The 57,671-nt window shown below is 71.8% G+C and carries 49 protein-coding genes, 2 tRNA genes and 2 pseudogenes (2 of these 53 only partly in view); 45 read left to right on the top strand and 8 right to left on the bottom strand.

The genetic code is table 11. From position 1 onward, the window contains the following. From ACFY04_RS03415 to galE, 7 genes are all read left to right on the top strand, one after another. A protein-coding gene (locus tag ACFY04_RS03415) for a TIGR03936 family radical SAM-associated protein (RefSeq protein ID WP_389113991.1) crosses the window boundary here: on the top strand, positions 1-185 show its 3' end. The gene continues 595 nt to the left of window position 1, outside the view; 185 of the gene's 780 nt are visible here — the last part of the coding sequence; its start codon lies beyond the left edge, outside the window; the stop codon is at positions 183-185. A 235-nt stretch (positions 186-420) separates the two neighbouring features. Beyond that, positions 421-4,338, top strand: a complete 3,918-nt coding sequence (locus ACFY04_RS03410; protein WP_389113990.1) for a ribonuclease E/G — start codon at positions 421-423, stop codon at positions 4,336-4,338. A gap of 283 nt (positions 4,339-4,621) precedes the next feature. Next, a complete protein-coding gene (rplU, locus tag ACFY04_RS03405; protein WP_008738952.1) occupies positions 4,622-4,942 on the top strand; it encodes a 50S ribosomal protein L21 in 321 nt (106 codons plus the stop codon). Between the two features lie 13 nt (positions 4,943-4,955). Beyond that, positions 4,956-5,210: a 50S ribosomal protein L27 gene (rpmA, locus tag ACFY04_RS03400; protein WP_112446573.1), complete on the top strand. Its 255-nt coding sequence runs from the start codon at positions 4,956-4,958 to the stop codon at positions 5,208-5,210. Positions 5,211-5,379: 169 nt separating this feature from the next. Beyond that, a complete protein-coding gene (obgE, locus tag ACFY04_RS03395) occupies positions 5,380-6,825 on the top strand; it encodes a GTPase ObgE (protein WP_389113989.1) in 1,446 nt (481 codons plus the stop codon). 70 nt (positions 6,826-6,895) lie between these two features. Next, on the top strand, positions 6,896-8,512 hold the full coding sequence (locus ACFY04_RS03390; RefSeq protein WP_389113988.1) for a glycosyltransferase family 2 protein: 1,617 nt from the start codon (positions 6,896-6,898) through the stop codon (positions 8,510-8,512). An 83-nt stretch (positions 8,513-8,595) separates the two neighbouring features. Then, positions 8,596-9,609 (top strand): UDP-glucose 4-epimerase GalE, encoded by a 1,014-nt coding sequence (galE, locus tag ACFY04_RS03385; protein ID WP_389113987.1) that lies wholly within the window; start codon positions 8,596-8,598, stop codon positions 9,607-9,609. 96 nt (positions 9,610-9,705) lie between these two features. Here galE and ACFY04_RS03380 read toward each other — a convergent pair whose 3' ends face one another. Both ACFY04_RS03380 and ACFY04_RS03375 read right to left on the bottom strand, forming a co-directional pair. Further along, positions 9,706-10,878, bottom strand: coding sequence for a glycosyltransferase (locus ACFY04_RS03380; RefSeq protein ID WP_389113986.1), 1,173 nt, complete (start codon positions 10,876-10,878; stop codon positions 9,706-9,708). Then, positions 10,875-13,754 (bottom strand): CDP-glycerol glycerophosphotransferase family protein, encoded by a 2,880-nt coding sequence (locus tag ACFY04_RS03375; RefSeq protein ID WP_389113985.1) that lies wholly within the window; start codon positions 13,752-13,754, stop codon positions 10,875-10,877. The genes ACFY04_RS03380 and ACFY04_RS03375 overlap by 4 nt, the downstream gene beginning before the upstream one ends. Positions 13,755-13,937: 183 nt before the next feature. Here ACFY04_RS03375 and ACFY04_RS03370 point away from each other — a divergent pair, with 183 nt between their 5' ends. The 7 genes from ACFY04_RS03370 to ACFY04_RS03340 all read left to right on the top strand — a co-directional run bounded on the left by ACFY04_RS03370 (position 13,938) and on the right by ACFY04_RS03340 (position 20,464). Next, positions 13,938-14,939 (top strand): glycosyltransferase family 2 protein, encoded by a 1,002-nt coding sequence (locus tag ACFY04_RS03370; RefSeq protein WP_037711621.1) that lies wholly within the window; start codon positions 13,938-13,940, stop codon positions 14,937-14,939. Then, positions 14,936-15,367: a GtrA family protein gene (locus ACFY04_RS03365; protein WP_314244809.1), complete on the top strand. Its 432-nt coding sequence runs from the start codon at positions 14,936-14,938 to the stop codon at positions 15,365-15,367. Before ACFY04_RS03370 ends, ACFY04_RS03365 begins: the two co-directional genes overlap by 4 nt. Positions 15,368-15,458: 91 nt before the next feature. After that, on the top strand, positions 15,459-16,586 hold the full coding sequence (proB, locus tag ACFY04_RS03360; RefSeq protein ID WP_189964274.1) for a glutamate 5-kinase: 1,128 nt from the start codon (positions 15,459-15,461) through the stop codon (positions 16,584-16,586). Positions 16,587-16,620: 34 nt separating this feature from the next. Further along, positions 16,621-17,085 carry a hypothetical protein gene (locus ACFY04_RS03355; RefSeq protein ID WP_389114279.1) on the top strand — a complete coding sequence of 155 codons (465 nt, stop codon included), beginning with the start codon at positions 16,621-16,623 and terminating at the stop codon, positions 17,083-17,085. Between the two features lie 219 nt (positions 17,086-17,304). After that, positions 17,305-18,588, top strand: coding sequence for a glutamate-5-semialdehyde dehydrogenase (locus ACFY04_RS03350; RefSeq protein ID WP_389113984.1), 1,284 nt, complete (start codon positions 17,305-17,307; stop codon positions 18,586-18,588). A gap of 77 nt (positions 18,589-18,665) precedes the next feature. Beyond that, positions 18,666-19,217 (top strand): hypothetical protein, encoded by a 552-nt coding sequence (locus ACFY04_RS03345; RefSeq protein ID WP_314244815.1) that lies wholly within the window; start codon positions 18,666-18,668, stop codon positions 19,215-19,217. Between the two features lie 68 nt (positions 19,218-19,285). Then, positions 19,286-20,464 carry a hypothetical protein gene (locus ACFY04_RS03340; protein ID WP_389113983.1) on the top strand — a complete coding sequence of 393 codons (1,179 nt, stop codon included), beginning with the start codon at positions 19,286-19,288 and terminating at the stop codon, positions 20,462-20,464. Here ACFY04_RS03340 and ACFY04_RS03335 read toward each other — a convergent pair. Further along, positions 20,448-21,518 carry a M48 family metallopeptidase gene (locus tag ACFY04_RS03335; RefSeq protein ID WP_389113982.1) on the bottom strand — a complete coding sequence of 357 codons (1,071 nt, stop codon included), beginning with the start codon at positions 21,516-21,518 and terminating at the stop codon, positions 20,448-20,450. The two genes, ACFY04_RS03340 and ACFY04_RS03335, sit on opposite strands and share 17 nt — an antisense overlap. Before the next feature lie 140 nt (positions 21,519-21,658). On the opposite strand from ACFY04_RS03335, the gene ACFY04_RS03330 reads away from it, so the two are divergent. The 14 genes and pseudogenes from ACFY04_RS03330 (at position 21,659) to ACFY04_RS03265 (ending at position 35,836) form a co-directional block, all read left to right on the top strand. Next, on the top strand, positions 21,659-21,826 hold the full coding sequence (locus ACFY04_RS03330; protein WP_314244820.1) for a hypothetical protein: 168 nt from the start codon (positions 21,659-21,661) through the stop codon (positions 21,824-21,826). 55 nt (positions 21,827-21,881) lie between these two features. After that, the gene (nadD, locus tag ACFY04_RS03325) at positions 21,882-22,499 is read left to right on the top strand and encodes a nicotinate-nucleotide adenylyltransferase (RefSeq protein WP_030008626.1); all 618 of its coding nucleotides are present in this window, start codon (positions 21,882-21,884) and stop codon (positions 22,497-22,499) included. Between the two features lie 24 nt (positions 22,500-22,523). After that, positions 22,524-24,239 carry an LCP family protein gene (locus ACFY04_RS03320; RefSeq protein WP_389113981.1) on the top strand — a complete coding sequence of 572 codons (1,716 nt, stop codon included), beginning with the start codon at positions 22,524-22,526 and terminating at the stop codon, positions 24,237-24,239. A gap of 119 nt (positions 24,240-24,358) precedes the next feature. Then, the gene (rsfS, locus tag ACFY04_RS03315) at positions 24,359-24,805 is read left to right on the top strand and encodes a ribosome silencing factor (RefSeq protein ID WP_030008628.1); all 447 of its coding nucleotides are present in this window, start codon (positions 24,359-24,361) and stop codon (positions 24,803-24,805) included. Positions 24,806-24,816: 11 nt separating this feature from the next. Beyond that, positions 24,817-25,458 carry a histidine phosphatase family protein gene (locus ACFY04_RS03310; RefSeq protein WP_389113980.1) on the top strand — a complete coding sequence of 214 codons (642 nt, stop codon included), beginning with the start codon at positions 24,817-24,819 and terminating at the stop codon, positions 25,456-25,458. Positions 25,459-25,581: 123 nt separating this feature from the next. Beyond that, a tRNA-Ala gene (locus tag ACFY04_RS03305) sits at positions 25,582-25,654 on the top strand. Positions 25,655-25,798: 144 nt separating this feature from the next. After that, positions 25,799-26,032, top strand: coding sequence for a hypothetical protein (locus ACFY04_RS03300; RefSeq protein ID WP_008738908.1), 234 nt, complete (start codon positions 25,799-25,801; stop codon positions 26,030-26,032). A gap of 130 nt (positions 26,033-26,162) precedes the next feature. After that, positions 26,163-26,235, top strand: a tRNA-Ala gene (locus tag ACFY04_RS03295). 322 nt (positions 26,236-26,557) lie between these two features. After that, positions 26,558-29,428, top strand: coding sequence for a leucine--tRNA ligase (leuS, locus tag ACFY04_RS03290; protein WP_389113979.1), 2,871 nt, complete (start codon positions 26,558-26,560; stop codon positions 29,426-29,428). 130 nt (positions 29,429-29,558) lie between these two features. Further along, positions 29,559-30,338 (top strand): hypothetical protein, encoded by a 780-nt coding sequence (locus ACFY04_RS03285; protein WP_389113978.1) that lies wholly within the window; start codon positions 29,559-29,561, stop codon positions 30,336-30,338. Positions 30,339-30,476: 138 nt separating this feature from the next. Further along, positions 30,477-31,322: a DegV family protein gene (locus ACFY04_RS03280; protein WP_373045962.1), complete on the top strand. Its 846-nt coding sequence runs from the start codon at positions 30,477-30,479 to the stop codon at positions 31,320-31,322. 434 nt (positions 31,323-31,756) lie between these two features. Next, positions 31,757-32,446, top strand: a complete 690-nt coding sequence (locus ACFY04_RS03275; protein WP_389113977.1) for a helix-hairpin-helix domain-containing protein — start codon at positions 31,757-31,759, stop codon at positions 32,444-32,446. Positions 32,447-32,592: 146 nt separating this feature from the next. Beyond that, positions 32,593-34,818, top strand: a pseudogene (locus tag ACFY04_RS03270) (ComEC/Rec2 family competence protein); the annotation flags it as partial. A gap of 136 nt (positions 34,819-34,954) precedes the next feature. Then, positions 34,955-35,836, top strand: coding sequence for a YceI family protein (locus tag ACFY04_RS03265; RefSeq protein ID WP_389113976.1), 882 nt, complete (start codon positions 34,955-34,957; stop codon positions 35,834-35,836). Positions 35,837-35,847: 11 nt separating this feature from the next. Here the strand turns inward: ACFY04_RS03265 and ACFY04_RS03260 are convergent, their stop codons facing one another. Beyond that, positions 35,848-36,090 (bottom strand): hypothetical protein, encoded by a 243-nt coding sequence (locus ACFY04_RS03260; protein ID WP_389113975.1) that lies wholly within the window; start codon positions 36,088-36,090, stop codon positions 35,848-35,850. A gap of 61 nt (positions 36,091-36,151) precedes the next feature. Between ACFY04_RS03260 and holA the strand changes: the two genes are divergently transcribed. After that, positions 36,152-37,144, top strand: a complete 993-nt coding sequence (gene holA, locus ACFY04_RS03255; RefSeq protein WP_314244843.1) for a DNA polymerase III subunit delta — start codon at positions 36,152-36,154, stop codon at positions 37,142-37,144. Between the two features lie 326 nt (positions 37,145-37,470). Here holA and rpsT read toward each other — a convergent pair whose 3' ends face one another. Beyond that, on the bottom strand, positions 37,471-37,737 hold the full coding sequence (gene rpsT / locus ACFY04_RS03250) for a 30S ribosomal protein S20 (protein ID WP_030384651.1): 267 nt from the start codon (positions 37,735-37,737) through the stop codon (positions 37,471-37,473). Between the two features lie 255 nt (positions 37,738-37,992). Here rpsT and lepA point away from each other — a divergent pair, with 255 nt between their 5' ends. From lepA to hemW, 3 genes are all read left to right on the top strand, one after another. Then, positions 37,993-39,858 carry a translation elongation factor 4 gene (lepA, locus tag ACFY04_RS03245; RefSeq protein WP_389113974.1) on the top strand — a complete coding sequence of 622 codons (1,866 nt, stop codon included), beginning with the start codon at positions 37,993-37,995 and terminating at the stop codon, positions 39,856-39,858. Positions 39,859-40,092: 234 nt separating this feature from the next. After that, complete coding sequence (locus tag ACFY04_RS03240; protein ID WP_389113973.1) at positions 40,093-41,985, top strand: AMP-dependent synthetase/ligase; 1,893 nt, start codon at positions 40,093-40,095, stop codon at positions 41,983-41,985. A gap of 147 nt (positions 41,986-42,132) precedes the next feature. Further along, complete coding sequence (hemW, locus tag ACFY04_RS03235) at positions 42,133-43,365, top strand: radical SAM family heme chaperone HemW (RefSeq protein WP_389113972.1); 1,233 nt, start codon at positions 42,133-42,135, stop codon at positions 43,363-43,365. Positions 43,366-43,551: 186 nt separating this feature from the next. Here hemW and ACFY04_RS03230 read toward each other — a convergent pair whose 3' ends face one another. Both ACFY04_RS03230 and ACFY04_RS03225 read right to left on the bottom strand, forming a co-directional pair. Further along, on the bottom strand, positions 43,552-44,349 hold the full coding sequence (locus ACFY04_RS03230; protein WP_389113971.1) for a DUF3097 domain-containing protein: 798 nt from the start codon (positions 44,347-44,349) through the stop codon (positions 43,552-43,554). 28 nt (positions 44,350-44,377) lie between these two features. After that, the gene (locus ACFY04_RS03225) at positions 44,378-45,103 is read right to left on the bottom strand and encodes an MBL fold metallo-hydrolase (protein ID WP_389113970.1); all 726 of its coding nucleotides are present in this window, start codon (positions 45,101-45,103) and stop codon (positions 44,378-44,380) included. Between the two features lie 146 nt (positions 45,104-45,249). On the opposite strand from ACFY04_RS03225, the gene hrcA reads away from it, so the two are divergent. From hrcA to ACFY04_RS03160, 13 genes and pseudogenes are all read left to right on the top strand, one after another. After that, positions 45,250-46,266, top strand: a complete 1,017-nt coding sequence (gene hrcA, locus ACFY04_RS03220) for a heat-inducible transcriptional repressor HrcA (RefSeq protein ID WP_362045088.1) — start codon at positions 45,250-45,252, stop codon at positions 46,264-46,266. Then, positions 46,267-47,406: a molecular chaperone DnaJ gene (dnaJ, locus tag ACFY04_RS03215; protein WP_030010180.1), complete on the top strand. Its 1,140-nt coding sequence runs from the start codon at positions 46,267-46,269 to the stop codon at positions 47,404-47,406. 156 nt (positions 47,407-47,562) lie between these two features. Continuing rightward, positions 47,563-48,654, top strand: a complete 1,092-nt coding sequence (locus tag ACFY04_RS03210; protein ID WP_389113969.1) for a nitronate monooxygenase — start codon at positions 47,563-47,565, stop codon at positions 48,652-48,654. Beyond that, a complete protein-coding gene (locus tag ACFY04_RS03205; RefSeq protein WP_389113968.1) occupies positions 48,651-49,397 on the top strand; it encodes a 16S rRNA (uracil(1498)-N(3))-methyltransferase in 747 nt (248 codons plus the stop codon). The genes ACFY04_RS03210 and ACFY04_RS03205 overlap by 4 nt, the downstream gene beginning before the upstream one ends. Positions 49,398-49,470: 73 nt before the next feature. Next, positions 49,471-49,830 (top strand): histidine triad nucleotide-binding protein, encoded by a 360-nt coding sequence (locus ACFY04_RS03200; RefSeq protein WP_389113967.1) that lies wholly within the window; start codon positions 49,471-49,473, stop codon positions 49,828-49,830. A 3-nt stretch (positions 49,831-49,833) separates the two neighbouring features. After that, the gene (locus ACFY04_RS03195) at positions 49,834-50,739 is read left to right on the top strand and encodes a ribonuclease Z (protein WP_389113966.1); all 906 of its coding nucleotides are present in this window, start codon (positions 49,834-49,836) and stop codon (positions 50,737-50,739) included. Between the two features lie 225 nt (positions 50,740-50,964). Then, entirely contained in the window at positions 50,965-52,059 is a 1,095-nt protein-coding gene (locus ACFY04_RS03190) for a carbohydrate kinase family protein (protein WP_389113965.1), read from the top strand. A 101-nt stretch (positions 52,060-52,160) separates the two neighbouring features. Continuing rightward, positions 52,161-52,856 (top strand): annotated as a pseudogene (locus ACFY04_RS03185) (PhoH family protein); the annotation flags it as partial. Between the two features lie 45 nt (positions 52,857-52,901). After that, the gene (locus tag ACFY04_RS03180) at positions 52,902-54,317 is read left to right on the top strand and encodes a PhoH family protein (RefSeq protein ID WP_389114278.1); all 1,416 of its coding nucleotides are present in this window, start codon (positions 52,902-52,904) and stop codon (positions 54,315-54,317) included. Positions 54,318-54,330: 13 nt separating this feature from the next. Then, on the top strand, positions 54,331-54,828 hold the full coding sequence (gene ybeY, locus ACFY04_RS03175) for an rRNA maturation RNase YbeY (protein ID WP_389113964.1): 498 nt from the start codon (positions 54,331-54,333) through the stop codon (positions 54,826-54,828). Next, positions 54,825-56,129, top strand: coding sequence for a hemolysin family protein (locus ACFY04_RS03170; RefSeq protein ID WP_202201614.1), 1,305 nt, complete (start codon positions 54,825-54,827; stop codon positions 56,127-56,129). Before ybeY ends, ACFY04_RS03170 begins: the two co-directional genes overlap by 4 nt. Next, positions 56,126-56,488, top strand: coding sequence for an MmcQ/YjbR family DNA-binding protein (locus ACFY04_RS03165; protein ID WP_030757419.1), 363 nt, complete (start codon positions 56,126-56,128; stop codon positions 56,486-56,488). The genes ACFY04_RS03170 and ACFY04_RS03165 overlap by 4 nt, the downstream gene beginning before the upstream one ends. Positions 56,489-56,555: 67 nt before the next feature. Beyond that, on the top strand, positions 56,556-56,912 hold the full coding sequence (locus ACFY04_RS03160) for a cytidine deaminase (protein WP_389113963.1): 357 nt from the start codon (positions 56,556-56,558) through the stop codon (positions 56,910-56,912). A 191-nt stretch (positions 56,913-57,103) separates the two neighbouring features. Here ACFY04_RS03160 and ACFY04_RS03155 read toward each other — a convergent pair whose 3' ends face one another. Continuing rightward, positions 57,104-57,671 carry the end of an MFS transporter gene (locus ACFY04_RS03155; RefSeq protein WP_389113962.1) on the bottom strand. It continues 710 nt past the right edge of the window, so only the last 568 of its 1,278 coding nucleotides appear in the window; its start codon lies off the right edge, out of view; its stop codon occupies positions 57,104-57,106.

The raw sequence follows: 57,671 nt of genomic DNA, 5'->3' as shown, positions 1-57,671 counted from the left end.
GAGCTGTGGCCGACCTGGCGCCGCCGGTCCCCTCAGCGGTGACCAGGCTGGCGCAGGGGCTCTTCGACGAGGAGTCCGGCACGGTGACCGACCCGCTCGCGCCCGACCGCGAGGCTGACACGGCCGCCCCACCCACGGCCGCCGTAGCAGCCGACGCGAAGGCGCCGGAAGGTCCCGCCGCGTAAGGAACGCCGTCGTCGCGCAGCCCTGGTACTCGGGAGCCACCTGGGTCGGGCCGCGCACTGACCTGAAGACTTCCGCCAGGCCGTACGGACAACACGTACGGAACCGGCGGCCATGGACTAGAGCTCCCGTGTGGCGAACGCGCCCCGGAGGCCGGTTCCGCGCTCATTACGCGGAGCCGTGCCGGACCGGAAGTCAGCCGCGGCGCCCGGGAGCGTGACGGGAGAACCGCCCGCAATGCTCAACAACGAAAACGACATCACTTCTGCTGGTAGCGCCGACAGCTCCAGCCCCAGCGACAACCTGCCGCCGCGCCGTCGCCGCCGTGCCGCGTCCCGGCCCGCGGGCCCGCCCGGTGGCGCCGTCGCCGAGACGGCCCCGGTGACCGAGGCCGCCCCGGCCGCCCCCGCCGAAGAGGCCGCTCCGGCCGCCGCCCCCGCTCGTCCCCGCCGCCGCGCGACCCGTGCCGTGGCCGCCCCGGCGACCCCGGCCGCCGACGCCGTCGTCGAGACCCCGGCCGCCGAGCCCGTGGCCGCAGCCGCCCCGGTCGCCGAGGAGCCCGCCGCTCCCGCTCCGCGGACCCGCCGCCGCGCCACCCGCGCCGTCGCCGCCCCGGAGGCTCCCGCTGCCGTGGCCGAGGCCGCGCCCGTGGTCGAGGAGGAGGCTCCGGCCGCCCCCGCTCCGCGTGCCCGTCGTCGTGCCACCCGCGCCGTCGCGGCTCCGGCCGCCGAGGCCGCCGCTGTGGTGGAGGCTCCGGCCGCCGAGGCTCCCGCGCCCGTGGTCGAGGAGGAGGCTCCGGCCGCTCCGGCCCCGCGTGCCCGTCGTCGTGCCACCCGCGCCGTTACCGCCCCGGCCGCCGAAGCCGTCGCCGAGGCTCCCGCCGCCGAGCCCGCGCCCGTCGTGGAGGAGGCCCCCAAGGCCGCCCGCGCCGTGACCGTCGCCGACGCGGTGGACTCGCCCAAGCGCGGCGGCCGCCGCCGCGCCACCCGCTCCGCCGCTCCGGCCGCCGCCCCGCAGCCCGTCGCCGAGAGCGCCGAGCCCGCCGCCCCGGCCCGCGCCCGCCGCGCCGCGCGTCCCGCCGTCGCCGTCTTCCAGGCCCCGGTCTTCGCCGAGCCGATGTTCCAGACCCCCGAGACCGCTGCCATGGCCGCCGCGGCCGCTCGCGCCGCCGCCCCGGCCGAAGAGGTCGAGGAGGAAGAGGAGACCGAGTTCGAGGCCGAGGTCACCACGGCCCCCGTCGCGCAGCCCGCCGGCCGCCGCCGTCGCCGTGGGCGCGGCGCCGCCGAGTCCGCTCCGGTCGCCGAGTCCGCCCCGGTCTCCCTTCCCGAGGTGCTCGCGGAGGAGGAGCCGGAGGCCGAGGCCGCCGAGCTCGACGAGGAGTCCGGCGAGTTCGAAGAGGGCGACGAGTCGGGCGAGCGCCCGTCGCGCCGCCGCCGGCGCGGTGGCCGTCGCCGCCGTCGCGGTGAGTCCGCCGACCTCGACGAGTCCGCCGAGGACGAGGCCGAGGCCGCAGAGCAGGACGCCGCCGAGCAGGACGCCGAGGAGGAAGAGGACGAGGAGGCCGACGAGGCCCTCGGCTCCAGCTCCAGCCGCCGTCGCCGCCGTCGCCGTCGCCGCAGTGGCGAGGGCCCTGCCGAGGCAGCCGAAGCGGGCGACGAGGACGGCGTGCGTACCGTCGTCAAGGTCCGCGAGCCGCGCCCCGCGCGGGAGAAGGCCGAGTCCTCCGACGAGGTCCAGTCCATCAAGGGCTCGACCCGCCTGGAGGCGAAGAAGCAGCGCCGCCGCGAGGGCCGCGAGCAGGGCCGCCGCCGCGTGCCGATCATCACCGAGGCCGAGTTCCTGGCCCGCCGTGAGGCCGTCGAGCGCGTCATGGTCGTCCGCCAGGCCGGCGAGCGCACCCAGATCGGCGTCCTCGAGGACAACGTGCTCGTCGAGCACTACGTCAACAAGGAAGAGGCCACCTCGTACGTCGGCAACGTCTACCTGGGCAAGGTCCAGAACGTGCTGCCGTCGATGGAGGCCGCCTTCATCGACATCGGCAAGGGCCGCAACGCCGTCCTGTACGCCGGTGAGGTCAACTTCGAGGCGCTCGGCATGGCCAACGGGCCGCGCCGCATCGAGTCCGCCCTCAAGTCCGGCCAGTCGGTCCTGGTGCAGGTCACCAAGGACCCGATCGGCCACAAGGGCGCCCGCCTGACCAGCCAGGTCTCGCTGCCCGGCCGCTACCTGGTCTACGTGCCCGAGGGCTCGATGACCGGCATCAGCCGCAAGCTGCCCGACACCGAGCGCGCGCGTCTGAAGACCATCCTCAAGAAGATCGTCCCCGAGGACGCGGGCGTCATCGTGCGTACCGCCGCCGAGGGCGCGAGCGAGGACGAGCTGCGCCGCGACGTCGAGCGTCTGCAGGCCCAGTGGGAGGACATCCAGAAGAAGTCGAAGCAGATCTCGACCTCTTCGCCGAGCCTGCTGTACGGCGAGCCGGACATGACCGTCCGCGTCGTGCGCGACATCTTCAACGAGGACTTCTCGAAGGTCATCGTCAGCGGCGACGGCGCCTGGGAGACCATCCACGGCTACGTGAACCACGTGGCCCCGGACCTGGGCGACCGGCTGTCCCGCTGGACCTCCGAGGTCGACGTCTTCGCGACGTACCGGATCGACGAGCAGCTCGCCAAGGCGCTCGACCGTAAGGTGTGGCTGCCCTCGGGCGGCTCGCTTGTGATCGACAAGACCGAGGCGATGATCGTCATCGACGTCAACACCGGCAAGTTCACCGGTCAGGGCGGCAACCTCGAAGAGACCGTCACCAGGAACAACCTGGAGGCGGCCGAGGAGATCGTGCGCCAGCTGCGGCTGCGCGACCTGGGCGGCATCGTCGTCATCGACTTCATCGACATGGTCCTGGAGTCCAACCGCGACCTGGTCCTGCGGCGCATGCTGGAGTGCCTGGGCCGCGACCGTACGAAGCACCAGGTGGCCGAGGTCACCTCGCTGGGCCTGGTCCAGATGACCCGCAAGCGGGTGGGCCAGGGTCTGCTGGAGTCCTTCTCCGAGACCTGCGTCCACTGCAACGGCCGCGGTGTCATCGTCCACATGGAGACCCCGACCGTGATCGGCGGCGGTGGCAACGGCAAGCGCTCCAAGCGCCGCGGTGGCCGCACCGAGTTCGACCAGCACGACCACGAGGTCGAGACGGTCGACACGGAGGGTTTTGAATCCGAGGCGGAGGTGGCTGCCGAGGCCGCCGCGCCGCGCGCCCTGCCCGAGCCGGAGTTCGTCGCGGACGAGGAGCTCTACAGCAGCCCGGCCGAGGCCGAGGCCGCCGCGGGCATCAGCAGCCGCCGCAACCGGCGCCGCGCCACCCGTAAGGCCACCGCTCCGGCGGGCGCCCCACGCGGTGCGGCCGCTCCGGTCGAGGCCCCGGCCCCGGCCCCCGTCGTGGACGAGCCGGTGACCGAGCCGGCCGAGACGGTGCTGGAGCCGGCTCCCGAGTTCGCCGCCGAGACCGCTCCGGTCGTCGAGACCGCCGAGGCCGCGGAGGCGGCCCCGGAGGCCGCGCCGAAGGGCCGTACCCGTCGCCGCGCGACCCGTAAGGCCACCGCCCCGGCGGGTGCCCCGGCCCCCGCGGCCGAGGTGGCCCCGGAGCCGGAGCCGGTCGTCGTGCCGGAGCCCGAGCCCGTCGTCGAGCCCGAGCCGCAGCCCGAGCCGCAGCCCGAGCCCGAGGTCGCCGTCGTTGCCGTCGCCGAGGCCGAGGAGGCCCCCGTCGTGGAGGCCGCTCCGGCCCGTCCGCGTCGCCGTGCCACCCGTAAGGCCACCGCACCCGCCGGTTCCCCGGCAGGCGCGGCAGAGGCCGCGGTGCTGGTCGTCGAGGCCGCGGTGACCGAGGCCCCGGCGACCGAGACCGCAGCGCCCGCCGAGGACGCCGCACCGGTGGCCGAGGAGGCCGTACCGGCCAAGAAGGCCGCCAGGAAGGCTCCGGCCAAGAAGGCGACCGCGGCGAAGAAGGCCCCGGCCAAGAAGGCGGCGGCCGCCAAGAAGACCGTGGCCAAGAAGGCGGCCACGACCAAGAAGACCGCGGTGAAGCGGGCGACGAAGAAGACCGCGGCGGCGGAGCAGCAGACGCTCCCGTCCGTCTCGGCTCCGACCGAAGCCTGATCCACCGCTGAGTGACACAGCGGCCGTGGGCCCCGCCGAGTGGCGGGGCCCACGGCCGTAGGGGCCCGGTTTGACCCTCCGGAACCGGCCCCGTAACCTAGACCGTCGGCGTGTCTCAGTGAACGCCGCGCTCCTGAGCACCTTCCTCACGTTCCGTACGCGCAAGCGTCGTGCGAGAGAGGCCGCTCGTCCAATCCGGATCGGTGCGGTTCCGCCTTCTTGGCGGGGCTTGCCTGAGCGGCTGGCTTCAGGAGCATCCGTCCCGAGTGAGAGAGAGATCCGCGTGTACGCCATCGTGCGCAGCGGTGGTCGCCAGCACAAGGTTGCTGTCGGCGACATCGTTGAGGTTGACAAGATTTCCACTGCCAAGGTTGGCGACACGGTCGAGCTCTCGACCCTGCTCGTTGTCGACGGCGACGCCGTGACCAGCGACCCGTGGGTCCTGGCCGGCATCAAGGTCCAGGCCGAGATCGTGGACCACCACAAGGGTGCGAAGATCGACATCCTTCGGTACAAGAACAAGACCGGCTACCGCCGTCGCCAGGGTCACCGCCAGCAGTACACGGCGATCAAGGTCACCGGTATCCCCGCGGCTGCGAAGTAAGAGGGACTGAGACATGGCACACAAGAAGGGCGCATCGTCCACCCGGAACGGGCGCGACTCCAATGCCCAGCGGCTCGGCGTGAAGCGCTTCGGCGGTCAGGTCGTTTCCGCTGGTGAGATCCTCGTCCGCCAGCGCGGCACCCACTTCCACCCGGGTTCGGGTGTCGGTCGTGGTGGCGACGACACGCTGTTCGCGCTGCTGGCCGGTTCGGTCCAGTTCGGCACGCACCGTGGCCGCAAGGTCGTCAACATCGTTCCGGCCGCCTGATCCAGCTTCGGCTGATCGAGCGTTCGTAACTTCCCGAGGGCGGATCTCAGCTCTTTCCGGCGCAAGCCGGGAAGAGAGGTCCGCCCTCGGCGCGTTGTCATACAGACCACGTTTTAATGGGCAGCAAGGCCTGCCCGGGACATTCCCGTATGTATCTGGAGGAACACCCATGACCACCTTCGTGGACCGCGTCGAGCTGCACGTCGCCGCGGGTAACGGGGGCCACGGCTGCGCCTCCGTTCACCGGGAGAAGTTCAAGCCGCTCGGCGGCCCCGACGGCGGAAACGGCGGCCGTGGCGGCGACGTCATCCTGGTGGTGGAGCAGGCGATCACCACCCTGCTGGACTACCACCACAGCCCCCACCGCAAGGCCACCAACGGCCAGCCCGGCGCGGGCGACAACCGCTCCGGCAAGGACGGTACGGACCTGATCCTGCCCGTCCCGGACGGCACCGTCGTCCTCGACAAGCAGGGCAACGTCCTCGCCGACCTCGTCGGCCAGGGCACCACCTACGTGGCCGCCGAGGGCGGCCGCGGCGGCCTCGGCAATGCCGCGCTCTCCTCCGCCCGCCGCAAGGCGCCCGGCTTCGCGCTCCTCGGCGTCCCCGGCACCACCGGCGAGATCGTCCTGGAGCTCAAGACCGTCGCCGACGTGGCGCTGGTCGGCTTCCCGAGCGCCGGCAAGTCCTCGCTGATCTCGGTGCTGTCCTCCGCCAAGCCGAAGATCGCGGACTACCCCTTCACCACCCTCGTCCCGAACCTGGGCGTCGTCACGGCCGGCTCGACCGTCTACACGATCGCCGACGTCCCGGGCCTGATCCCGGGCGCCAGCCAGGGCAAGGGCCTCGGCCTGGAGTTCCTGCGTCACGTCGAGCGCTGCTCGGTGCTGGTGCACGTGCTGGACACCGCCACGCTGGAGTCCGACCGCGACCCGCTCGCCGACCTCGACGCCATCGAGAACGAGCTCAAGCTCTACGGCGGCGGCCTGGAGAAGCGCCCGCGCCTCGTCGTCCTGAACAAGGTCGACATCCCGGACGGCCAGGAGCTCGCCGACATGGTCCGCCCCGACCTGGAGGCCCGCGGCTACAAGGTCTTCGAGGTCTCCGCGGTCGCCCGTACGGGCCTCAAGGAGCTGTCCTACTTCCTCGCCGAGGGCATCGCCAAGGCCCGTGCCCGCAAGCCGAAGGAGGAGGCGACCCGCATCGTCATCCGCCCGAAGGCCGTGGACGACTCCGGCTTCACCATCACCTACGACGAGGTCGAGGACGTCTACAACGTCCGCGGCGAGAAGCCCGAGCGCTGGGTCCGCCAGACCGACTTCAACAACGACGAGGCCGTGGGCTACCTCGCCGACCGCCTCAACCGCCTCGGTGTCGAGGAGGCGCTGAAGAAGGCGGGCGCCCGCGCCGGTGACGGCGTCGCGATCGGCTCCGACGAGAACTCGGTCGTCTTCGACTGGGAGCCGACCATGATGGCCGGCGCCGAGATGCTGGGCCGCCGCGGCGAGGACCACCGTCTGGAGGCTCCGCGCCCGGCCACCACGCGCCGCAAGGATAAGGAAGCCAAGCGCGGGGACTCGGCGCAGCAGGAGTACGACGAATTCCGGCCGTTCTGACCCCCTCCCGAGGGACTTGTGCCCGGAAGGTTTGAAGGCGCCTTTATGTCGGTCGCCTAGGATCTTCCGGGTGAACAGCAGCAACCTCCCCACGGTTTCCGTCGTGGTCATCGCGTACAACGACGCCGGGCTCGTGGGCGAGGCCGTTTCCTCGGCCCTCGCCCAGGGCCCGGTGGTCGCCGAGGTCATCGCGGTGAACGACGCCTCGTCCGACGGCACCGCGCGGGTGCTGGACGAACTGGCGGCCGTACACCCCCGCCTCAAGGTCGTGCACCGGACGGAGAACAGCGGGGGGTGCGGTACCCCGCGCAACGACGGGATCGCGGCCGCTTCCGGCCGGTACGTCCTCTTCCTCGACAGCGACGACATCCTGCCGCCCGGGGCCGCCGACGCCCTGGTGCGCACCGCCGAGGAGCACCATGCCCCGGTCACCGTCGGCGCGGCGGTACGGCGGGAGCTGCCCCAGCACCACGACGTCCCGTGGATGCCCGGACTGCACACACCGGGCGAGGTGATCGAGCGGCCGGTGGACCGGCCCGGGCTCGTCCGCGACACGCTCTGCGTCAACAAGCTGTACGAGCGCGCCTTCCTCCGGGAACACGGCCTGCGCTTCCCCGACGGCCGGTTCATCTACGAGGACTTCGTCTTCACCGCCCGCGTGCTCGCCGCGGCCCCCCGCATCGCCGTCACCGGCGACCTCGTCTACGTCTGGCACGTGCGCCGCAGCGCCGCCCAGGTGTCGATCTCCCTGGACCGCAAGGACGTCGGGAACTGGCGCTCCCGCATCGAGGCCCACCGCACTGCCGCCCGGATCCTCGCCGAGGCCTCCCCGGTGCTGGGCAGCGCCTGCCGGGTGAAGTTCCTGGAGTACGACCTGCGCATGTACCTGCGCGAGCTCGGCCGGGACCCCGAGTACCAGGCCGCCTGGTGGACCCTGACCCGCGAGTACGTCGAGACTTTCCCCGAGGCCGACATCGAGTCCGCCGCGGCCCACGCCCGCTGGATCGTCTCCGTGCTGCGCGCCACCGCGACCCCGCCCGCCGACGTCGAGCGGCTCACCCGGCTGGCCGCCGAACCGCCGCGGCTGCTGCCCCCGTACGCGACCGGTCCGACCGGAGTTCCGGTGTGGAGCGAGGAGCTCCCGGTCGAGCTGGCGGGTCTGCCCGTGCTGCCGGTCGGCGAGCTGCCCGTCACCGTCGACGCCGAACCGGCCGGCCGCGCCGCCGTCCGGATCCACCTGCACGATCTGTACGGACGCCTCGCCGAGGCCGGGCCCGTCACCGCGCAGCTGAGCTTCCTGCCCCGTGCGGGCGGCGAGGCGGTCCTCGCGCAGCCGGTGGAGCTGCACCCCGACCGCAGAGGCGGCTGGATCGCCGTCCTGCCGTTCCGCCTCGCCGACCTGGCCGTCACGGGCCGCCGCCAGGGGCTGCGCAGGATGCAGGCCTGGAATGTCGGGGTGGGCGTGCGGTGTGCCGACGGGAGCTCGGTGTTCACCTCCTTGCGCCCCCGGGGCGGACTGCTTCGCCGTCGGGCCCTGCCCAGCAGCCGGTACGGTGTTCTGCTGGCGCAGCCCTACCGGACGGGGGCCGGCGCCCTCGCGCTGCGCCTCGCGCCCGGCGCCGAGGGCGCGCTGTACCTCGTACGCAACCGCCTCCACCGGGCCCGGGCGGGCCGTGGGGCGGGCTGAGGCCCCGTAGCCGGGCCCCGGCCGCATACCTGCACAACGCCGCGCTCTTCATCCCGAAGTCGGACAGCACCAAGGAGACACACATGACGTTTCTGATCACCGGTGGCGCCGGATACATCGGCGCGCACGTCGTCCGCGCGATGCGGCTCGCGGGGGAGGAGGTCGTGGTCTTCGACGACCTCTCCACGGGTGACGAGAACCGCGTACCGGAGGGCGTCCCGCTGGTGGTCGGCTCCGTCCTCGACCGGCTGGTCGTGGAGGAGGTCATCCGCAAGCACAAGATCACCGGCGTGGTGCACCTGGCGGGCAAGAAGCAGGTCGGCGAGTCCGTCGAGAAGCCGATGTACTACTACCACGAGAACGTGCAGGGCCTTGCCGTCCTGCTCCAGGCCGTGGCCGACGCGGGCATCCGCAACTTCCTCTTCTCCTCCTCCGCCTCCGTCTACGGCATGCCCGACGTGGACCTGGTCACCGAGGACACCCCGTGCAGGCCGCTGAGCCCCTACGGCGAGACCAAGCTGGCCGGAGAGTGGCTGGTGCGCGCCGCGGGCCGGGCGCACGGCATCTCCACCGCCTGCCTGCGCTACTTCAACGTGGCGGGCGCCGCGTCCCCCGAGCTCGCCGACACCGGCGTCTTCAACCTGGTCCCGATGGTCTTCGAGCGCTACGACGCCGGCCAGGGCGCCAAGATCTTCGGTGACGACTACCCGACCCCGGACGGCACCTGCATCCGCGACTACATCCACGTCGAGGACCTCGCGGAGGCCCACGTGGCGGCCGCCCGCAAGCTCGCCGAGTGGGCCGCGGCCGGCGACTACAAGGACCTCACGGTCAACATCGGGCGCGGCGAGGGCGTCTCCGTCGCCGAAATGGTCGAGCTCCTGAACAAGAACACCGGGCACGACATCGCCCCCGTGATCAGCCCGCGCCGCCCCGGCGACCCGGCGAAGGTCGTGGCCTCGGCCGACAAGATCACAGGGGAGCTGGGCTGGAAGGCCCGGCACGACGTCCGTGAGATGGTCACCTCCGCCTGGGCGGGCTGGGAGGCCAACAAGGTGGCTCGCAAGGACGCCCACCGGGACGTCCACAAGGCCTGACCGGCCGGGAACGAACCGCGTGTGCCATAGGTGAAGCAGCCCGCCCCGGGAGTATCCGGGGCGGGCTGCTTCACCTGTGTGCCGTGGAGGGTGCGGTCAGCGCTCCAGGAAGGAGAACAGCTCTTCCCACCGGTCGGTGATCTCGGGGCTGGAGTAACGCTGCACCGCGTGGAAGGCGTTGTCCCCGAGCCGGTCGCGCAGCTCACGGTCGGAGATCAGCTCGCGCAGGTGCCCGGCCAGCTCCATCGTGTTGCCCAGCCGGGCCAGCAGCCCGTCCTCGCCGTGCTCGACGATCTCCCGTACGCCCGGCGCGCAGTCGAAGGCGGCCGCCGGCACGCCCGCCGCCATCGCTTCCAGCAGTGTGATCGGGAAGCCCTCGGCGCGTGAGGCCTGGGCGAAGACCGAGGCTCCGCGCAGGGCGCCCAGCACGTCGTCGGTGCTTCCCATCCACGCCACGGAGTCGTCCAGGCCCAGCGAGGTGCAGTGCGCCTTCAGCGTTGCCTCCTCCGCGCCCGCCCCGTAGATCCGCAGGGTCCAGTCGGGGTGGTGCGGCGCGACGTCCGCCCAGGTGTCGAGCAGCAGGTCGACGCCCTTCTCGAAGGCGAGGCGGCCGACGCACGCCACGACCTTCTCCGTGCGCGGCGCGGGGGAGCCGGGCATGAAGGGCAGCGGGTTCGGCATGCTCCCCACGTTCTCCATGCCCGCCCGGATCCACAGGTCCGCGTCCTCGGCGGTGAGCACCAGCAGCCGGTCGACCTGCGGGTAGAAGCGGCGGACCCGCTCCCCGCGGGTGGACTTCTGGCTGGCCTCGAACGACTCGTGGCTCATCCCGATGACGGTGAGCCCCTTGGTGTCGGCGAGCGCCACCCACTCCATCGCCCAGACCTGGGTGACGATGACGACACCGCCCGGGCGGGCTGCCCGCAGCAGCTCGCTCAGCTGCTCGGCCTTGACCCGCATCTGCGCCCGCCGGGCCGCCTGGCGGCGCCGCTCGGGCGCGTTCAGCCGGCCCTTGATCCCGCGCAGCCGACGGGCCGACGGCGGGTGCGCGTCGTAGAGGGTGGTCGTCTCGTACGGCAGGCCCTGCGGCAGCTTCTGCCGGATGTCGTCGGCGACCGGGGCGATGCCCACGATGTGCACCCGGTGGCCGCGGTCGGTGAACTGCCGGGCCATCTGGTGCGACCAGGTGGTCACGCCACCGATCTCGTCGACGTTGTTGGAGACGATGAAGATGTCACGGCCGCCCGGGGTGGCGGTCTGCTGGCTCACTTGCCGCTCCTGGTGAAGAACTTCTCTACGATCTGGCGGGCCGCGTCCCCGCGGTCGTACTCGCCGAACTCGGCGAGGAACCGCTGCCGCGCCTGGGCGTACTTGACGTCCGCCTCCTCGAAGGCGGCGAGCGCCTGCAGCAGTTCGTCCGCCGTGGCCACCACCGGGCCCGGGGCCTTCTCCTTCAGGTCGAAGTACGTGCCGCGGATGTCCGTGGCGTACTTCTCGTAGTCGTACGCGAAGAACAGCATCGGCCGGTCCAGGACCGCGTAGTCGAACATCACGGACGAGTAGTCGGTGATCAGACCGTCGGCGAGGGCCAGCAGCGGGGTGATGTCGTGGTGCCGGGACACGTCGATGACGCGGCCCTCGACGGACGGCGGCAGCGAGACGCTGTTGAGGTAGTGGGTCCGCACCAGCAGCGTGAAGCGGTCGCCGAGCCGGTCCGCGAACTCCTCCACGTCGAAGGGGAAGGTGAAGCCCTCCACCGCGCCGTCCGCGCCCGCCCGGAAGGTCGGCGCGTAGAGCAGCACCTTCTTGTCCGGGTCGATGCCGAGCTCGCCCGCGAGGGGCCCGCGTACCCGCTCACCGCTGTGCGACTCGGTCCGGTGCGCCTCGACGAGGGCGTCGTTGCGCGGGTAGCCCGTGCGCAGCAGCACCTCGTCACGCAGCCGGAAGCCCTTGGCGAGGGTGCGGGTGTCGTGCTCGGAGCGGATCAGGAAGTGGTCGAAGCGGTCGACGGCCGCCTGGAAGCGGGCCTGGCCGGCCCGGCCCTGCGCCTTGGTCCGGGGCTCGTGGAAGCCCATCCGCTTGAGCGCCGAGCCGTGCCAGGTCTGGATGTACGTGGTCCCCGGGCGCTTGGCCAGCGCCAGCGGGAAGCCCTGGTTGTCGACCCAGTACTCGGCCTGGGCGAGGGCGCGCAGGTACTGCCAGCTCCACCGCTTGACCAGGGTGGCCTCCTTGGGGAAGCCGGTGGGCTTGGCGCCCGCGTACGACCAGATCGCCTCGAACGGCGCGCCCTGGCGGACCAGCTCCTCGTAGATCGCCTTGGGGCTGTCGCTGTACTGCTTGCCCATGTGGCTCTCGAAGACGACCGTGCCCTTCTTGATCGGCAGCTTCGAGAAGACCTCGTGGTAGATCTTCACCTTCTGCTCGCCGGAGCCCATGTTGCGGCGGGCCCGCAGTGCCTTGCGCAGGCCCCGCTTGACCACGCCGGCCGCCTTGCCCTGTATGGCGTTGTTGATCAGCGACTGGGTGCGGACGGCGGCGGCGCCCTCGGCGCTCAACACGTAGCTGAGGTTGCCCTTCTTGGTCATCTCCGGCCCGAAGCGGTCGGAGACCAGCCGGGTCAGGCGCGGGCGCACGCGCAGCCGGGCCGCCGACTCCAGGTCGACCCCGCCGATCGCGACACGGGTGGTGATCCGTTCGCCGCCCGCGGTCAGCTTGAGGCGCACGTCCCAGACGGCGTCGATGATGCCGAGCGGGCGGACCGTGCTCGCGACGTCGGCGGTGCCGGTCCACTCGATCGTGTCACCGGCGTGGCGGACGGTTTCCACCGGGAAGCTGAAGGAGCGCACGCCGATCTGCCGGCGGGCCCGGAATTCGAGCGTGGCCTTCAGATCCGCGTCGGCCGGGATGCGGCCCAGCGGGTTCACGACGGAGCCGGACATGGTGACCGTGCCGCGGCCGTCGTCCTCGTAGGAGGCGAGCCGGTTGCCCAGGGTGAGGGAGGTGAGCGGCGTGGTGTGGAAGGCCTGCTCGGTGACGTCCAGTATCCGGCGGGCCTCGGCGCCGTCGGGACCGTCGATGTGCTGCGCACACCAGTAGACGCGGCCGTCACGCTCGGCGAGCGGGGAGGTGAGCCGGCCCTTGTTGGTCATGGCGTCGGCGGCCGGGAGCAGATTGTCCCAGTCCTCCTTGCCCAGCAGGTAGGCGCAGATCGCCTGGAGGTAGGTGACGTTCTCGTACGCGGCCGGGTCGATCCCCGCGAGGTAGCCGTTGGCGAGGCGGGCGAACTCCTGGCGGTACTCGTCGCTCAGGAGCGGCAGGTCGCGCAGGTGCAGCACGAGGTCGTGCTTGAGGAACTTGGCGTCCTTCGCGGACTTGATGTCCGTGTGGCCCTTTTCGGCCAGCAGGCGGTCGACGCGGCGGTGGATCTCCATCCGGTGGACGAAGTTCGCGATCTCGTGGCGCCGGTTGCTGATCGACAGGGCCGCGGCCTTCTCGACCACGTTCCAGAAGTAGACGTGGTTCGGGATCAGCGTGATGCGGCGGGCGGCGACATAGGCCTGCGCGGAGAACAGCAGGTCCTCGTAGTGGATGCCGACCGGGAACTCCAGGCCCTGCTCCAGCAGGAACTCGCGCCGGTAGCACTTGTTCGTGGAGAGGGTGTCGTAGACCAGCAGGTCGGGGTACTCGGTGATCGATTCCAGGGTGCGGGTGCGCGAGTAGATCCAGGGGTACCACTCGGTGGTCTTGCCCCACCGGTTGTCGAGGTGCACGCGTACGCACATGCCCGAGACCAGGTCGGATCCGGTCCGCTCGGCGGCGGCCAGCATGTTCCGGCAGGCGTTCCGCTCCAGCACGTCGTCGCTGTCGAGGAACATCACATACGTTCCGGTGGCCTGCCGGATGCCGTGGTTGCGCGGCGCACCGCAGCCGCCGCTGTTCTCCGGCAGCTGGAAGGCGCGCACTCTCCCCGGGTGCGCGGACTCCAGTTCCTGGGCGACCGCGTACGAGCGGTCCTTGCTGCAGTCGTCGACGATCACGACTTCGACGCTGTGCAGGGTCTGGTCCAGAACCGACCGGACTGCTGTCGGCAGACGCTCTGCGTCGTTGTAGACGATGACGACCACGGAGACGTCGGGCACGTGCACCTCGATCCCTTCGTTTCGATACGTTCAGCTGATTCCGCTTATCTCGTCCACGCTACCGTGTGCCGCCCTCGACTCCCGCAGCCCGACTCCCGTCCGACCCTCGCCGTGCATACTTCTAAGGAAGCGGTGAGAGGCGGGTCCGGCCGCCGACAATCACCCGTTCGGATCCAGCAGGAAGTGTTCATGACGAAGCTGTCCGTAGTTGTCCCCTGCTTCAACGAAGAAGCCGTCATCGACAGCTTCGACGTGGAGATCCGAAGGGTTCTGGACGCCCTCCCCGTCGAGTACGAGGTCTGTTACGTCGACGACGGAAGCCGCGACGGCACCCTCGACAAGCTCCGGAAGATCGCCGCCGAGCACGGCGACCAGACCCGGTACGTCTCCTTCAGCCGGAACTTCGGCAAGGAGGCGGGCATGCTCGCGGGCCTGCGCGAGGCCACGGGCGACGCCGTAGTGATCATGGATGCGGACCTCCAGCACCCGCCGGAGCTCATCGCGACCATGCTGGAGCACTACCGGCAGGGACACGACCAGATCATCGCCCGCCGGACGCGCGAGGGCGACAAGAAGCTCCGCTCCGCCCTCAGCAGCCTCTACTACCGGGGCGTCAACCGCTGGGTCGACGTGGAGCTCACCGACGGCGTCGGCGACTTCCGCATGCTCTCGCGCCCGGCCGTGGACGCACTGCTGTCGCTGCCGGAGTACAACCGCTTCTCCAAGGGACTGTTCTCCTGGATCGGCTTCGACACCGTCCACTTCGACTACCGCAACGCGCAGCGCGAGGCCGGCGAGACGAAGTGGAAGTTCGGAGCCCTGCTGAACTACGGCATGGACGGCCTGATCTCCTTCAACAACAAGCCGCTGCGGATCGGGATCTGGTTCGGCGTGTCGCTGGTCGCCCTGACCGGCCTGTACGCCCTGTGGATCACGATCATGGCGATCACCAACGGCGTGGAGTCCCCGGGGTACGTCACCCTCGTGGCGATCATCACCGGTCTCGGCGGCGTACAGTTGATCATGCTGGGCCTGATCGGCGAGTACATCGGCCGCATCTACTACGAGGCCAAGCGCAGGCCGCACTTCCTGGTGAAGGAATCGCACGGAGCACAGCCGCTCCCGCGGACCGATGACCGGCCGGCGGCCCCGGTCGCAGAGCCTACGATCGTGGAGCGCAGCGCCCGATGAGCCGCAAGGACCAGCTCGGCCAGGTGTTCCGATTCGCCCTCGTGGGCGGGGTCAACACCGGCACCTTCTTCGTCATCTACCTGCTCCTGCACCCGTGGATGCCGTACTTCGCCGCCTACTCGCTCGCCTTCGTACTGGCGATGGTCGGCTCGTTCTTCATGAACACCTACTTCACCTACCGGACCCGGCCGACCTGGAAGAAGTTCCTCCTCTTCCCGCTGACGAACATCACCAACTTCGTCATCCAGTCCGTCGGCCTCTACGCGCTGGTGACCTGGGCCGGGATGGACACCCGGATCGCCCCGCTGGTCGCGGCGGTCGTGGCGATCCCGTTCACCTTCCTGCTCTCCCGCAAGATCCTCGTCCCGGGGGCCGCCCGGGCCGAGGAGGCCGCTCCCGTGGAGGCGGGGTCCTCGTCCAGGGTCTGAAACCCCCGAGCAGCCCCGCGCGCCCACCCCGTAGATTGAGACGGCAGGCATCTCGGCAACAGGCATTTCGGCAAGGGGCAAGGGGACAGACGTGTCAGCGGCTAGGCAAGGTGTCGTGGACGCCCGCAGGATCGTAGTCAAGGTCGGCTCCTCCTCCCTGACCACCGCGGCCGGCGGACTCGACGCCGACCGGGTGGACGCGCTCGTCGACGTCCTCGCCAAGGCCCGCAGCGGAGGCGAGAAGGAGATCGTCCTCGTCTCCAGCGGAGCCATCGCCGCCGGGCTCTCCCCGCTCGGCCTGCGCCGCCGGCCCAAGGACCTGGCCCGGCAGCAGGCCGCCGCGAGCGTCGGCCAGGGCCTGCTCGTCGCCCGCTACACCGCCTCCTTCGCCCGGTACGGGGTCCGCGTCGGCCAGGTGCTCCTCACCACCGACGACACCAGCCGCCGCGCCCACTACCGCAACGCCTACCGCACCCTCGACCAGCTGCTCGCCATGGGCGCCCTCCCCGTCGTCAACGAGAACGACACCGTCGCCACGGACGAGATCCGCTTCGGCGACAACGACCGGCTGGCGGCCCTCGTCGCCCACCTCGTCCGCGCCGACCTCCTCGTCCTCCTCTCGGACGTGGACGGCCTCTACGACGGCGACCCGTCCCAGCCCGGCACCACGCGCATCGAAGAGGTCCGCGGGCCCGAGGACATCGCGCACGTCTCCATCGGCAGCGCCGGCAAGGCGGGCGTGGGCACCGGCGGCATGGTCACCAAGGTCGAGGCGGCCCGGATCGCGGCGGCCGCCGGGATCCCCGTGGTGCTGACCTCCGCGAGCCAGGCCGCCGACGCCCTCGCCGGACGGGGGACGGGCACGCTGTTCCACGCCACCGGGCGCCGCTCGGCGGACCGGCTGCTCTGGCTCCAGCACGCGTCGACCCCGCAGGGGCACCTGGTCCTGGACGACGGCGCCGTCCGCGCGGTCACCGAGCGCGGCAGCTCGCTGCTGCCCGCCGGGATCGCGGCGGTCGAGGGCGACTTCGTCGCCGGGGACCCGGTGGAACTGCGCGCCGCGGACGGCCGAGCCGTGGCCCGGGGCCTGGTCAACTTCGACGCCAAGGAGCTCCCGCAGCTCCTCGGCCGCTCCACTCGCGAGCTCGCGCGGGAACTCGGACCCGCGTACGAGCGGGAGGTCGTCCACCGGGACGATCTGGTCCTGCTGGAGGGCTGAGGTTCGGTAAAAGCGGAGCGCGGCGGCCCGGGGACTGGTCAACTGTGAGGGGCGGGCGGACCCGCGTGGCGGAGACAGGAGGCGGCTGGTGAGACGAGCGCTGACCAGCGTCGGCACAGGGGACGGCGGCGGCGGTGGCGGCGAGGAGCAGGATCACGCATCGCGCCTGTGGCACGTGACCCTGAGCGTCTCCGGCAAGCCGGCCCCGCTGTCCGAGGTCCGGCGCGGGCTGGAGCAACTGGCCCACGACCATCCCTTCCTGCTGACCAGCCGGTACGCCGACGACCACGCGGAGATCCGTTACTGGGAAGAGGCCCGGGACCTCCACGACGCGGCGGCCGTCGCCCTTCGCCTGTGGGGCGAACACCGCTCCTCGGCGAAGCTCCCGCCCTGGGAGATCGTCGGCCTGGAGGTCATCGACCGCGCCACCTACCACCAGCGTGTGGCGGAGGGCTACGGCCCACCCCCGGCCCACCCGGTAGGCGTCCACCCGTACTAGCCCCAGCCCCTCCGGCACCGTCCGGACCATTCAGCCGCTCCGGGACCGTCCAGCCCCTCCGGCGCTTGAGGACCGGGGTCCGGGCAGAGCCCGGGAAACGGCGAAAGGGCGGGGCGGGGAGAAGACCCCGCGCAGCGGCCCCGCAGACGGCCGGCGCCCGCCGTCTCGCGGGGTGGAACCCCAGCGGCGGGGTACCGGCGGGGGATTACCCTGGGCGGCATGACCTCGCTCGATGCCGCCACCGCCACCTCGCCCGTCCTCGCCACCGCGCAGCGGTCCCGCACCGCCGCCGCGGCCATCGCCCCACTCCCGCGGTCCGCCAAGGACACCGCCCTGCTGGCGATCGCGGACGCGCTGGAGGCCCGTACGGCCGAGATCATCGCCGCCAACGCCGTGGACACGGACAAGGCCCGTGCCGCCGGCACCAGTGAGACCGTCATCGACCGCCTCACCCTCACCGCCGAGCGGGTCGCCGCCATCGCCTCCGACGTCCGCGACGTCGCCGCCCTCCCCGACCCCGTCGGCGAGGTCGTCCGCGGCAGCACCCTCCCCAACGGCATCGACCTCCGGCAGATCCGCGTCCCGCTCGGCGTCGTCGGCATCATCTACGAGGCCCGCCCCAACGTCACCGTCGACGCCGCCGCCCTCTGTCTCAAGTCCGGCAACGCGGTCCTCCTGCGCGGCAGTTCCTCCGCCTACTCCTCCAACACCGCGCTCGTCGCCATCCTGCGGGACGCCGTCGAGAGCGCCGGCCTGCCCGCCGACGCGATCCAGCTCGTCCCCGGCGAGTCCCGCGACTCCGTCCGTGAGCTGATGCGCGCCCGCGGCCTCGTCGACGTGCTCATCCCGCGCGGCGGCGCCTCCCTCATCAAGACCGTGGTCGAGGAGTCCACCGTCCCGGTCATCGAGACCGGTACCGGCAACTGCCACGTCTACGTCGACGCCCAGGCCGACCTGGACATGGCGGTGGACATCCTCATCAACTCCAAGGCCCAGCGGCCCTCCGTCTGCAACTCCGCCGAGACCCTCCTCGTCCACCGCGACATCGCCGACGCCTTCCTGCCGCGCGCCCTCGACGCGCTCGCCGACGCCGACGTCACCGTGCACGGCGACGCCCGGGTCCTCGCCGCCGCCGAAGGCGGCAAGGTCACCGCCCTGCCCGCCACGGACGAGGACTGGGCCGCCGAGTACCTCTCCTACGACATCGCCGCCGGAGTCGTGGACTCCCTCGACGACGCCGTCACCCACATCCGCCGCTGGACCTCCGGCCACACCGAGGCGATCGTCACCACCTCGCAGGCCGCCGCGCGCCGCTTCACCCAGCTGGTCGACTCGACCACCGTCGCCGTGAATGCATCCACTCGGTTCACGGACGGTGGCCAGTTCGGCTTCGGTGCGGAGATCGGTATCTCCACCCAGAAGCTGCACGCCAGGGGCCCGATGGGGCTTCCCGAGCTGACCTCCACCAAGTACATCGTCACCGGCGACGGTCACGTTCGGTAGTCAAGCTCTGAGCGCGGTGTGGCCGGATTTCGGCGTACACCCTGCCCAAGGAGGCCCCCCAGGTCTAGGCTGGCCCCGTGCCGGACGACGTGGGGGGCAAGCCGTTCCCGGACGACGGGGAGCCCGACGACGACCGCGGAGGCGCGGAGTACGACTTCGCCTCCGTGGTGTTCGACGAGGACTTCGTCCGGAACGCCGAGATCCGTGAACCGAGCGCCGCCGAGCGCCAGCGGGCGGCCGACCGAGCGCGCGCGGAGGCCGAAGCCGCCCGTGCCGTGGCCGGCGGCTGGACGGGCGACGACGACTACGACAGCTACGGATACGGTCACCCCGACGGGTACGACGACGACCACGGCTGGGACCACGACGGCGGCCACGGATACCCCTACGGCCCGTACGGGGCCTACGGCGGCAGCCTGCGTCCCTACCGCGGACGCGCACCGTGGCTGCGCCCCGTCGCCTGGGTGCTCGCCTTCGTGATGGGCCTCGGCATGGTCGCGCTCGCCTTCAGCGCCGTGTACCGCAGTGCCTCGGGTGAGGCTGACCCCGCTCCGGCGCCCGCCAGCACCCCCAGGGGTGAAGTCACCGGCGTCGGTGCGTTTACGTACCCCTCCGTTCGCCAACCCTGAAGGTACGACCCCACTCGCGTACGCCGGAGCCGGGGGCTTCTCTGAAGCGGGGACAGCGGGGAGAAGCGATGGCCGTGCCAGGAGATCCACCCAACAGCACCCCCGAGGGCATGGGCGGGGGCGACGACGACTTCCGGTCGGACGAGTACCGGTCCGTGGTGTTCGACGAGGACTTCGTCCGGGCTGCCCGGCTCCAGGAGTACTCCGCTCAGGAACGCATGGGCGAACACGCCCGCGCGGTGCGCAGCCGGTCCATCTGGTCCGGCAGCGGCCCCGCGTCCCGGACCAGCACTCCCGGCCGGGGCGCACGGCAGGGCATGCTGCTCGTGCTGCTCATCGCCACGGCCTTCGCCTTCGCCGTCTACATGGGGCTGCGCAACCCCTACGTGCCCCCGTCCGGGGGACCCGCCCAGGCGCTCAGCAGCACCGTGGTCCCGCTCGCGCCGACCGCCCACGTGTCCGGCGGGCGCCCCGCCGAGCTGTACGCGAAGAGCCCCGCCGCCGACTACCGGGTCGGAGCGGCCGGCATCACCCTGCCCGCCGTGCGCCGCACGCACCACTTCACCGACGCCCAGGTCGTCGCCGCGCTGTCCATCGCCAAGGACTACCTGGTGCAGTCCTCGCTGGACCCCGACATCCTCGCCGGAGCGGCCTCCCGCCCGGTGCGCGTCCTGCTCGACCCCGACCAGCTGGCGCAGTTCGACCGCAGCATGACCTCGCCCTCCGGCGACGGCCGCCACGCGGCCACCGGCTGGCTGGTCCGCTTCGACCAGGCCGCCGTCGTGGCCGACTCCCGGGTCCGGGTGAGCGGCACGCTCGCCTTCGAGGAGGTGGCCCCCGACATGCTGGAGGTCACCACCGACCACACCTTCGTCTACGCCGTACGGCCCGCCACCGGATCCCCGGCCGCGGCGGACGGCGCCTCGCTCTTCACCGTCCGGCGCGAGCTGCGGCTGCGCTTCGACCGGGAGGACCTGACGGCCCGGCGGCTGGAGCTGGCCTCGGCCTATGTGATGGCCGGGCCGCAGGACTGCTCCGCAGACCCGGCCGGAGCCTTCCGCCCGCTCCTGGCCGGAGCCGGCCCGACCACGGTGGGCCCGGCCGCGAGCGACCCGTACGCCGGTGGCCGGCCGCGGCGCGCGGCCGGGCTGTGCGGAGTCCTGGCCTCGCCGACGACCCCGGCCGTCACCTCGCCCGCGACACCGCCCCCGCCGCCGCAGGCCGTTCCCGTCAGCCCTGCTCCGTAGCCCCGCCCTTGTCCTGCGGCGCGGTGCCGGCTCCGGCGCCCGTGAACTTGTCGCGGAGCTTGCCGCCCAGGTCGCCCGCGCCGCCCGCGATGTCGCCCACCAGCTTCAGCAGCGGGTCCTTGCTGGTGCGCACCGAGTCGGCGTAGTGCGCGGCGGACTGCCGGAAGGAGTCGGCCACCGAGGTGTCCTTGTCCTCGTCCCGCCGCGGGTAGTGGCCGTCCATGATCCGCTGGTGGTCGCGGCTCTCCGCCCACTTCTTCAGCTCGGCCGCCCGCACCGTGGTGAAGGGGTGCGTCCGGGGCAGCAGATTCAGGATCTTCAGCACGGAGTCGCGCAGATCGCCGCTCGACTCGTACTCCTCGGCCTGGGCCAGGAAGGCGTCCACGTTCATCTCGTGGAGGTGATTGCCGCCCGCGATCTTCATCAGCCCCCGCATCGAGGCCTGCACGTCCTGCCCCACCAGCAGCCCGGCCCGGTCGGCCGAGAGCTCCGACTTGCGGAACCACTCCCGCAGCGCGGTCACGATCGTCATGATCGCCACATTGCCCAGCGGGATCCACGCGATCTTCAGCGCCAGGTTGGTCAGGAACAGCAGGACCGTGCGGTAGACGGCGTGCCCCGACAGCGCGTGGCCCACCTCGTGGCCCACCACCGCACGCATCTCCTCCTCGTCGAGCAGCTCGACGAGGCCCGTGGTCACCACGATGATCGGCTCGTCCAGCCCGATGCACATGGCGTTGGGGTTCGCGTCCTGCTGCACGTACATCTGCGGGACCTTCTCCAGGTCCAGGATGTAACAGGCGTCGCGCAGCATCGCGTGCAGGTGCGGGAACTGCGTCTCGCCCACCCGCACCGACTCCGACAGGAACAGCAGCCTCAGGCTCCGCTCCGGAAGCAGCGCGCTCAGCGCCTTGAACACCGTGTCGAAGCCGCTCAGCTTGCGCAGCGCCACGAGCGCGGAGCGGTCCGCCGGATGCTCGTACGCCCGCGACGAGATGCCGGGGAACCGCCTTCGGTCCCGCGCCGGTGTCTTCTCGAACCCTGTTTCCGTCATAGCGCCCTCCCCTGGATGAACCTGCTCGTCCCTGCGTCTATCCTCTCCAACGCCTGAGTCGGCGTGAGCGTGCCCCAGGCCCCCGCATACGATGTGAGCGAAGTCTCCGCCCGCTCCCCGACTCGATAGGTATCTGCCTGATGAGCCTCTCCACCACCGCCCACAACCTGGTCGTCCTCGCCTCGGAGGGGGCCGAGCAGCACGGCGGCAACCACGACAGCCTGAACCCGTACCTGACCGGCGGCGGTGCCTTCCTGATCCTGATGCTGATGCTCTGGGTCACCACGCGCCTGAACCGCGACCGCTGAACCCGCTGAACCCGCCGAGAACGCCGCGTCCCCCGGGCCAGTAGGCTCTGCGCTCATGGGAGAGCAGGAGATGCCTACCGGTCCGGTCAAGCGCCGGCTCGGAGTGATGGGCGGGACATTCGACCCGATCCATCACGGACACCTGGTGGCCGCCAGCGAGGTGGCCGCCCTTTTCCACCTCGACGAGGTGATGTTCGTGCCGACCGGCGAGCCGTGGCAGAAGTCGCAGCGGGCCGTGTCGCCGGCCGAGGACCGCTACCTGATGACGGTCATCGCCACCGCCTCGAACCCGCAGTTCTCGGTGAGCCGCATCGACATCGACCGCGGCGGGCCGACGTACACCATCGACACCCTGCGGGACCTGAAGGCGCAGAACGACGATGCCGACCTGTTCTTCATCACCGGTGCCGACGCGCTCGCACAGATCCTGACCTGGCGTAACGCCGAAGAGCTCTTCTCGCTCTCCCACTTCATCGGAGTCACCCGGCCGGGCCACGTGCTCACCGACGACGGGCTCCCGGAGGGCGGCGTCTCCCTGGTGGAGGTGCCCGCGCTGGCGATCTCGTCCACCGACTGCCGTGCGAGGGTGGCCCAGGGGGATCCTGTCTGGTACCTGGTGCCCGACGGTGTCGTGCGATACATCGACAAGCGTGAGCTGTACCGGGGAGCCTGAGCTTCCGGAGAGAGGGGCCCCGCGGTGAACGACCGACAGGATCCGTACGACCCGTATGCCGCCCAGGAGCAGCAGCTCGTCGGTTACGACGCGTACGGGCGGCCGGTGTACGGCCAGGTGCCCGCGCAGCCCGCCCAGCCCGCCCCGCAGCAGTACGGGCAGCAGTACGAGCAGCAGCAGTACGGCTACGACTACCAGGGCTACGGCCAGCAGCAGCCGCAACAGCAGCAGTACTACCCGCAGCAGCCGGCCGCCCAGGGGCACGGGCAGCAGGAGTACACCCAGGCGCCCGCCTACGGGTACGACACGCAGCAGACCCAGCAGTGGATCCCGCAGCAGACCGCACCGGAGCCCCCGGCCCCCGCCGAGCGGCCGGCCACCCAGGTCCCCGAGCCGCGCCGGCCGGACGCCGATGAGGGCGGTGCGCGGGGCGACGAGCGCGACCGCGGGCGCGACGGCGAGCCGCAGGCGGACCGGGACTACCGCACCGAGATGTTCGCCTTCATCGACCAGCCGGACGAGGACTCCGAGGACGTCATCGACTGGCTCAAATTCACCGAGAGCCGCACCGAACGCCGCGAGGAGGCCCGCCGCCGCGGCCGCAACCGGGTGGTGGCGCTGATCGTCGTCCTCGCCCTGTTCGCCGTCGGCGGCCTCGGCTACCTCTGGTACGCGGGCAAGCTGCCCTTCCTCGACGGCCCCGGCGAGAAGAAGACCGGCGCGACCGCCGACGCCGGCGCGCAGAAGCGGGACATCATCGTCGTCCACCTGCACAACACCAAGAAGGGCGGCACCTCCTCGGCGCTGCTCGTCGACAACGTCACCACCAAGAAGGGTGCCACCGTCCTGCTGCCGAACGCCCTGGCCGTCACCGGCCAGGACGGGACGCCGACGGGGCTCGGCAAGTCCGTCGAGGAAGGCGGTCTCGGCACCCGCGAGGCCCTCGACTCCGTGCTGGGCACCCGCATCGGCGGCACCTGGCGCCTGGACACCCCCTTCCTGGAGAACCTGGTCGAGCTGGTCGGCGGCATCGAGGTCGACACCGACACCGCGGTCCCGGCCGACGACGCGGCCAAGACCCCGGCCGTGGCCCAGGGCCAGAAGCAGAGCCTGAGCGGCCCGATGGCCGTGGCGTACGCCACGTTCCGCGGGCAGGGTGAACCGGAGGCCAAGCAGCTGGAACGCGTGGGCAAGGTGCTGCAGGCGGTGCTGCGCAAGGTTCCGAGCGACCCGAAGGCGGCGGCCGTGACCGTCGACAGCATCGGCCAGATCCTCGATCCGGCCCTGAACGCGCAGACCCTCGGGGCCCTGCTGTCCCGGCTCGGCGCGCACGCCAAGGTGGGCGCGTACCGCACGGACGTCCTCGCGGTGAAGGCGGACGGCACGCTCACGGACGACGCGAACAAGTCGGTCGTCAAGGAGGTGCTGGGCGGCTCCGGCGCCGCGGCGCAGCCCGGTGCGGCCCCGCGTGTCGGCCTCAAGGACGCCACCGGCGACGAGAAGCTGCAGGTCGCGGCGAAGGCGACGCTGATGAACGGCGGCTACGCCTTCGTCGACGGCGGCAAGGCCGACAAGACGGCGGCCACCTCGCAGATCACCTACCAGGACGACGCGCAGCGGGACCGCGCGATCGAGGTCGCCAAGACGCTGGGACTGCCCGAGACGGCCGTGAAGAAGGCCGAGAACGCGGTGAACGCGGAGATCGTGGTGATCCTGGGCAAGGACTACAAGGCGTCCTGACCAGGCTCCGGAGCGGCCCCGAGGGAGGCTTTCGCCCGCGCGCGACGCTGCGCGCGGGCGGTGTCGGCGGTACATGAGACCCTTGTAAGGATCTGCCCGCCAACCCGAAAGCATGGCCAGTGACCGCCACGGACCGCTCCATCGAGCTCATCACCGCCGCCGCCCAGGCCGCGGCCGACCGGCTCGCGCACGACATCATCGCGTACGACGTCAGCGACGTGCTGTCGATCACCGACGCCTTCCTGCTCGCCTCGGCGCCCAACGACCGCCAGGTCAAGTCGATCGTCGACGAGATCGAGGAGCGCCTGCTCAAGGAGCTCGGCGCCAAGCCGGTGCGCCGCGAGGGCGACCGCGACGCCCGCTGGATCCTGCTCGACTACGTCGACATCGTCGTCCACGTCCAGCACAGCGAGGAGCGAGTCTTCTACGCGCTGGAGCGCCTGTGGAAGGACTGCCCCGAGATCGAGCTCCCCGAGGACGCCAAGCTCACCATCGGCAAGGCCGAGGAGCACGCCAAGCTGCGCGAGGCGGCGGGCGACGACGAACTGGACGGTGATCTGTTCTGAGCGCGACCACCTTGGGCAAGTCCGGCAGGAAGATCGTCCTCTGGCGGCACGGCCAGACCTCGTGGAACCTGGAGCGCCGCTTCCAGGGCTCCACGGACATCGAGCTGACCGAGGCGGGTGTGGCGCAGGCGCGCCGCTCCGCGCGGTTGCTCGCCTCGCTGAAGCCGGATGCCATCGTGGCCTCCGACCTGCAGCGCGCCTCCGCCACGGCTGCCGAGCTGGCGGCCCTCACGGGGCTGACGGTGTCGCACGACGCGGCACTGCGCGAGACGTACGCCGGCGAGTGGCAGGGCCTCACGCACGACGAGATCCTCGAGAAGTACGGCGAGCAGTATTCGGCGTGGAAGCGCGGCGAACCGGTCCGCCGCGGCGGCGGTGAGCTGGAGACCGAGGTCGCCGACCGCGCAGCGCCGGTGGTGCTGGAACACACCGGCCGCCTGCCGGAGTCCGGCACCCTCGTCGTGGTCAGCCACGGCGGCACGATCCGTACGACGATCGGGCGCCTGCTGGGCCTGGAGTCGTACTACTGGGAGGGCCTCGGCGGGCTCTCCAACTGCTGCTGGTCCGTCCTCGGTGAGGGCGCGCGCGGCTGGCGTCTGCTGGAGCACAACGCCGGCACGCTGCCGGAACCGGTGCTCGGCGACGACGACTGAGCGGCCTTCCGCCGCTCCCCGGTGGGGCTGCCACCCGGATTTCACTTTCCGGCTGGTCACAGGCTAGAGTTCTTCTTGTTCGCAGCGCAGAACACCGGAGACGGGGGGAGCGCGGCGGAGAGCGGGGCTATAGCTCAGTTGGTAGAGCGCCTGCATGGCATGCAGGAGGTCAGGAGTTCAATTCTCCTTAGCTCCACAATCAGGATCCCGTCCCCAACAGGGGGCGGGATCCTTGCTTTTGTACCCTTTGCGTTTGCTGACCTGGCCCGCACCGGCATGGCAGAATCGTGACCGCCGGAGGGGGAGACGACGGCCCGACGCGGGAGGGAGTCGCTGACGGATGGGTGCACACCGGCGCCGGTGCGACTGGTGCAACAACGGCACGCCGATCGTGCGGGACATGGACCCGGTCAACCCCGACTACCAGTACTGGTGCGAGGAATGCGCTCGGGCGCTGATCATAAAAGGCGACCCGATCGAGACGTACCGTGAGCTGGAAGGGGAGCCGATCTACGGGCGGCTGCTCGACGAGCACTGCACGCTCAAGCGGTTCTATCAGTTCGCGAGGGCGTAACAAGTTGGCTCAAATCGGACATGGTCTTGGTCGGTGGAAACCGATTTTTGGACCAGGGCCATGACCGTGTAATGTTTGGGACGTCGCCAAGGGGAACCGGCAAGGAAAACCGAAGCGGCAAGCACAACAAGGGGCTATAGCTCAGTTGGTAGAGCGCCTGCATGGCATGCAGGAGGTCAGGAGTTCAATTCTCCTTAGCTCCACAGTGAAGAAGCGGGCCACCCGGATCGGGTGGCCCGCTTCTCGTTGTGCCCCGATGTCCCCGTGCTCTCGTGCGCTGTGCGCTGTGCCGTGTGCGCCGTGCGCCGTGCGCCGTGTCGACGGGTGGAACGGCCGAGCGTCGGAAGGGGCCGCTGCGGTACCCTGACGCCATGCGTGCCGTACGCCTTCTGCTTACCGAGCCGCGCTGATCAGTACCGACCCTTCGAGATGGTCGGACCCGGCGCGGCGTCCCCTCCTGTGCGAGGGGTTTTTTCGTTTGGGCAGGCAGAGACGGCAGAGACGATCGATGGAGCTTCAGAAATCATGAGCGAGACGAACACCCCGGCCCCCGAGGCGGCCGAGGCGCACCGCTACACGGCTGCCATGGCCGCCGACATCGAGGCACGCTGGCAGGACGTCTGGGACGCGCAGGGCACGTACGAGGCCCCGAACCCGAGCGGTGACCTGGCCGGGGACCCCGCGGTGGTCGCACGGCCCAAGAAGTTCATCATGGACATGTTCCCGTACCCCTCCGGTGCGGGCCTGCACGTCGGACACCCGCTCGGGTACATCGCCACCGACGTCTTCGCCCGCCACCAGCGGATGACCGGCCACAACGTCCTGCACACCCTGGGCTTCGACGCCTTCGGCCTGCCGGCCGAGCAGTACGCCGTGCAGACCGGCACACACCCGCGCGTCTCGACCGAGGCCAACATCGAGAACATGAAGGTCCAGCTGCGCCGGCTGGGCCTGGGCCACGACAAGCGCCGGTCGTTCGCCACGATCGACCCGGACTACTACAAGTGGACCCAGTGGATCTTCCTGCAGATCTACAACTCCTGGTACGACGCCGACGCGAAGAAGGCCCGGCCGATCACCGAGCTGGTCGCCGCCTTCGAGGACGGCTCCCGTAAGGTCCCCGGCGGCCGCGCCTGGGCCGCTCTGACCGCGGCCGAGCGGGCCGACGTGCTGAACGAGTACCGGCTGGCGTACTCCTCGGACGCGCCGGTGAACTGGTGCCCCGGGCTGGGCACCGTACTGGCCAACGAGGAGGTCACCGCCGACGGCCGGTCCGAGCGCGGCAACTTCCCCGTCTTCAAGTCCCGGCTGAGCCAGTGGAACATGCGGATCACCGCTTACGCCGACCGGCTCATCGACGACCTGGACGCGCTGGACTGGCCCGAGGCCATCAAGCTGCAGCAGCGGAACTGGATCGGCCGCAGCGAGGGCGCCCGCGTCGACTTCGCGCTGGGCGACGAGGCCATCACCGTCTTCACCACCCGTCCGGACACCCTGTTCGGCGCCACCTACATGGTGCTGGCGCCGGAGCACCCGCTGGTGGAGAAGTTCATCCCGGCCGCCTGGCCCGAGGGCACCCACGAGGTGTGGACCGGCGGGCACGCCACGCCGGCCGAGGCCGTCGGCGCCTACCGCAAGCAGGCCGCCTCGAAGTCGGACGTCGAGCGGCAGGCCGAGGCCAAGGACAAGACCGGTGTCTTCACCGGTGAGTACGCGATCAACCCGGTCAGCGGTGACAAGGTCCCGGTCTTCATCGCCGACTACGTGCTGATGGGCTACGGCACCGGCGCGATCATGGCCGTCCCGGCGCACGACAGCCGCGACTTCGAGTTCGCACGCGCCTTCGAGCTGCCGATGCGCTGCGTCGTCGAGCCCTCGGACGGGCGCGGCACCGACCCGGCCGAGTGGGACGACGCCTTCGTCTCCTACGACGCGAAGCTGGTCAACTCGACGGGCGAGGGCATCGCCCTGGACGGCCTGGGCGTCGTCGAGGCGAAGGCCACGATCACCGACTGGCTGGCCGAGCGCGGCATCGGCGAGGGGACGGTCAACTTCCGGCTGCGCGACTGGCTGTTCAGCCGTCAGCGCTACTGGGGCGAGCCCTTCCCGATCGTCTACGACGAGGACGGCGTCGCGCACCCGCTGCCCGAGTCGATGCTGCCCCTGGAGCTGCCGGAGGTCGAGGACTACTCCCCGCGCACCTTCGAGCCGGACGACGCCACCTCCAAGCCGGAGACCCCGCTGTCGCGCAACGGCGAGTGGGTCGACGTGGAGCTGGACCTGGGCGACGGCCGGGGCGTGCGCTCCTTCCGCCGCGAGACCAACACCATGCCCAACTGGGCCGGTTCCTGCTGGTACGAGCTGCGCTACCTGGACCCGAACAACGCCTCGGCCCTGGTGGACCCGGAGATCGAGCAGTACTGGATGGGCCCGCGCGAGGGCGCACCGCACGGTGGTGTCGACCTGTACGTGGGCGGCGCCGAGCACGCGGTGCTGCACCTGCTGTACGCCCGCTTCTGGTCGAAGGTGCTGTTCGACCTGGGTCACGTCTCCTCGGCGGAGCCGTTCCACAAGCTCTTCAACCAGGGCATGATCCAGGCGTACGCGTACACCGACGCGCGCGGTGTCTACGTGCCCGCGGCCGAGGTCGAGGAGCGCGACGGCGGCTACTTCTACCAGGACCAGCCGGTCAAGCGTGAGCACGGCAAGATGGGCAAGTCCCTGAAGAACGCCGTCACGCCCGACGAGATCTGCGAGGAGTACGGCGCGGACACGCTGCGCCTGTACGAGATGGCGATGGGTCCGCTGGACGTCTCCCGTCCGTGGGACACCCGGGCCGTGGTGGGCCAGTACCGGCTGCTGCAGCGCCTGTGGCGCAACATCGTGGACGAGGAGACGGGCGCGGTGACCGTCGTCGACGCCGAGCCCGCCGAGGACACCCTGCGCGCGCTGCACAAGGCGATCGACGGGGCCGGCTCGGACCTGACCGGGCTGCGCTTCAACACCGCCATCGCGAAGATCACCGAGCTGAACAACGCGCTGACGAAGGCCGGCCGCCCGCTGGAGCGCTCGGTCGCCGAGGCCTTGGTGCTGCTGGTCGCCCCGCTGGCCCCGCACATCGCGGAGGAGCTGTGGCACCGCCTGGGTCACAGCGAGTCGGTGGTCCACCAGGACTTCCCGGTCGCGGACCCGGCGTACGTCGTGGACGAGAGCGTGACGTGCGTGGTGCAGGTCAAGGGCAAGGTCAAGGCGCGGCTGGAGGTGCCGCCGACGATCTCCGAGGCGGAGCTGGAGCAGCTGGCCGTGACCGATGAGGGTGTCGTGGCGGCGCTGGGCGGCGCGGAGATCCGCAAGGTGATCGTGCGCGCGCCGAAGCTGGTGAACATCGTCATCTGAGGGCGCACCCCCGCATAGGGGGGATCCCGTACGGGCAGGTTGGGGGTTCGATTGGAACCCCTGGCCTGCCCGTGGCGTTTACCGTGGAGGGGACGGAAAAGAGCCGTCGGTTACTGGGGAAGGGACGCTCATGGATGCCGCGTTGATCATCTTCGCGCTGATGGTGCTTTTCACCTTCCTGGGGGTGGGTGTGTACGCGACCGTCAAGGTGGTGCAGGCGACCAAGCGCGGTGTGGACCGGACCATCACGCAGGCGCGGCGGACCGTGGAGGACACCACGCTGCGCGCCAAGAGCTTCGGTCAGGTCGGGGTCACGGGGGCGCTGGCGCAGCTGCGGCTCGACCTGCGGACCTCGATGCGCGCCACGGAGCAGGCGCTGCAGGACGGCGTCCGGGTGGACGCCTCGCTGCACGAGTCGATCGCGCTGTTCGAGCGGCTGAGCGCGCACGGGCGTGAGCTCGACGATGAGCTGAAGCGGCTGGAGCAGGACCCGGACCGCGGGCGGATCGCGGAGCGCCTGCCGGACCTGCGGGAGCGGACGGCCAAGATCAAGCAGGCCGCGGACTCGCTGCGGTGGGCCGCGCGGGACCGGGCCCAGCGCTTCGCGCAGGACGACCTGTCCACGCTGTCGGCCCAGATCGAGGTCGAGTCCGACGCGCTGCGGGACTGGCAGCGGGAGCCGGTGGACGACCTCGCGGCGGCGGCCGCGGCGTGGGACGCGTCGCAGGCGACCGGGGCCGCGGCGGGTCCGGCGCAGACTCCGGGGAACGCCCCGGCGAACGCTCCGGGGCAGCCTGCTGCGGCGGCGAGCCCGGCGTGGGGCGCGGATCAGCCGCAGGCCCTGAACCCGGCCGCTCCGGCGCCGCAGTACCCCTGGCAGAAGACGCGTCGACCGGAAAGCACCACCTGAGGCGGCGCGCGCGGGGACTCGTACGGGCTCGCACCGGGCTCGTACCGTAGGCTCTCGCCGCCCCAGGGACCCCCGGCCGACGGTCGCGTCGTGGGGCCAGGCTGCCGTCATGCCCCCACTGGCGGTAACCTCCGGCTCATGTCCCGCCATGTCGCCATCGTCACCGATTCCACGGCCTACCTGCCCCGACCGGCCATGGCGCGGCACGGAATCACCGCCGTCCCGCTCACCGTGGTGCTCGGTGGTGAGGCACTCGAGGAAGGCACCGAGATCTCGGCGCGCAGCCTGGCCCTGGCCTTGCAGAAGCGCCGGTCGGTGACCACTTCGCGCCCCAGCCCGGAGGAGTTCGTCCGGGCCTACCGGGCGGCCGCGGACGCCGGGGCGACCGGCATCGTCAGCCTGCACCTGTCCGCCGAGCTGTCCGGCACCTACGACGCTGCCGTGCTCGCCGCGAAGACCGCACCCGTACCGGTGCGCGTCGTGGACACCGGCATGATCGCGATGGCCCTGGGCTTCTGCGCGCTCGCCGCCGCCGAGGTGTCCGAGGCGGGCGGGTCCGTGGACGAGGCCGTGGCGGCCGCCGAGAAGCGCGCGGCGGACATGGCCGCGTACTTCTACGTCGACACCCTCGACTACCTCCGCCGCGGCGGCCGGATCGGGGCCGCGCAGGCCCTCCTCGGCTCCGCCCTGGCGGTGAAGCCCCTGCTGACGCTGGACGGCGGGCGGATCGAGATGCTGGAAAAGGTCCGTACGTCGTCCAAGGCCATCGCCCGCCTGGAAGAGCTGGCCGTCGAGCGCGCCGGGTCCGCCGCCGTCGACGTGGCGGTGCACCACCTGGCGGCTCCGGAGCGGGCGGAGAAGCTCGCCGAGCGGCTCCGCGAGCGCATCCCAGGGCTGGTCGAGCTGCACGTCAGCGAGGTCGGTGCGGTGATCGGGGCGCACACCGGCCCGGGGCTGCTGGCGGCGGTCGTCTCGCCCCGCTGATCACCGGAACGGGTGGCGCAGTTATCCACAACGGGACTTTTTTCCACCGGAATTGAGTGATCCGAACCGGGGGCGGGATCGGCCTCTACGGTCGTGGCATGACTCTTCGAACGCGTGCTTCGTATCCGTCGGGCGCCACCAGCGGCCCGGGCCGCCCCCGTCTCTCCGACGGCCGACTCTCCGAGAACCGGCTTTCCGACAGCCGTCTCCGGCATCGTCGTACGGCGCGTCGTGGCCGGCGGGTTCCTCATCCGGAGCCGGGCGCGGTGCGCCGACGGGCCGAGGCCTTGCTGGGCGGCAGCAGCCCGCCGCATGCCCCGGCCCCGCCTCCCCGGGCGCTCCAGGCGCCGCCCGCGGCCCCGGACGGGGCGGATGTCCGGGCACCGTCCGACGGGGCGTCCGGGCTGCCCTCAGGGGCTGCGGGGAGGCTGGCCGTGCGGGAGCGGCTGCCGCTGTGGCTGCAGGACCGCTGCGAGGTGCGGCCTCGTGCGGTGGCTGCCGTCGGGGTGGTGCTGCTCGCCGCCGTCGGGTTCGCCGGGCAGCAGTACTGGTCGGCCCGGCCGCGGGCGGTGACCGCGCCCGCGGTGGTCGCCCCGGGGGCCGTTCCGGCGGCGGCCACGGCACCGGCGGGGGCTCCGGCCTCGGGAGCGGGGGCCGGTGGGGCCGGTGGGGTCAGTGGGGCTGGTGGGGTCGCGCGGATCGTCGTCGACGTCAGCGGCAAGGTCCGGGATCCCGGGGTGCGGCGGCTGCCCGCCGGTTCGCGGGTGGAGGACGCGCTGGCCGCCGCCGGGGGAGTGCGTCCCGGCACCGACACGACCGGGCTGAACCGGGCCCGCGTGCTGGTGGACGGCGAGCAGGTGGTCGTCGGGGCCCCGGCGCAGCCGCCACCGGCCGCCGGGCCGGGCGGCGGTGTCGGCTCCGGTCCTGGTCCTGGCCCGCTGAGTCTGGGTTCGGCCACGGTCGCCCAGCTCGACGGCCTGCCGGGGGTCGGGCCGGTACTGGCGCAGCACATCGTCGACTTCCGTACCGCCCGCGGCGGCTTCCGCTCGGTGGATGAGCTCCGCCAGGTCGACGGCATCGGTGAGCGGCGCTTCGCCGACCTGCGCACGCTGGTGCGGCCGTGAACCGCCCGGAGGGTCCGGGCCCGCCGGACCTCCGCCTCGCGGTGCCCGCCGTGGCCGCCTGGGCGGCGGCCGCCCTCGCCCTGGACATGCCCGTCCACCGGACCGCCCTCGGGGTGGCCCTGGGGATGGTCTGCGCGGCCCTGCTGATGCTGGGCGCGTGCCTGCGTCCGGGGCCGCTGTGGCGGCTCGCCCCAGCCGCGGCGGCGGTCCTGCTGTGCGCGTCGGCCGGGGCCGGGGTGGCAGGGCTCCAGCGGGCCGAGGCGCGGGCCGGGCCGGTGGCCGGACTGGCACAGGAGCACGCCCGGGTCCTCGCGGAGCTCACCGTCGGCTCCGACCCGAGGGCCGCCCGGAGCGCGAGCGGGCCGCCGGTGGTGGCGCTGGACGCGGTGGTGACCCGGGTGACCGGGCCCGACGGGTCGAGCACCCGGGTCGAGACCCCGGTGCGGGTGCTGGCCGGGCATCCGGGATGGGCCCGGCTGCAGCCTTCCACCCGGGTGGCGGTGGTCGCCCGGCTGGCCCCGGCGCGGGGCGGGGAGCGGGCCGTGGCGCTGCTCCGCCCGGCCGGAGACACGCCGCCCGGGGTGACCGGCGGCCCGGACACCGTCCAGCGGTTCGCGGGGCGGCTGCGAGCCGGGCTGCGCGAGGCCACCGAGGGACTCGCACCGGATGCCAGGGCCCTGCTGCCGGGGCTGGTCGTCGGGGACACGTCCAGGGTTCCGCCCGATCTGCACGAGGCCTTCCGGGCCACCGACCTGCTGCACCTGCTGGCCGTCTCCGGGTCGAACCTGACCGTGGTGCTGTTCCTGCTCATCGGGCCCCCGGCCCGCGCACAGCAGGCCGAACGGCGCGGGCTGGCTCCCCGGCTCGGCCTCTCGCTGCGGGTGACCGCCCTGTGCGGGGCGGCCCTGACGCTGGCCTTCGTGGTGGTGTGCCGGCCGGAGCCGAGCGTGCTGCGGGCCGCTGCCTGCGGGGCGGTCACCCTGCTGGCCATCGCCACCGGGCGGCGCAGGTCGTTGATCCCGGCCCTGGGCGCCGCCGTGCTGCTGCTGGTGCTCCACGACCCGTGGCTGGCCCGCAGCCACGGCTTCCTGCTCTCCGTACTGGCCACCGGGGCGCTGCTCACCCTCGCTCCCCGGTGGAGCGACGCCCTGCGGCGCCGTGGGGCGGGACCGCGGTTCGCCGAGGCGCTGGGCGCCGCAGCGGCCGCGCAGGCGGTGTGCGCGCCCGTGGTGGCCGTGCTCGCCGCCCGGGTCAGCCTGGTGGCGGTGCCGTGCAACCTGCTGGCCGAGCTGGCGGCCGGTCCCGCGACGGTCCTCGGCTTCGCCGCGCTCGCGGTGGCCCCGGTGTGGATGCCCGCCGCGGAGCTGCTCGCCCGGTGCGCGGGGGTGCCGGCGGGGTGGATCGCGGGCGTGGCCCGGGCCGGGGCCCGGTTCCCGGGCGCGGAGCTGCCGTGGCCGGGCGGGCTCACCGGGGGCGTTCTGCTGGCCGCCGCCACCCTGGCCGTCGTCGTGGTCGCCGGTGCCCGGTTCCGCGGGCGCGGGTGGCTCTGCTCCGCCCTGGCGGCGCTGCTGCTCCTGGCCGTACTGCGGCCGCCGCAGCTCACCCGTACGCTCTCCGGCTGGCCGCCGCCCGACTGGAGTTACGTCCAGTGCGCCGTGGGGCAGGGGGACGCCGCCGTGCTCTCCGTCGGCCCGGGGGAGGCCCTGGTGGTGGACGCCGGCCCGGAGCCCGGACCGGTGGACGACTGTCTGCGCGCCCTGGGCGTGCACCGCGTGCCGCTGCTCCTGCTGACGCATTTTCACGCCGACCATGTGGGAGGCCTGTCGGGGGTGCTGCGGGGCCGGTCCGTGGCTGTGATCCAGGCCACCGCGCTCGAAGATCCGCCGGGGCAGGCCGAGTTCGTCCGGCGGACCGCAGCGGCCGCCGGTGTGCCGATCGTGAAGGCGGTGCAGGGGGAGCGGCGCCGGGCCGGGGCGTTCGAGTGGCAGGTGCTCTGGCCGCCGCCGGCCGGACCGCCGCCCGAGGGACCCAACGACGCGAGCGTCGCCCTGCTGGTGCGCGGCGCGGGGCTGACCCTGCTCCTGCTCGGCGACCTCGAACCTCCCGCGCAGCAGGCCCTCTTGAGGGCCCATCCGGACCTCGGCCCGGTGGACGTCCTCAAGGTCGCCCATCACGGTTCCGCGCACCAGGACCCGGAGCTGTACGCCCGGATCCGGCCACGGCTCGCGCTCGTTCCCGTCGGCGTGGGCAACCGCTACGGACACCCCGCGCCGAGTACGCTCGCCCGGCTGCGGGAGCTGGGGGCGACCGTGCTGCGTACCGACACCGACGGCTCGATCGCCGTCACCGGAAGCGGAGTTCGGCTACGGTCGTTTCCGGCCAACCGGCGGCGGAATCGGCGCGGTCATACCGGGCGCGACCACTCTGTTTGCCCACAACCCGACAGCATGATCGAATGCGTCTTCGCCAGAACGGTCCAAGTCCACACAGCACGGGGGTGCATCAGCCATGTTCGGTCGCCGACGGGGGATGGAGACGGCCGGAAGTTCCAGCCCGTCCACATCCGCGACACTGACGCTCCCGCCGACGGCGCGTCTGCTCAGCTGCCGGGTTCTCGACACGGTCCACCGACCGGTCCGGCAGGCCACGTTCGAGGTGACCGACCCGATCGGCCGCCGCATCGTCAGCGGAGAGACCGACCCGTACGGCGGCTTCGCCGTGGCCGTGCCGGAGGGGGAGTACCGGCTCTCCGTGTCCGCGGAGGGGTACGCGCCCTTCCACGGGGTGACGATCGTGGGGGACCCGGGGCAGCCCGGCACCGCGGAGATCATCCTGGACACGGTGGAGCCGCCGCTGCTGCCGCAGCCCGGCCACTGGGAGCTCGACCCGACGCACTCGTCCATCGGCTTCACGGCCCGCCACATCGGCCTGGCCCGGATCCGCGGCCGGTTCACCACGTTCGCCGGGGCGGTACGGATAGCCGAGCGCATGGAGGACTCCACCATGCACGTGATCATCGATGCGGCGAGCATCGACACCGGGGTGCGGCTGCGCGACGACCACCTGAGGTCGGGGGACTTCCTGGACGCGGTCCGGCACCCCACGGTGGAGTTCTACAGCGAGCGGTTCATCCACCGCAGCGGCAGCAGCTGGGCCGTCGCCGGGGCGCTGACCCTCCACGGGGTCAGCCGGTCCGTGACCCTGGACACCCAGTACCTGGGCCTGGGCACGGGCATGGAGGGCGAGCTCCGGGCGGCCTGCCGGGCCACCACCGAGCTGCACCGCGAGGACTTCACCCTGAACTGGCAGTCGATGCTGGCGCACGGGATCGCGGCCATCGGTTCGAACGTGGAAGTGACGCTGGACGTGCAGGCCGTGCGCAAGGCCTGACGGGCAGGCCCCTACGGGGCTTCCAGCCAGCCCTCGTACTCGGCGGCGAGGTCGTCCAGCGAGGCGGTGTCGAGCCGTTCCTGCGGATCCTCGACGACCACCAGCCACTGGGCGTCCTCGGCGTCGTCCTCGCCGGCCAGCGCGTCGCGGACCAACTGCGGCTCCTCCGGGAGGCCGAAGCGGTCGGCAGCCTCCTGGGCCACCTCCTCGGCGGCGTCGCGGTCGGGCAGGACGAGTACATGTCGCACATTCACGCGACCATTCTCGGGCACGCGGGGCGGGGGGCTGTCAGTGCGGCGTGGGATGCTGGAGCCGATGGCCACCAGGAAGAACTCCACCGACGATCCGCTTGCCCCGCTCACCCTCGCAGTGGGGCAGGAGGAGCTGCTGCTCGACCGTGCCGTGCGCGAAGTGGTGACGGCAGCCCGCGCCGCCGACGCCGACACGGACGTCCGCGACCTCGCCTCCGAGCAGCTCCAGCCCGGCACGCTCGCCGAGCTGACGAGCCCCTCGCTCTTCTCCGAGCGCAAGGTGCTGGTCGTGCGCAACGCGCAGGACCTGTCCGCGGACTCGGTCAAGGAGGTCAAGGCCTACCTCGCCGCGCCCTACGAGGAGATCATCCTGGTCCTCCTCCACGCGGGCGGGGTCAAGGGCAAGGGCCTGCTGGACGCCGCGCGCAAGGCGGGCGCGCGGGAGATCGCCTGCCCGAAGATGACGAAGGCCGCGGACCGGCTGTCCTTCGTGCGGGGCGAATTCCGCACGCTCGGCCGGTCGGCGACCCCGGAGGCCTGCCAGAGCCTGGTGGACGCGATCGGCAGCGACCTGCGGGAGCTGGCGAGCGCCGCCGCGCAGCTGTGTGCCGATGTCGAGGGCACCATCGACGAGGCCGTCGTCGCCCGCTACTACACCGGCCGGGCCGAGGCATCCAGCTTCACGGTCGCCGACCGGGCGGTCGAGGGGCGTGCGGCCGAGGCCCTGGAGGCCCTGCGCTGGTCCCTGTCCACCGGGGTGGCGCCGGTCCTGATCACCAGTGCCCTGGCCCAGGCGGTCCGCGCGATCGGCAAGCTCGCCTCCGCCCCGCGCGGAGCCCGCCCCGGCGACCTCGCCCGGGACCTGGGCATGCCCCCGTGGAAGATCGACCGGGTCCGCCAGCAGATGCGCGGCTGGTCGGCGGACGGGGTATCGGACGCCCTGCGCGCCGTGGCCGCCGCCGATGCCGGGGTCAAGGGCGGCGGCGACGATCCCGAGTACGCCCTGGAGAAGGCCGTCGTCGCGGTGGCGCGCGCGGCCCGTCCCCAGCGCCGGTAGGGGCTGCCCGGGCCGACGCACCGGTCCGCCGGGTGGCCCGCGGGCGGCACCCGTAACCGGCCGCTGTGTGGCTGTATCCGCTGCGCGGAGCCTCCTGGGCTCCGCCCGGACCCGCGCCTCGAACGCCGGCGGGGCTGCATCTCAGCCCCGCCGGCGCAGCACGAAGGCCCCGGCCACCGCCCTGGGGAAGGGTGGAGGCCGGGGCCTTCGGTTACTTCTGGTTGCGCCGCACCCGCGTGGCGAACGCTTCGTGTGCGGAGCGGGGTGCCGGTCAGGAGCGGGAGAGAGGGCCCACTGGGTCCCTTCCGGCGATCACATCAGGGAGCTCAGCCCTGCAGGGAGGCAACCTTGGTGGCCAGCGCCGACTTCTTGTTGGCGGCGGCGTTCTTGTGGATGACACCCTTCGAGACAGCCTTGTCGAGCGCACGCGCGGCAGCGCGAGAAGCCACGGTGGCCTTCTCGACGTCACCGGCGACGACGGCCTCGCGGGCCTTGCGGATCGCGGTCTTGAGCGAGGACTTGACGGCCTTGTTGCGCAGGCGCGCCTTCTCGTTCGTCTTGTTCCGCTTGATCTGGGACTTGATGTTCGCCACGAAAGAGCCTTTTCAGGTTCAGAGTTTGATCTTCGGATTGTGTCCCGACAGCTGAGAGGGCATACGAGACACAGCTGCCCAGGCTACCAGGCACGCTACGGGCGGCCCAAACCGAGCGCACTGCCCCGTCCATGGGACCATGGGAGTCTGCGTATAGATCCGACATCGCGCCGCCGACAGCGACGGGAGCCGGACTTTCGCTCCGACCGACGCTCCGCAAACGCTTCCGACTGCGACCGAGAATCAGGACACTGCGTGCCCGCGATCCCCAGCCACGTGCCCGAGCCGAGCCGTACCGACCCGGCGCTGATCCGCAACTTCTGCATCATCGCGCACATCGACCACGGCAAGTCGACCCTTGCCGACCGGATGCTCCAGCTCACCGGTGTGGTCGACCAGCGGCAGATGCGCGCCCAGTACCTCGACCGCATGGACATCGAGCGTGAGCGCGGCATCACGATCAAGTCCCAGGCGGTCCGGCTGCCCTGGGCCCCCACCACGGGCGAGGGTCTGGGCACCACCCACATCCTCAACATGATCGACACCCCCGGGCACGTCGACTTCACCTACGAGGTCTCGCGCTCCCTCGCCGCGTGCGAGGGAACCGTCCTCCTCGTGGACGCGGCCCAGGGCATCGAGGCCCAGACCCTCGCCAACCTGTACCTGGCGATGGAGAAGGACCTCGCGATCGTCCCGGTCCTGAACAAGATCGACCTGCCGGCCGCCCAGCCGGAGAAGTTCGCCGAGGAGCTCGCGAACCTGGTCGGCTGCCAGCCGGAGGACGTGCTGCGCGTCTCGGCGAAGACCGGTCTCGGGGTGGACGCGCTGCTCGACAAGATCGTCGCCACGGTCCCGGCCCCGATCGGCCCCAAGGACGCCCCGGCCCGCGCGATGATCTTCGACTCGGTCTACGACTCGTACCGCGGTGTCGTGACCTACGTCCGAGTCGTCGACGGGCAGCTGAACAAGCGCGAGCGCATCCGGATGATGTCCACCGGCGCCACCCACGAGCTGCTGGAGATCGGTGTCTCCTCCCCGGAGATGACCCCGTCCGACGGCATCGGCGTCGGCGAGGTGGGCTACATCATCACCGGCGTGAAGGACGTCCGTCAGTCCAAGGTCGGTGACACCATCACCAGCCTGCACAACGGCGCCACCGAGGCCCTCGGCGGCTACAAGGACCCGCGGCCGATGGTCTTCTCGGGCCTCTACCCGCTCGACGGCTCGGACTACCCGGACCTGCGCGAGGCCCTGGACAAGCTGCAGCTCAACGACGCCGCGCTCGTCTACGAGCCGGAGACCTCGGCGGCGCTCGGCTTCGGCTTCCGCGTCGGTTTCCTCGGCCTGCTCCACCTGGACGTGGTCCGTGAGCGCCTGGAGCGCGAGTTCGGCCTCGACCTGATCGCCACCGCGCCCAACGTGGTCTACCGGGTGGTCCTGGAGGACGGCAAGGAAGTCACCGTCACCAACCCGAGCGAGTTCCCCGAGGGCAAGATCTCGGACGTGTTCGAGCCGGTCGTCCGGGCCACCGTGCTCGCGCCCACCGAGTTCATCGGCGCGATCATGGAGCTGTGCCAGCAGCGCCGCGGCACCCTCCTCGGCATGGACTACCTCTCCGAGGACCGGGTCGAGATCCGCTACACCCTCCCGCTCGCGGAGATCGTCTTCGACTTCTTCGACCAGCTGAAGTCCAAGACGCGCGGTTACGCCTCCCTGGACTACGAACCCACGGGCGAGCAGTCCGGCAGCCTGGTCAAGGTCGACATCCTGCTGCACGGCGACAAGGTCGACGCCTTCTCCGCCGTCACGCACAAGGACGCCGCCTACGCCTACGGCGTGCGCCTCGTCGCCAAGCTGCGCGAGCTCATCCCGCGGCAGGCCTTCGAGGTGCCGATCCAGGCCGCGATCGGCTCCCGCGTCATCGCCCGCGAGACCATCCGCGCCATCCGCAAGGACGTCCTCGCCAAGTGCTACGGCGGTGACATCTCCCGTAAGCGGAAGCTGCTGGAGAAGCAGAAGGAAGGCAAGAAGCGGATGAAGATGGTCGGCTCCGTGGAGGTCCCGCAGGAGGCCTTCATCGCCGTCCTCTCCAGTGACGAGTCCGGCGGCAAGAAGAAGTAGCAGCCCCGCCGTCACCCGACGCAGGCAGGCCCCCGCACTCAGGTGCGGGGGCCTGTTTCGTTATGAAGCGGCCGCTCGCGGGCTCTTACGCACGCGCCGGTCGCGCTCTAGTCTGATCACTGCTCGATGGTTACTCACCAGTTTAAAAAGTCAACGGCTGCATACCCGCCAGTCCCCAGCGCCCCCAGCGCCCCACGCCCACGCACTACCGCGTGGATCGGTCCGGAGGATGTCGTGAGCGACACACAGACCTATCTCGAGAACCGCCCGCCCACCGTGGCGGTGCTCTTCCTTGAGCGCGTCGCAGCGACGCCCGACGACGAGGCCTACCGGTACCCGGTGCCGGCGGCCGGCGGACAGGGCGGCCCAGACGACTGGAAATCACTCAGCTGGGGCCAGGCGGCCGAGCGGGTGTTCGCCATCGCCGCCGGGCTGATCGCTCTCGGCGTCCGGACGGAGGAGCGCGTCGCGCTCGCCTCCAACACCCGGGTCGAGTGGATCCTCTCCGACCTCGGCGTGATGTGCGCCGGCGGTGCGGTCACCACCATCTACCCCAGCACCAATGCGGACGAGTCGGCGTTCATCCTCTCGGACTCCGAGAGCCGGGTGCTCATCGCCGAGGACGGGAAGCAGCTGGCGAAGGCGCGCGAGCGCCGCGCCGACCTGCCGAACCTCGCCCACGTCGTGGTCCTGGACGCCGATGACGCGGTCGCCGCCGAAGGAGACCCCGAGGGCTGGGTGCTCTCGCTCGCCGAGCTGGAGGCGCGCGGCAAGGAGTACCTCGCCAAGCACCCCGAGGCGGTCAAGGAGCGGGTGGGGGCCATCACCGCCGACCAGCTCGCCACCCTCATCTACACCTCCGGTACCACCGGCCGCCCCAAGGGCGTCCGGCTGCTGCACGACAACTGGTCGTACCTGGCCAAGGCCATGGTCGCCACCGGGCTGATCGGCAAGGAGGACGTCCAGTACCTCTGGCTGCCGCTGGCCCACGTCTTCGGCAAGGTGCTGACCTCCGGGCAGATCGAGGCCGGGCACGTGACCGCCGTCGACGGCCGGATCGACAAGATCATCGAGAACCTGCCGATCGTCCAGCCGACGTACATGGCCGCCGTTCCGCGCATCTTCGAGAAGGTCTACAACGGCGTGGCGGCCAAGGCCCGCGCCGCCGGCGGAGCCAAGTACAAGATCTTCAAGTGGTCGGCCGGCGTCGCCCGCGAGTACGCGAAGGTCACGCAGGACAACTTCCGCCGCACCGGCCAGGCGACCGCCCCCTTCGGCCTCACCACCAAGCACAAGATCGCCGACGCGCTCGTCTACTCCAAGCTCCGCGAGGCCTTCGGCGGGAAGCTGCGCGCCGCCGTCTCCGGCGCCTCCGCCCTCGCCCCCGAGATCGGCTTCTTCTTCTCCGGCGCGGGCGTCCACATCCTGGAGGGCTACGGCCTGACCGAATCCAGCGCGGCCTCCTTCGTCAACCCGGGCGAGGCCTACCGCACCGGCACGGTCGGCAAGCCGCTCCCCGGTACCGAGGTCCGCATCGCCGACGACGGCGAGGTCCTGCTGCGCGGCCCCGGCATCATGCAGGGCTACCACCGGCAGCCGGACAAGACCGCCGAGGTCCTGGAGTCCGACGGCTGGCTGCACACGGGCGACATCGGCGAGCTGTCGGCCGACGGCTACCTGCGCATCACCGACCGCAAGAAGGACCTGATCAAGACCTCGGGCGGCAAGTACGTCGCCCCGGCGGAGATCGAGGGCCAGTTCAAGGCGATCTGCCCGTACGTGTCGACGATCGTCGTGCACGGCGCCGACCGCAACTTCTGCTCGGCGCTGATCGCCCTCGACGAGCCCTCGATCCTGACCTGGGCGGCCGAGAACGGGCTGGAGGGCAAGACGTACGGACAGGTCCTGGCGGCGCCGGAGACCAACCGCCTGATCGAGACGTACGTACAGACCCTGAACGAGGGCCTGCAGCGCTGGCAGACGGTCAAGAAGTTTCGGCTGCTGCCGCGCGACCTCGACGTCGAGCACGGCGACCTCACGCCCAGCCTGAAGCTGAAGCGGCCGGTGGTCGAGCGTGAGTTCAAGCACCTGATCGAGGAGATGTACGAGGGGTCCCGCGAGGCGTAGCGCCTGCCGCGGGCTGGGCGGGGCGGGGCGGTGGACCGCCCCGCCGGGCCCCGTTCCCCGGGGCTCCGCCCCGGACCCCGCGCCTCGGACGCCGGCGGGGCCGGATGTGACGGCGGCGGGGCCTTTCCGGTGCGGGATGATGGGGGTATGCCTTCCGCACTCCCCGACGGTGAACCCATGCCCGAAGACGGCGCGCTGCCGTCACATGCCCTGGCGGGCGCGGGAGAGCGGCCGCTCGGGTTCTACCTGCACGTCCCGTACTGCGCCACGCGCTGCGGGTACTGCGACTTCAACACCTACACGGCCACCGAGCTGCGGGGCACCGGCGGTGTGCTCGCCTCCCGGGAGAACTACGCCGACACCCTGATCGACGAGGTCAGGCTGGCGCGGAAGGTGCTCGGCGACGACCCGCGCGAGGTCCGGACCGTCTTCGTCGGCGGCGGCACGCCCACGCTGCTGCCCGCCGCCGACCTCGTCCGCATGCTCGCGGCGATCCGGGACGAATTCGGCCTGGCCGAGGACGCCGAGATCACCACGGAGGCCAATCCGGAGTCGGTGGACCCGCGGTACCTGGCCGAGCTGCGCGCCGGGGGCTTCAACCGGGTCTCCTTCGGCATGCAGAGCGCCAAGCAGCACGTCCTGAAGGTGCTCGACCGCACCCACACGCCGGGGCGCCCCGAGGCGTGCGTCGCGGAGGCGCGGGCGGCGGGCTTCGAGCACGTCAACCTCGACCTGATCTACGGCACGCCCGGGGAGTCGGACGAGGACTGGCGGGCGACCCTCTCGGCGGCGCTGGGCGCCGGGCCGGACCACATCAGCGCCTACGCGCTGATCGTCGAGGAGGGCACGCAGCTGGCGCGGCGGATCCGCCGCGGCGAGGTCCCGATGACGGACGACGACGTCCACGCCGACCGGTACCTGATCGCGGACTCGGTCATGGCAGAGGCCGGGTACTCCTGGTACGAGGTTTCGAACTGGGCCACCTCGGAGGCCGGGCGCTGCCTGCACAACGAGCTGTACTGGCGCGGCGCCGACTGGTGGGGCGCGGGCCCGGGTGCGCACTCGCACGTGGGCGGGGTGCGGTGGTGGAACGTGAAGCACCCGGGCGCGTACGCCGCGGCGCTGGCGGAGGGCCGCTCCCCGGGCGCGGGACGGGAACTCCTGTCGGAGGAGGACCGGCGGGTGGAGCGGATCCTGCTGGAGCTCCGGCTGGTGGACGGGGTCCCGCTGACCCTGCTGGCCCCGGCCGGGCTGGGGGCGTCCCGCAAGGCCCTGGCGGACGGGCTGCTGGCGCCTGGCCCGTACGAGGCGGGGCGGGCCGTCCTGACCCTGCGGGGGCGGCTGCTCGCCGATGCGGTGGTCCGGGACCTGGTGGACTAGCCCGGCGGCGGGGTTGCCGGGGGCGCCGCCCCCGGACCCCCGCGCCTCAAACGCCGGCGGGGCTGGGAGGGTGCCCTCAAACGCCGGCGGGGTTGGGAGGGTGCGCCTCAAGCGCCGGCGGGGCTGGGGGTGCCGGCGGGGCTGAAAGGGGCTCCGGCGGGGCTGGGAGGGAGCCGGCGGGGCCGGTCAGGCCGTGACGTGGTCGATGAGGTGTTCCACCGAGCCCAGGAGGGTCGGTTCCAGGTCGCGGTACGACGTCACCCGGGACAGGATGTGCTGCCAGGCGGCGCCCGTGTTCTCCGGCCAGCCCAGGGCCCGGCAGATGCCCGTCTTCCAGTCCTGGCCGGGCGGGATCACCGGCCACGCGGGGATGCCCAGCGCGGACGGCTTCACCGCCTGCCAGACGTCCACGTACGGGTGGCCCACGATCAGGACGTCCGGCGAGGTCACCGACGCCGCGATACGGGACTCCTTCGAACCCGGGACGAGGTGGTCGACCAGGATGCCGAGGCGGGCGTCCGGGGCCGGGGCGAAGTCGGCGACGATGGCCGGGAGGTCGTCGATGCCCTCCAGGTACTCCACCACGACGCCCTCGATCCGCAGGTCGTCACCCCAGACCCGCTCCACCAGCTCCGCGTCGTGCCGGCCCTCGACGTAGATCCGGCCGGCCCGCGCCACCCGCGCCCGCGCCCCGGGCACGGCCAGCGAGCCCGAGGCAGTCAGGAGCGGCCCGGAGGGCCTGCGTGCGGGGCGGACCAGGGTGACCACGCCGCCGTCCAGCAGGAACCCGCGCGGCTCCATCGGGAACACCCGCCGCTTGCCGAAGCGGTCCTCCAGGGTCACCGTGCCCGCCTCGCAGGCCACCACCGCGCCGCAGAAGTCCGTACCGGCCACCTCGACCACCAGGTCCAGGTCCGCCGCCACCTCCGGCACGGCCTTGGGTCGCTTCCACTGCGGGGTCAGGTCGGGGGAGTACTCGCGCATCCGGCCGACAGTAGGAGAGCCGCGCGCGTCACGCCTCCGACACGCCGAAACGGGCCGCCAGTGTGACGCGTTGGGCACGGACGAAGTCCGCCCCGACCACCGCTCCGTGACCCGGCACGTACAGTGCGTCGTCACCGCCCAGCGACAGCAGCCGGTCCAGGGCCGCGGGCCACTGCCCCGGCGTGGCGTCCGGCCCCACCGAGGGCTCGCCCGACTCCTCGACCAGGTCCCCGCAGAAGACCACCTCGCGCTCGCCCGGCACGAAGACGGCCAGGTCGTGTCCGGTGTGCCCGGGCCCCACATTCGCCAGCAGCACCTGTACGCCGCCCAGTTCCAGCGTCCACTCGCCCGACACCGCGTGCCGGGGCGGCACCAGCAGGTCCGCCGCCTCCGCCGCCTCCGCCGCCGCGAGCCCGTGCCGTACGGCGTCCCCGCGCAGCTCCTCGCGTCCCGTCGACAGCAGTGCGGCCAGCCCGACCGCCCCGAACGTCTCGGCCCCGGCGAAGGCCGCCCCGCCCAGGACGTGATCGAAATGACCGTGCGTGAATGCGATATGGGTCACGCGCCGGCCCGTGATCCGCTCCGCCTCGGCGCGTACCTGCGCGCCCTCCCGTACACACGAACCGGGGTCGATCAGAAGGACCGAATCCTCGCCCACCACCAGCCCCACGGTGCAGTCCCACACCGGCAGCCGCCGCCGGCCGGCCCGTCCCGTCAGCCGTTCCCAGCCGGACTCTTCCCAACGCACGTCCATACGGCGACGCTACCCTGGCGGGCCTCCCTTGCCAGGGGCTTACCGCCCGGCCGTACACTGAGCGGGGGCTCTCTGGCACTCGAACGATCAGAGTGCCAACGAACACGGCAGAAAACGGCAACGGACCACAGCTGGAGGTGTGCGCGATGCTCAGCGAACGCAGACTCGAAGTGCTGCGCGCCATCGTCCAGGACTACGTCGGGACGGAGGAGCCGGTCGGCTCCAAGGCGCTCACGGAGCGGCACCGGCTCGGCGTCTCGCCCGCCACCGTGCGCAACGACATGGCCGTGCTGGAGGAAGAGGGCTACATCGCCCAGCCCCACACCAGCGCCGGCCGGATCCCCACCGACAAGGGCTACCGGCTCTTCGTCGACAAGCTGGCGGGGGTCAAACCGCTGTCGTCGCCCGAGCGCCGGGCCATCCAGAACTTCCTCGACGGCGCCGTCGACCTCGACGACGTGGTCGGCCGCACGGTGCGGCTGCTCGCGCAGCTCACCCGGCAGGTCGCCGTCGTCCAGTACCCGAGCCTGACCCGTTCGACCGTCCGGCACGTGGAGCTGCTCTCGCTCGCTCCCGCGCGCCTGATGCTCGTACTGATCACGGACACCGGGCGGGTCGAGCAGCGGCTCGTCGACTGCCCGAGCCCCTTCGGGGAGACCTCGCTGGCGGACCTGCGGGCCCGGCTGAACAGCCGGGTCGTCGGGCGCCGCTTCACCGATGTGCCCCCGCTCGTCCAGGACCTCCCCGAATCCTTCGAGGCCGAGGACCGCAGCACCGTCTCCACCGTGCTCGCGACACTCCTCGAAACCCTGGTCGAGGAAGCCGAAGAGCGGCTGATGATCGGCGGTACCGCCAATCTCACCCGCTTCGGACACGATTTTCCCCTGACGATCAGGCCGGTGCTCGAAGCACTCGAGGAGCAGGTCGTGCTCCTCAAGCTGCTGGGCGAGGCCAACGAGTCGGGAATGGCCGTACGGATCGGGCACGAGAACGCCTACGAGGGACTGAACTCCACGTCGGTCGTCTCGGTCGGTTACGGTTCGGGCGGCGAAGCAGTCGCCAAACTCGGCGTGGTCGGACCGACCCGCATGGACTACCCCGGAACGATGGGAGCGGTACGCGCAGTGGCACGTTACGTCGGACAGATCCTGGCGGAGTCGTAAGTGGCCACGGACTACTACGCCGTTCTCGGCGTGCGCCGCGACGCATCGCAGGACGAGATCAAGAAGGCCTTCCGGCGCCTCGCGCGTGAACTCCACCCGGATGTGAATCCGGACCCGAAGACGCAGGAGCGCTTCAAGGAGATCAACGCGGCCTACGAGGTGCTGTCGGACCCGCAGAAGAAGCAGGTCTACGACCTCGGCGGCGACCCGCTGTCCTCCTCGGGCGGTGGCGGCGGAGCGGGCGGCTTCGGAGCGGGTGGCTTCGGCAACTTCTCCGACATCATGGACGCCTTCTTCGGCCAGGCCTCGCAGCGCGGCCCGCGCTCGCGGACCCGCCGCGGCCAGGACGCCATGATCCGCCTGGACCTGGAGCTGGACGAGGCGGCCTTCGGGACCACCAAGGACATCCAGGTCGACACGGCCGTCGTCTGCAACACCTGCTCCGGCGAGGGCGCCGCTCCCGGCACCTCGGCGCAGACGTGTGACATGTGCCGCGGCCGCGGTGAGGTCTCGCAGGTCACCCGGTCCTTCCTGGGCCAGGTCATGACCTCGCGCCCCTGCCCGCAGTGCCAGGGCTTCGGCACCGTGGTCCCGACCCCGTGCCACGAGTGCGCGGGCGACGGCCGGGTCCGCTCCCGCCGCAGCCTCACGGTCAAGATCCCGGCGGGTGTCGAGAACGGCACCCGGATCCAGCTCGCGGGCGAGGGCGAGGTCGGCCCCGGCGGCGGCCCCGCCGGCGACCTGTACGTGGAGATCCACGAGCTGGCGCACCCGACCTTCCAGCGGCGCGGGGACGACCTGCACTGCACGGTCACCATCCCGATGACGGCGGCCGCGCTGGGCACCAAGTGCCCGCTGGAGACGCTGGACGGGCTGGAGGAGATCGACATCCGGCCCGGCACCGGGTCCGGCCAGGCGATCCCGCTGCACGGGCGCGGCGTCACCCACCTGCGCGGTGGGGGACGCGGCGACCTGATCGTGCACGTCGAGGTCACCACCCCGGGCAAGCTGGACGCCCAGCAGGAGGACCTGCTCCGCCAGCTGGCGAAGCTGCGCGGCGAGGAGCGGCCGATGGGTCAGTTCGCGCCGGGTCAGCAGGGTCTGTTCAGCCGGCTGAAGGACGCCTTCAACGGTCGCTGACCGACCGCGAGCCACCGTCACGAGCCCGGCCTGGGGATTCCCCGGCCGGGCTCGTCACATGGGGCCGGCGGCGGCCGGAGGCCGGTCGGGAAGCGGACTATGCCAGGCGAATGCCATGATTCGGCCCCATGCCCGGGACGTGGCACGATGCAGTCCATGTCCTCGGCACCGAACGGTCTCTCCCCGTATCCGATCGTGCAGGCTCCCATGGCGGGCGGCGCCTCCTGTCCCGTGCTCGCCGCCGCCGTGTGCGAGGCGGGCGGGCTGGGCTTCCTGGCCGGCGGCTACAAGACCGCCGACGGGATGTACCAGGAGATCAAGCAGGTGCGCGCGCTGACCCGGCGCCGTTTCGGTGTCAACCTCTTCATGCCGCAGACCGGTTACGTCGATCCGGCCGCCGTGGAGGCCTACCGCGGGCAGCTGGCCGGTGAGGCGAGCTGGTACGAGATCTCGCTCGCCGAGGAGGACATCATCGGCACCAGTGACGACGGCTACGACGCCAAGCTCGCCATCCTCCTCGAAGACCCGGTCCCGGTGGTCTCGTTCACCTTCGGCTGTCCCGCCTTCGCGGCCCTCGCGGCCCTGCGCAAGGCCGGTACGTACACCGTCGTCACGGTGACCTCCGCCGAGGAGGCCCGCAGCGCCCAGCACGCGGGTGCGGACGCGGTCTGCGTCCAGGGCGCCGAGGCCGGCGGCCACCAGGGAACCCACCGGGACGACCCGCAGATCGACGGCACGGCGACCGTGGGCCTCCTCGCGCTGGTGGCGCAGGTACGCGAGGCCGTGGCGCTCCCGATCATCGCGGCGGGCGGGATCATGCGGGGCTCGCAGATCGCGGCCCTGCTGGCGGCGGGCGCGGAGTCGGCGCAGCTCGGGACGGCCTTCCTGGCCTGCCCGGAATCGGGGGCCGACCCGGTCCACAAGAAGGCGCTGACGGACCCGCTGTTCGTCCGCACCGAGCTGACCCGGGCCTTCTCCGGGCGGCCGGCGCGTGGCCTGGTCAACCGCTTCATGCGCGAGCACGGGCCGTACGCCCCGGCCGCGTACCCGCAGGTCCACCACCTGACCTCGGGGCTGCGCAAGGCCGCCGCCGCGGCCGGGGACCCGCAGGGCATGGCCCTGTGGGCGGGCCAGGGGCACCGGATGGCGCGACCGCTTCCGGCGGGGGAGCTGGTGGAGGTGCTGGCGGCCGAACTGGCCCAGGCACAGAGCACGTTGAAGGCAATGCAGATGAGGAGTGCGTCATGACCGCCCCGGTGTTCGTGGTGGAAGAGGTCCCCGCGGGGCCGGAGTTCGTCCTGGACGGCCCGGAGGGCCGGCACGCGGTGTCCGTGAAACGCCTGAACCCGGGCGAGGACGTGGTCCTCACGGACGGGCGCGGCCACTGGGCGGAGGGCGTGGTCAAGACCGCCGAGGGCAAGGACCGGCTGGTGGTCATGGACCTGCACACCGTCGCGGAGGAGCCGGAGCCGGAGGTCCGTATCACCGTGGTCCAGGCCCTGCCCAAGGGGGACCGGGGCGAGCTGGCCGTCGAGACGATGACCGAGACCGGCGTGGACGCGATCGTGCCCTGGCAGGCCTCGCGCTGCATCACGCAGTGGCGCGGCGACCGCGGGGCCAAGTCCCTGGCCAAGTGGCGGGCCACGGCCCGGGAGGCGGGCAAGCAGTCCCGCCGGGTGCGCTTCCCGGACGTGGCCGAGGCCATGTCCACCAAGCAGGTGGCGGCGCTGCTGGCCGGCGCCGACCTGGCGATGGTCCTCCACGAGGACCGCGACACCCCGTCCGGGGCGCTGGCCACGGCCGAGCTCCCGAAGGCCGGTTCCGTCGTGCTGGTGGTCGGCCCGGAGGGCGGGGTCTCCCCGGAGGAGCTGGCCGTCTTCGCCGCGGCGGGGGCGCACCCCTACCGCCTGGGCCGTTCCGTCCTGCGGACCTCCACGGCCGGCACGGCGGCCACGGCGGTGCTGCTGGCCCGCACGGGCCGCTGGTCCTGACGCGACCACGCCCGCGGCAGGCGTCCGGCTGGATACGATGCCCGGACCGATCACCGTCACGGGAGGCTCAGCAATGGCCGGGGAACCGCAGGCCGACTGCCTGTTCTGCAAGATCGTCGCGGGGCAGATCCCCGCGACCGTGGTGCGGGAGACCGAGACCACGGTCGCCTTCCGGGACATCAACCCGCAGGCGCCCACGCACGTGCTCATCATCCCCAAGGTGCACTACGCCGACGCGGCCTCCCTCGTGGAGGCCGAGCCGGCCGTCGCCGCCGACATACTGCGCGAGGCCGGCCAGGTCGCCCTCGACGAGAAGATCGTCGAGCACGGCTACCGGGTCGTGTTCAACACCGGCTCCGGCGCCGGGCAGACCGTCTTCCACGCCCACGCGCACGTCCTCGGCGGCCGCGGCCTCCAGTGGCCCCCCGGATAGCACGTGTCCGTACGAGAGTTCGTGGTGCTGGGCACGGCCAGCCAGGTGCCCACCCGCCACCGCAACCACAACGGCTACCTGCTGCGCTGGGACGGCGAGGGCATCCTCTTCGACCCGGGCGAGGGCACCCAGCGCCAGATGCTGCGCGCCGGGGTGGCCGCGCACGACATCAACCGGATCTGCGTCACCCACTTCCACGGTGACCACAGCCTCGGCCTCGCCGGGGTCATCCAGCGGATCAACCTCGACCAGGTCCCGCACCCCGTCACCGCGCACTACCCGGCCTCGGGGCAGAAGTTCTTCGACCGGCTGCGCTACGCCACGGCCTACCGGGAGACCGTCCCGCTCCGCGAGGAGCCGGTGGCCGGGGACGGCGCGCTGGCCCAGGGGTCCTCGTACGTCCTGGAGGCCCGGCTGCTCTCGCACCCGGTGGAGTCCTTCGGCTACCGGATCACCGAACCCGACGGGCGCCGCATGGTGCCCGAGCTGCTCGCACGGCACGGGATCAAGGGCCCGGACGTGGGCCGGATCCAGCGTGAGGGGCGGCTCGGGGCGGTCACCCTGGACGAGGTCAGCGAACCCAGGCCCGGGCAGCGGTTCGCCTTCGTCATGGACACCCGGCTCTGCCCCGGCGTGGACGCGCTGGCCGAGGGCTGCGACATGCTGGTGATCGAGTCGACCTTCCTCGACGAGGACGAACGGCTGGCGACCGACCACGGGCACCTGACCGCCGGCCAGGCGGCGCGGGTGGCGCGGGACGCGGGCGTACGGCACCTCGTGCTGACGCACTTCTCGCAGCGCTACACCGACCCGGCCGAGTTCGAGCGCCAGGCCCGCGCGGCCGGCTTCGAGGGCGAGCTCACGGTGGCCGCGGACCTGGTGCGGGTGCCCCTGCCCAAGCGGGGCTGACGGCGGGCCCGGTCCCGTCCGGTCACGGCAGGACCCCGGCCGGGGCCGGGCCGGGCCGGGACCGTGTTCGCCGAGCGGTCCGAGTGGTCCGAGTGACGAAGGGCCTTCCGAGGGTGATCTGCGCCACACTGGGTTTTGGTCCCGCCCGGGGTGGGCAGGGCTGGCAGCTTTCCACTGGAAACGTCATGCAGGAACGGGCCTTCGAGGAACAACGGGGAGATCGCCGTGACCGGTCGGGACTACGAAATCCGCGCATCAGCAGTGGACCCGCTCGGTCCGCTGCGTGACCCCCAGGAACCCGGCTGTGACGTCTTCCTGACCGGAACCGTCTTCCTCGACATCATCTTCACCGGCCTCGACTCGGCCCCGGTGCGCGGTACGGAGTCCTGGGCGCGCGGCATGGGCTCCAGCCCCGGCGGCGTCGCCAACATGGCCACCGCCCTGGCCCGGCTCGGTCTGCGTACCTCGCTGGCCGCCGCCTTCGGGGACGACCACTACGGCGAGTACTGCTGGGACGCCCTCGAACAGGGCGAGGGCATCGACCTGTCCATGTCGCACACCATCCCCGGCTGGCACAGCCCCGTCACCGTCTCGATGGCCTACGAGGGCGAGCGCACGATGGTCTCGCACGGCCACGAGGCCCCTCCGCCGGCGGGCCCCGGGCCCTTCCCGCAGTGCCCGCCCCGGGCCCGCGCGGCCGTGGCCGCGCTGGGACCCGGCCGCGGCGAGGAGTGGATCGGCGAGGCCGCCCGGCGCGGCTCTCGGATCTTCGCGGACGTGGGATGGGACGAGAGCGGCCGGTGGGACCTGGGGGCCCTGGCCGACCTGGAGCACTGCGAGGCCTTCCTGCCGAACGCGGGCGAGGCGATGCGCTACACCCGGACCGACTGTCCGAGAGCCGCGGCCCGGGCGCTGGCGGAGAAGGTGCCGATCGCGGTGGTGACGATGGGCGCGGAGGGCTCGTACGCGGTGGACGGGCGCACCGGGGAGACCGCGCACGTCCCCGGGATCACGGTGGAGGAGCTGGACCCGACGGGCGCGGGCGACGTCTACGTGGCGGGCTTCGTGACCGGCACCCTGGCGGGCTGGCCGCTCGCGGACCGGCTGGCCTTCGCCGGGCTGACGGCGGCCCTGTCGGTGCAGGAGTTCGGCGGCTCCCTGTCGGCTCCCGGCTGGCCGGAGGTGGCCCACTGGTGGCGGGACGCCCCGCGGGAGCTGCGCGGCCGGTACGGCTTCCTGGACGATCTGATCCCGCCGGGCGGCACTCCGGCGGCCCGGCGCAGGGCCGTACCGACGATCGGGTTCCGGCACTCGGTGTAGCGGCGGGACCGGGCGGTAAAACCTCTCGGGGAAGCAGCGGCGGAGACGTACGCTTGGTACTCCGGAGGTCGTCGATTCGGCGCGGCCCCTCAGCGGGAGGTATGCGCAGGCCACAGTGCCGGCCCATGACTCAGACACCGACAGCCCACATCCCTGCGCCGGGGCAGGCGCGAGCCCACTTCACCGTTCCGGCCACGCACCCGATGGTGACCGTGCTCGGCTCGGGTGACGCCCTGTTGCGCGTGATCGAGAAGGCCTTCCCGAAGGCCGACATCCATGTTCGGGGCAATCAGGTCAGCGCGATCGGTGCAGCGGCGGAAGTCGCCCTGATCCAGCGGCTTTTCGACGAGATGATGCTGGTGCTCCGCACCGGGCAGCCGATGACGGAGGACGCAGTGGAACGCTCGATCGCCATGCTCAAGGCGAGCGGCAACGGCATTGGCGACGGGCCTGCCGAGACGCCCGCGGAGGTGCTCACCCAGAACATCCTCTCCAGCCGCGGCCGCACCATCCGACCCAAGACCCTCAACCAGAAGCGGTACGTCGACGCGATCGACAAGAACACGATCGTCTTCGGCATCGGCCCCGCCGGTACCGGCAAGACCTACCTCGCCATGGCCAAGGCCGTCCAGGCCCTCCAGTCCAAGCAGGTCAGCCGGATCATCCTGACCCGGCCCGCCGTCGAGGCGGGGGAGCGGCTCGGTTTCCTGCCGGGCACCCTCTTCGACAAGATCGACCCGTACCTGCGCCCGCTCTACGACGCGCTGCACGACATGATCGACCCCGACTCGATCCCGCGGCTGATGGCGGCGGGCACGATCGAGGTCGCGCCCCTGGCATACATGAGGGGCCGGGCGCAGCCCGTTTTCACGAAGGTGCTGACACCCGATGGCTGGCGCCCGATCGGCGATCTCCAGGTAGGCGACCTGGTCGTCGGATCGAACGGTGAGCCCACCCCGGTTCTCGGTGTCTACCCGCAGGGCGAGAAGGACATCTACCGCGTCACGGCCCAGGACGGCTCCTGGACCCTGTGCTGCGGTGAGCACCTGTGGACGGTCCGTACGGCATCGGACAAGCGCCGCGACAAGCCGTGGCGGGTCCTGGAGACCAAGGACATGATCGGCAACCTCCGTGCGGCCCATGCCCGCCGCTACGAGCTGCCGATGCTCACCGCTCCGGTCGCATTCCCCGAGCGCGAGGTCCCGATGGACCCGTACGCGCTGGGTCTGCTGCTCGGCGACGGGTGCCTCACCGGCTCCACCACACCGTCCTTCGCCACAGAGGACGAGGAGCTCGTCCGCGCCCTGGAAACAGCGCTTCCTGGAGTCGCCGCACGACACAAGGGCGGGCCCGACTACGTCCTGAACAGGGTGAAGTCGCCCGGTGACGTGGTCACTCTGGAGAACCCCGTCACCCGGGTGATGCGCGAGCTCGATCTGCTCGGCAGCCGTTCGCACTCCAAGTTCGTGCCGGACGACTACCTGTTCAACGCGGCAGAGGTCCGCCTCGCGGTACTCCAAGGCCTGCTCGACTCCGACGGAGGCCCGGTCACCCAGCGGGACCGTACCTGCCGCATCCAGTACTCCACGACGTCGATCGTCCTGCGTGACGATGTGATCGCCCTCGTGCAGTCCCTCGGCGGTGTCGCCTACACCCGGCGCCGCGCAGCAGAGGGCCGCAAGCAGGGCACTGCCCTGGCCGCCCACCGGCGGGACGCGCATGTTGTCGACATCCGGCTCCCCGAGGACGTCGAGCCTTTCCGCCTCGCTCGCAAGAGGGACGCGTACCACGCGGCCGGCGGAGGCGGGCGCCCGATGCGCTTCATCGACTCCATCGAGCCCGCGGGCCGCGAGGAGGCGGTGTGCATCCAGGTGGCCGCCGAGGACTCGCTGTACGTGACGCAGGACTACCTGCTGACGCACAACACCCTCAATGACGCGTTCGTCGTCCTCGACGAGGCGCAGAACACGACCGCCGAGCAGATGAAGATGTTCCTGACCCGGCTCGGGTTCGACTCGAAGATCGTCGTCACCGGTGACGTCACGCAGATCGACCTGCCGGGTGGCGCCAAGAGCGGTCTGCGTCAGGTCCAAGAGATCCTGGAAGGGCTCCCGGACATCCACTTCTCGCGGCTCACGTCCGAGGATGTCGTCCGGCACAAGCTGGTCGGCCGTATCGTCGACGCGTACGAGAAGTACGACGAGAGTCAGCAGGCCCAGGACGGTCGTAACGGCCGGAACGGCCAACACGGGAAGTAGAACTCAGCGCACCATGTCGATCGACGTCAACAACGAGTCCGGAACCGAGGTCGACGAGCAGGCGATCCTCGACATCGCCCGCTACGCGCTCACCCGGATGCGGATCCACCCGCTCTCCGAACTGTCCGTCATCGTCATCGACGAGGACGCCATGGAGCAGCTCCACATCCAGTGGATGGATCTGCCCGGTCCGACCGACGTCATGTCCTTCCCGATGGACGAGCTCCGTCCGCCGTCCAAGGACGAAGAGGAGCCCCCGCAGGGGCTCCTCGGCGACATCGTGCTCTGCCCCGAGGTCGCCAAGCGGCAGGGCGAGGAAGCCCCGACGCAGCACTCCATGGACGAGGAGCTCCAGCTCCTGACCGTCCACGGAGTGCTGCACCTGCTCGGCTACGACCACGAGGAGCCGGACGAGAAGGCCGAGATGTTCGGCCTCCAGGCGGCCATCGTCGACGGCTGGCGCGGTGAGCGCGGCATGACCGGTCCGTCCCCGGCTCCGACCGTCTCGTGAACGCCCCCCAGCTGATCACCGGGGCGGTGCTGCTGGTGGTCGTGGCGTGGTTCGCGGCCTGCGCCGAGTCCGGCATCGCCCGCATCTCCAGCTTCCGGGCCGAGCAGGCCGTACGGGAGGGCCGGCGCGGCAGCGAGAAGCTCGCCCAGGTCGCCGGCGACCCCACCCGCTACCTCAATGTGGCCCTGCTCGTCCGGGTCACCTGCGAGATGGCGGCCGGGGTGCTCGTCACCTACGTCTGCCTCGACGAGTTCGGCGAGAACTGGACCGCGCTGCTGGTGGCCATCGCCGTGATGGTGCTGGTCTCCTTCGTCGCCGTGGGCGTCTCCCCGCGCACGATCGGCCGCCAGCACCCGCTGAACACGGCCACCGCGGCCGCGTACGTCCTCGTACCGCTGGCCCGGATCATGGGGCCGATCCCGCAGCTGCTGATCCTCATCGGCAACGCGCTCACGCCCGGGAAGGGCTTCCGCAAGGGGCCCTTCGCCTCCGAGGCCGAGCTGCGCGCGATGGTGGACCTCGCGGAGAGGGAATCGCTGATCGAGGACGACGAGCGCCGCATGGTGCACCAGGTCTTCGAGCTCGGCGACACGCTGGTGCGCGAGGTGATGGTGCCGCGCACCGACCTCGTCTGCATCGAGCGGTACAAGACGGTCCGTCAGGCGACCACGCTCGCGCTGCGGTCCGGCTTCTCCCGCATCCCGGTGACCGGGGAGAACGAGGACGACATAGTCGGGATCGTCTACCTGAAGGACCTGGTCCGCAAGACGCACATCAGCCGGGAGGCCGAGGCCGACCTGGTCTCGACCGCCATGCGGCCGGCCGTCTTCGTGCCGGACACCAAGAACGCGGGCGATCTGCTGCGCGAGATGCAGCAGGTGCGCAACCACGTGGCCGTCGTCATCGACGAGTACGGCGGCACGGCCGGCATCGTCACCATCGAGGACATCCTCGAAGAGATCGTCGGCGAGATCACCGACGAGTACGACCGGGAACTCCCGCCGGTCGAGGACCTCGGCGAGGACCGCTACCGGGTCACCGCGCGGCTGGACATCACCGACCTCGGTGAGCTGTTCAAGGTCGAGGCCTTCGACGACGAGGACGTGGAGACGGTCGGCGGACTGCTGGCGAAGGCGCTGGGACGGGTACCGATCGCGGGCGCCTCCTCGGTGGTGGAACTGCCGGACGGGCGTCCGCTGCGGCTGACCGCCGAATCCCCGGCGGGCCGGCGGAACAAGATCGTGACGGTCCTGGTGGAGCCGGTGGCCGCGGCGGAGGCCGCGGGGGAGGAGGGGGAATGACCCCGGAGCAACTGCGCGCGTTCTGCCTGGGTTTCAACGCGGCGGTGGAGGAGTTCCCCTTCACGCCGGAGACCTCGGTGTTCAAGGTGCTGGGCAAGGTGTTCGCGCTGTCGGCGCTGGACGCGGAGCCGCTCAAGGTCAACCTCAAGTGCGACCCGGAGCTGGCGGTGCGGCTGCGCGAGGAGCACGAGGCGATCGTGCCGGGCTACCACATGAACAAGCGGCACTGGAACACGGTGACGGTGGGCGGGCCCGGCGGCCTGCCGGAGCGGCTGGTGCGGGAGCTGGTGGAGGACTCGTACGACCTGGTGGTCGCGGGTCTGCCGAGGGCGGAGCGGCTGCGGCTGGACCGGCCGTAGCGGTGCCCTCGGCTCGGCGGCGGGGTGGTCGTGCGGGGGCGCGGGGCGGCTCCCTATGCTTTCGCCCATGACCGACAGCACCGGGATCGACCCCGAGGACAGCAAGATCATCACGCTGGCGCGCAGCGCCCGGGCCCGCAACGCGGTGCCCGAGGGGGCGGCGGTGCGGGACGAGACGGGCCGCACGTACGTCGCCGGGACGGTGGAGCTCGATTCCCTGAAGCTGAGCGCGCTGCAGACCGCGGTCGCGATGGCGGTGGCGAGCGGTGCGCGGTCGCTGGAGGCGGCGGCCGTCGTCAGCACGGCCGACGCGCTGGCCGAGGCGGACCGCGCGGCCGTCCGCGACCTCGGTGGCCCCGACACCCCCGTCCTGCTGGCGGCCCCGGACGGCACCCTGAGGTCCACCACCCCGGCCGGCCCCTAGCCTCCCGGCGGGGCAACCGACGACCCCTCCGCGGCCGCCCGACCACCGGGACCGGGAATTCCCAGCCGCGGCCGGGCGGAGCCCGGTGCCCGGCGGAGCCGGGTTTCCCGGGGCTCAGCCCCAGACCCCGCGCCTCAAACGCCGGCGAGGCTGGGATTGGCGAGGCTGAAGGGTGGGCGGGCCGCCGGAGGCTAGCGGCGGCGGAGGGTCATCGACATCAGCGCGGCCACCGCGCACAGCGCGCCCGAGGCGTACCAGACGGTGTCGTACGAGCCGGTGAGGTCGCGGGTCAGGCCGCCCAGGAAGGCCACCAGCGCCGCGCCGATCTGGTGCGAGGCCAGGACCCAGCCGAAGACGATCGCGCCGTCGTCCCCGTAGTGCTCGCGGCACAGGGCGATCGTCGGCGGCACGGTCGCGACCCAGTCCAGGCCGTAGAAGACGATGAAGAAGAGCAGCGGCGGCCGCACCGAGGGCGCCAGCAGCATCGGCAGGAAGAGCAGCGAGACCCCGCGCAGGGCGTAGTAGACGGCCAGCAGCCGCCGCGAGTCGAAGCGGTCCGTGAACCAGCCCGAGGCCACCGTTCCGATCACGTCGAACACGCCGACCACCGCCAGCAGCCCCGCGGCCGCCGTCACCGGCATGCCGTGGTCGTGGGCGGCGGGCACGAAGTGGGTCTTGACCAGGCCGTTGGTCGAGGCCCCGCAGATCGCGAAGGTGCCCGCCAGCAGCCAGAACGGGCCGGTCCGGGCCGCGTCGAGG

Source organism: Streptomyces sp. NPDC001549 (genome assembly GCF_042894025.1).
GTDB classification, from domain to species: Bacteria; Actinomycetota; Actinomycetes; order Streptomycetales; family Streptomycetaceae; genus Streptomyces; species Streptomyces kutzneri.
The sequence above is the reverse complement of the archived record's forward strand: the minus strand, read 5'-3'. Positions and strand labels throughout refer to the sequence as shown.

Bases quoted from the DNA above. Each gene is read 5' to 3' on its own strand.
- holA (WP_314244843.1), top strand. From the start codon at position 36,152: ATGGCCACCAGGAAGAACTCCACCGACGATCCGCTTGCCCCGCTCACC.
- ACFY04_RS03340 (WP_389113983.1), top strand. From the start codon at position 19,286: ATGGCCGTGCCAGGAGATCCACCCAACAGCACCCCCGAGGGCATGGGC.
- galE (WP_389113987.1), top strand. From the start codon at position 8,596: ATGACGTTTCTGATCACCGGTGGCGCCGGATACATCGGCGCGCACGTC.
- ACFY04_RS03210 (WP_389113969.1), top strand. From the start codon at position 47,563: ATGTCCTCGGCACCGAACGGTCTCTCCCCGTATCCGATCGTGCAGGCT.
- rpmA (WP_112446573.1), top strand. From the start codon at position 4,956: ATGGCACACAAGAAGGGCGCATCGTCCACCCGGAACGGGCGCGACTCC.
- ACFY04_RS03330 (WP_314244820.1), top strand. From the start codon at position 21,659: ATGAGCCTCTCCACCACCGCCCACAACCTGGTCGTCCTCGCCTCGGAG.
- ACFY04_RS03285 (WP_389113978.1), top strand. From the start codon at position 29,559: ATGGATGCCGCGTTGATCATCTTCGCGCTGATGGTGCTTTTCACCTTC.
- leuS (WP_389113979.1), top strand. From the start codon at position 26,558: ATGAGCGAGACGAACACCCCGGCCCCCGAGGCGGCCGAGGCGCACCGC.
- ACFY04_RS03165 (WP_030757419.1), top strand. From the start codon at position 56,126: ATGACCCCGGAGCAACTGCGCGCGTTCTGCCTGGGTTTCAACGCGGCG.
- nadD (WP_030008626.1), top strand. From the start codon at position 21,882: ATGGGAGAGCAGGAGATGCCTACCGGTCCGGTCAAGCGCCGGCTCGGA.
- ACFY04_RS03280 (WP_373045962.1), top strand. From the start codon at position 30,477: ATGTCCCGCCATGTCGCCATCGTCACCGATTCCACGGCCTACCTGCCC.
- ACFY04_RS03335 (WP_389113982.1), bottom strand. From the start codon at position 21,518: ATGACGGAAACAGGGTTCGAGAAGACACCGGCGCGGGACCGAAGGCGG.
- ACFY04_RS03300 (WP_008738908.1), top strand. From the start codon at position 25,799: ATGGGTGCACACCGGCGCCGGTGCGACTGGTGCAACAACGGCACGCCG.
- ACFY04_RS03350 (WP_389113984.1), top strand. From the start codon at position 17,305: ATGACCTCGCTCGATGCCGCCACCGCCACCTCGCCCGTCCTCGCCACC.
- ACFY04_RS03230 (WP_389113971.1), bottom strand. From the start codon at position 44,349: ATGCGCGAGTACTCCCCCGACCTGACCCCGCAGTGGAAGCGACCCAAG.
- obgE (WP_389113989.1), top strand. From the start codon at position 5,380: ATGACCACCTTCGTGGACCGCGTCGAGCTGCACGTCGCCGCGGGTAAC.
- ACFY04_RS03205 (WP_389113968.1), top strand. From the start codon at position 48,651: ATGACCGCCCCGGTGTTCGTGGTGGAAGAGGTCCCCGCGGGGCCGGAG.
- ACFY04_RS03365 (WP_314244809.1), top strand. From the start codon at position 14,936: ATGAGCCGCAAGGACCAGCTCGGCCAGGTGTTCCGATTCGCCCTCGTG.
- ACFY04_RS03200 (WP_389113967.1), top strand. From the start codon at position 49,471: ATGGCCGGGGAACCGCAGGCCGACTGCCTGTTCTGCAAGATCGTCGCG.
- ACFY04_RS03225 (WP_389113970.1), bottom strand. From the start codon at position 45,103: ATGGACGTGCGTTGGGAAGAGTCCGGCTGGGAACGGCTGACGGGACGG.
- ACFY04_RS03265 (WP_389113976.1), top strand. From the start codon at position 34,955: ATGTTCGGTCGCCGACGGGGGATGGAGACGGCCGGAAGTTCCAGCCCG.
- ACFY04_RS03180 (WP_389114278.1), top strand. From the start codon at position 52,902: ATGAGGGGCCGGGCGCAGCCCGTTTTCACGAAGGTGCTGACACCCGAT.
- ybeY (WP_389113964.1), top strand. From the start codon at position 54,331: ATGTCGATCGACGTCAACAACGAGTCCGGAACCGAGGTCGACGAGCAG.
- hrcA (WP_362045088.1), top strand. From the start codon at position 45,250: ATGCTCAGCGAACGCAGACTCGAAGTGCTGCGCGCCATCGTCCAGGAC.
- ACFY04_RS03160 (WP_389113963.1), top strand. From the start codon at position 56,556: ATGACCGACAGCACCGGGATCGACCCCGAGGACAGCAAGATCATCACG.
- ACFY04_RS03410 (WP_389113990.1), top strand. From the start codon at position 421: ATGCTCAACAACGAAAACGACATCACTTCTGCTGGTAGCGCCGACAGC.
- hemW (WP_389113972.1), top strand. From the start codon at position 42,133: ATGCCTTCCGCACTCCCCGACGGTGAACCCATGCCCGAAGACGGCGCG.
- ACFY04_RS03370 (WP_037711621.1), top strand. From the start codon at position 13,938: ATGACGAAGCTGTCCGTAGTTGTCCCCTGCTTCAACGAAGAAGCCGTC.